Source organism: Brevibacillus sp. YAE8 (genome assembly GCF_057543335.1).
The window spans coordinates 1-56,815 of the sequence record NZ_BAAIYG010000027.1 but is presented as its reverse complement, the minus strand read 5'-3'; the positions used below and the strand labels follow the sequence as shown (position 1 = coordinate 56,815).

Sequence of the window (56,815 nt, the reverse complement as noted above, 5' to 3'; positions counted from 1 at the left end):
CTGGCCTCGGAAAGCAGCCGCTTGTCGCCCACCAGTCCCCCTGTGCGGAACAGCTCCGTATAGCGCAGCAAATCGCGTATCGTCGACTTCAAAAAGCCTGCCGAGCGCATCGCCGGAGCGTCCCACCACGAAGGCGAGCGATACACGTCTCCGCCGTCTTCCGGGCTTTTGCGGGTGAACAGCGTCGCGACCTGCGCATCGGCTGGCAGCTCCTCGATCAAAAAGGCGCTGTGCGTCATGCCAGCAGGCGCCAGGATGTTCTCGTGGACAAACTGCTCGTACGTGCTGCCGCTCACCCGCTCGATAATGACCCCGAGCAAGGCGTAGCTGTCGTTTGAGTAGCTGAACTGCTCGCCCGGCGCGCCGAGCAGTTCGTAGTCGAGCTTTGCCAAATAAGCGAGCATCTCTTCTTTTGTCTCGATAGCTTCGGCTTTTTCTACATCCCATTGCAAGCCGGAGCTGAAGCCGCGGTCGGCTGCTTCTTCCGCCATGCTGTTTTTCATCGCGCCGACGAGTGTATCCAACGGAGGGAAACCTGCGGTGTGGGTCATCAGATGATGGATGGTCATCTCGCGGGTAAAAGCTTCATTCGGCGTGCGCAACTCGGGAATATAGGTGCGCACCGGGTCGTGGACATTCAGCTTGCCTGCTTCCTGGAGCTGCATGATCGACACGCACGTAAACGATTTGGTCACCGAGCCAATGCCGAACACCGTATCTGCGGTCAGCTCCTGCGCGTCCGCCGTATCGTCGGCAAGCCCGAAGCCGTGGAAATATTCGAGCTGTCCCTGTTCCGCCAGTCCGACTGCCGCCCCTGTGATTTTCGCCTTGGAAAGCAGGTTTTGCGCATACTCTTCAAACGATTCAACCCACACCGCCATCGTTCTTCTCCCCTTTTTCCCTTTCTTTTAGAAAAATCGTGAAGCGCGGCTGTTACGGCCGGAAATTCGCCGAGCGGAGCACGTAGTTGCCAATCGCCCGCGCATTCAGCGCGTAGCCGATTCCCGGACCATCCGGCACGGCCAACTGCCCTGGAGCGATCAGCTCGACACCGCCCTCCACGATGTCTTCCTCCCAATAACGGCTGGAGGCCGCTGTATCGCCCGGAATCGTGAAGTTTGGCAGGCTGGTAATGGCGATATTGTGCGCGCGGCCGACCCCTGATTCGATCATGCCCCCGCACCAGACCGGAATGTCATGCGCCTGGCAAAAATCGTGAATCCGCTTGGACTCAGTCAAACCGCCGACGCGGCCGACTTTGATATTGATGATGCCGCAACTGCCCAGCTCGATCGCTTTTCTGGCCTCCTCCACGCTGTGAATGCTCTCGTCGAGGCAAATCGGCGTGGAAAGCTCGCGCTGCAGCTTCGCATGGTCGATGATGTCGTCATGGGCCAGCGGCTGCTCGATCATCATCAGCCCGTATTGATCCAGCTCCTTCATCACGTCGATATGCTCCATCGTGTAGGCGGAGTTCGCGTCGGCCATCAGCGGCACATCGTCGCCAAACTGCTTGCGGATTGCGCGAATCAGCTCCACGTCAAACCCCGGTTTGATCTTCACCTTGATTTTTTTGTAGCCTTCCGCGAGGTGACGCTCCACTTTTGCCAGCACCTGATCGACTGTCGGTTCAATCCCGATGCTGATGCCGACGTCGATTACCGATTTGTTTCCCCCAAGCGCCCTGGCAAGCGACACCCCTTTTTGCTTGCTGTACAAATCCCAAATGGCCCCTTCCAACGCCGCCTTCGCCATGTTGTTGCGGCGGACGGGAGCAAACAGCCGATCCACGTCCTCCGGCGTCTCGATTGGACTGGCAAACAGCTTCGGAATGAGAAAACGCTCCATCATGTGCCAAACAGTTTCGGTCGTTTCTTCATTATAATAAGGGTCCGGCATCGCCACGCTCTCGGCGTAGCCGACTTCCCCTTCTCCGTAGACGCTAACCAGAATCAGCTCCTTGACCACCGTGTAGCCAAAGCTTGTTTCAAAACGGAAGCGAAGTGGTATGTGCAGTTGCTGCAGCTCAATGCGCTCGATTTTCAATGATCTTCATCCCTTCTGTTTCATATAGATGGCATGCGACAAAATGGCGGGGCTGGATCTGGCTGGGAACGGGACGAACCGTGCGGCAAATCTCCGTGCTGTGCGGACAGCGCGTATGAAAGGAGCAGCCTGCTGGCACCCGCGAAGGACTGGGAACGTCGCCGCCAAGCACGATCCTTTCCTTTCGGCGAAAAGGATTGGCTTTTGGCACGGCAGACATCAGCGCCTGTGTATATGGATGCAGCGGCCCCGTAAACAAATCTTTTTTGTCCGCGATTTCCACGATGCGCCCGAGGTACATGACGGCGATTCTGTCGCTAATATGGCGAACGACGCCTAGATCGTGGGAAATAAACAGGTAGCTCAGTCCGAGTTGCTCCTGCAAATCTTGCAGCAGGTTGACAATCTGCGCCTGAATGGAGACATCCAGGGCAGAAACCGGCTCGTCTGCCACAACCAGCGCTGGCTGAACCGCCAAAGCGCGCGCAATCCCGATCCGCTGTCGCTGACCGCCGCTGAACTCGTGCGGATACCGGGCCGCGAACTGCGGATTCAGCCCGACCAGTTGCAACAGCTCCTGCACCTGCTCCCGCCGATTGGCGGACGACAGCTTCGGCTCTCTCACGCTCAGCGCTTCCTCCAAAGCTCCCTGCACCGTCATCCGCGGATTGAGCGAGGCGTACGGGTCCTGAAAGACAATTTGCATTTTTTTGCGAATAGAGCGAAAACGACGCTCCGGCATCGCCGTTATTTCTTGACCTTCAAAGTGAATCGTCCCGCCTGTCGGCTCGATCAGGCGCATGATGCTTCGCCCCGTGGTCGATTTGCCGCAGCCGCTTTCTCCGACAAGCCCCAGCGTCTCCCCTTTTTTAAGCTGAAAGGAAACTCCATCGACTGCCTTGATGACTTCGCCACTCTTGCCGAGCAGTCCTTTCTTCACGGGAAAATACGTCTTCAGATCGTTTACGGATAACAGAATCTCGCTCATACCGCCATCTCCTCTTTCGCGTACAGCCAGCAGCGTACGGCTTGTGTGCCTTGGCCGGAGAGCGGCGGCTTTTCCAGGTAGCAGCGTTCCATCGCCAGCGGACAGCGAAAGCGAAAGGCACAGCCCTCTGTCACTTCGCCGAGCAACGGGACGCTGCCTTCGATCGGGGCCAGTCGTTTTTTCTCTTCCTCATCCAGGTCGGGGATGCAGCGCAGCAGCCCGGCCGTGTATGGGTGCAACGGCTGCGTAAACAGGCTGGCGACATCTGCCTCCTCCACGATCTCCCCGTAGTACATGACCAGCACCCGATTCGCCATTTCCGCGACGACTCCAAGGTCGTGCGTAATCAGCAAGAGCGAGGTGTTGGCCTTTTCCTTCAAATCGTTCATCAGCTCCAGTATTTGCGCCTGAATCGTCACGTCCAGCGCCGTCGTCGGCTCGTCGGCGATCAGCAAATGCGGGTTGCAGGCCATCGCCATCGCGATCATGACCCGCTGCTTCATCCCTCCCGACAACTGGTGCGGATATTCGCGCATGATTTCCTCGGCGCGCGGAACCCCGACCTTTTTCAGCATGGCAATGGCCTGTTCCCGCCGTTCTTTTTTGGACAAATCGGTATGCAGGCGGTAAACCTCCTCTAGTTGCTTGCCGATGGTGTGCACCGGATTTAAGGAGGTCATCGGCTCCTGAAAAATCATCGCGATCTCTTTGCCGCGAATCTCGCGCATCTCCTTTGGCCCCAGCTTGCCAAGCTCCCTGCCTTGAAAGCGGATGCTGCCCTCCATCTGCGTGGAGGAACGGGACAACAACCCCATGATCGCAAGCGAGGTCACGCTTTTGCCGCAACCGGACTCTCCTACCAAGGCGACCGTCTCGCCTTTTTTGAGCTGAAAAGAAATGCCTTGCAACGCGGGCAGCACGCCATTTTCCGTCCTGAACTTCACCCGCAGGTCATTGACCGCAAGCAACGCGTCTTTCATTTTCCATCCTCCCTTACCTCGTTTTCGGGTCCAGGGCGTCACGCAAGCCATCGCCAAGCAAGTTGAAGCCAAGGACCACCAGCATGATCGCCATGCCAGGGAAAATGGACATCCACCAGGCCTGACTCAAAAACGACTTGCCGACAAAAACCATCGCCCCCCATTCCGGCATCGGCGGTTGGGCACCGAGCCCGAGAAAGCTCAGGGCGGCAGCGGCCAAAATGCTGACGCCAAACTGAATCGTCGACAGCACGATGATCGGCGACAGGATGTTCGGCAAAATGTGCTTCAAAAGAATTTGCCAGTCGCGAATCCCCAGGGCGCGGACGGCCTCGATGTACTCCTTTTCCCGGATGGACAGGACGGCAGAGCGCACGACCCGCACGTACGACGGAATGACCGCAATCACGACGGCAATCATCGCATTGGTTAACCCCGGCCCGAGCACGGCAATTACCGCGATCGCCAACAGCAGGGCGGGAAGCGACATGAGAATGTCCATCCCTTGCATGATGAACAGGTCGAGCTTGCGGTAGTAACCGGCGATAATGCCGAGCGTGACGCCAATTGCCGTAGAGAGCACGACCGTAATCAGCCCCATCAAAAGCGAGATCCGCCCGCCGTGCAAGAGCCGGGAAAAAATGTCGCGGCCAAAATCATCCGTCCCCAACAAATGCGTAAGGCTGGGCGCAGCCAGGCGTTGCTCAAAGTTCATCTGCTCGACGGAGTGCGGCGCAATGACCGGCGCAAACAAAGAGGCCAGCGTAAAAATGAGCAGGATGATCGCTCCGGCCATGGCGGTTTTGTTGCGCCGCAATCGTTTTCCGATCACCGACCAGTAAGAGGATGTGTGATGGCTGTTGTTCACGGTTATCCTGCTCCTTTCCTTAGTCGAAGTGGATGCGCGGATCAATCCGGCTGTAGATGAGGTCCACAATCAAGTTGGTCAGGGCAAAAATCAGCGCCATGAAAAACACCATCCCCTGCACCGTCGGCATGTCCCGCTTGCTGATCGCCTCGATGGCCAGACTGCCGATGCCTTGCAAAGAAAACACCGTTTCGACCACTACCGCTCCAGCCATGAGCGAGCCGAATTGCAGGCCGATCATCGTCACAACCGGGATGATCGCGTTGGGCAAGCCGTGGCTGAACACGAGAGAAACGAGAGACGCTCCTTTTGCCTCCGCCGTCCGCATGTAGTCTTGCTTGATGACTTCGAGCATGCTGGCGCGCGTCATCCGGGCGATCATGCCCGCTTCGGCCATCCCCAGCGTGATCGCGGGCAAGAGCAAGGAATGAATGCCCTCGTAGCCGGAGATCGGGAACAAGGCGAGCTTGTAAGCGAAAATCCAGATCAAAAACAGCGCGATCCAAAAGCCCGGCGCGGAAATGCCGACCAAGGAGGTCAGGACGACCAACCTGTCGACAAACGTGTTTTGTTTGACGGCGGCAATCGTCCCGAGCAAAATGCCGAAGATCGCGGCAATGACGACACTGAGCACAGCGAGCTGCATCGTGATCGGGAAGCGCGCGACAATTTGCTCCCACACGCTCTCCCCGGTAAAGAGCGAGGTTCCGAGATCGCCCGTCAACAGTCTCCCCAAAAAGCTCGCGTACTGCTGCCAAAGCGGCTGATCCAGCCCGAGCGAAGCGCGCATCTGGCTGATCGCTTCCGGCGTGGCAAACTGTCCCAATATTTGCGTTGCGGGGTCGCCGGGGATCAGATGGACCATGAGAAAAATCAGGACAGAGACGCCAAGCAGCGTGCCCAGCAGAGAAAGCAGCCTTTTTGCGACATAGCGGCGGCGCATGTCTTCACCCCTGCTTTTTGCCTATTTGTCGAGCGTGACATCATTCAAAATGAAATATTGCGTGTACGGATTAAGCGAAAAGCCTTTAATGCCCCGCGTCGCCGTCACCAGCTCGTTCACCCAGAGCGGCACCCATGGCGACTCGTTCAGCAAAATTTCCTGCGCTTGTTCGTAAATGCGGATTCGCTCCTCTTCGCTTGCCGCTTCCCGGCCTTTGTTGAGCAACTCGTCCAGCTCCGGCTTCGTGAAGTGCATGCGGCTTGTGGCATTGCTCTTTTCAAAGATGAGGTAGAGGATGTCGGCATCGAACCAGCCGTAGTACATCAAAGCCATGTCGTACGACTTTTTGCTGATGCGGTCTTTGATCGTCGTCATTTCCTGCACGGTAATTTTCAGGTCGATGCCCGCTTCCCGCAACTGGCTCTGGAGAATTTGCGCGGCGCGCGAAAACGCTGGCTCCTGCGACACGAGCAGCTCCACAGACAACGGCTTGCCATCCTTGTCGACGATGCCGTCGTTGTTGCTGTCCGTCCATCCGGCGTCGGCAAGCAGTTGCTTGGACTGTCCGAGATCGCGGGTGTACATTTGCTTGGCCTTGTTCTCAATCGCCTCGCTGTAGCCGAAAATCGTCGGTGCCAACGGGCCGTAAATCGGCTTGCCGAAGCCATTCAACGCCACGGCAACGAGCGGGTCGCGGTCGACGGAGAGCGCTACGGCTTTGCGCAGGCGCACGTCGCCAAACAGCGGATGCTGGTTGTTGAACGCGATGTACTTGATGCCGATGTCCATCATTTTCTGAATCTCGACGTCAGGCAGTGCTTGCAGCTCGGCGACAGCGTTTGCCGGAACGTCGTGCAGCACGTGGATCGTCCCTTTTTTAAATTCCATCAGGCGGGTATCGTCGTCTTTCAAAAAGCGGAACAACACGTTGTCTACGTGCAACGGCCCTTTGTTTGTCGCGTACTCCGGCCCCCAGTTGAAATCCGGATTTTTCTTGTACAAAAGCGAGGCGCCGCGTTCGCGCTTTTCGAACTGGATCGCTCCTGTGCCCGATGGTTTGTCGCCAAAGCCGTCGCCAAGCTCTTTTGCCGTCTTGGCGTCGATCGGAGACACCAGCCCGCTAATGACGACGTTGATAAACGGGGCGAACGGCTTGGAGAAATGAATTTTCAGCGTCTGCTCGTCCGCTGCCTCCACTTTTTCGATCGGTCCCGCAATTCCTTTGACCGGGGAGATTTCCAGCATCCGGTCGAACGATTCCTTCACAGCCGCCGCTGTCACAGGCTCGCCGGAGTGAAAGCGCGTATTTTTGCGCAAAGTAAACGTCCACGTCTTGCCGTCCTGCGAGATTTCGTACTTTTCCGCGAGGCGCGGGACGATTTTCCCTGTTGTATCGCGGGTCAGAAGCGGTTCGTACAAAAGGCCGTTCTCATTGCCCAACCAGCTTGTCTTGTGCAGATCGAGCGTATCCGGTTCAATCAGCGAGGAGATGACGAGCGTGTTATTGCTCTTGCTCGTCCCATCGCCATCTGGCTGAGTCGTCTGGGTTGCCGTCTGCGCGGAGCAGCCTGCGATCATTGCTGTTGCCAGCAAGACGCCAAGCGGCCCGTTTTTCCACCAGCTTTTTTTCATGCCTTCATCCCCTTTTTTCTCTCACCGTCACATATCGGTTTCTCCCACGAAGGGATAAATTTGGCGACTCGTGTTCTCGTAATGGCGCAGCCGCTCCTGCACCTGCTCGCCGTCGGCCTGGACCACGCCGCTGACGAGAATGTTCAGCATGGAAAAAATCGCGGTCATCCCTTTCAGGGCGGTTGGCGCAGGGGCGTACACCTTCAAGACTTGATCGGCAATCGGACCGACCGGGGACAGCTCGTCGTCGGTAATCCCGAGCACAACAGCGCCCCGCTCCTTCGCCGCCTTGGTGAACAAAATCGTTTCGTTGACGTAGCGGGGAAAAGAGAGCGCAATCACCAGCCAGTCCGCATTGATCTGGGTCAGCAAATAGTTCGCATCATCGACAGGGCCGTTGTACAGGTGCGCGTTTCCTTTTACGACATTGAGCGCAAAAGCGAGCCAGTGAGCCGGAGCGTAAGAGCTGCGGAAGCCGACGACGAGAATGTGCTTGGCGGACATAATGCGCGAGATCGCATGCCGAAGCTGCTCCTTTTGCAGCCCGCCCAGCGTTTGCCGGATGTAGGCGACATCTTGTTCCAGGTTGAAGGAGAGCAGATCGTCCTGTCCGCGCAAATTTTCCGCCGCCGCCCGCAGGCTGCTGATGGCGTCTTCTTTTTGCACTCGTTCGAGCAAGGAGCTGCGAATTTCATTTTGCAATTCGCTGTACCCGGAGTAACCGAGCGCGTAGGAGAGGCGAATGACTGTCGTTTCGCTCGTCCCACTCAGCGCTCCGACCACCTTGGCGGGCTTTTGGGCTACGATTTGTGGTTCGGCGAGAATGTATTTGGCGGCCAGCTTCTGCTGGTTGGTCAATTCCGGATAGTGCTTGCGAATGCGCTCCTGTACGTGTTCCATCGTTTTCTACTTCCTTGTCAGTTGTGGTAGGTTCGGATCGGTAATCGGATCGAGCGGGTAAAGCGGCCGGTTCGCCCGTTTGTACTCGAAAAAGCGGAAGTTCAATGTCGTCAGGCCAGGCGAATCGACCGTGATGACTTTGGCGCTGATCGGCTCGAAGGCGGCGCGGAAGTGCGTGCTCGATTTGAGCGCGACGATCTTGTAGCGCGTGACATCAATCCCGTGCAGTTGAAAAATTTGCTCATCGAGCACCTGCGACTTGACGGAGCAGACGATCACGTCCACGCCCCCGATTTGCAGGCGAACCGACTTGCCGTAGTCGGCCCGGGTGCCCCGCCCCATCGGCGTCGTCGCCACGAACTTGCCGTCGGTCAGCGCTTTGACATACGCCGTGACTTCAAGCGGCTCGCCGTGCAGGTCGTCTGTTTTCCCGCCCAGGCTCAGCTCGAGCGAGGCTCCGACTCCCGCCGCGAACGCTTGCTGCACCACCTCGGGATCGTACATGTAGCCGAAGCAGGCATCGGTCAACTGCGCTTCGAGCATGGCCCGCAGCAGATGAGTTCCGTCGCCGGGGGTTCCGCCGCCCGGGTTGTCCGATGTCTCGTTGATGACGATCGGCCTGCCTTCTGTCGCCAGCGCTTGCGCGATTCCCTCGGCAGGCGTCGGCATGATAAGCTCGAAGTCGTCCCGCCGTTCCCACACGAGCCGCGCCACATCCTCGCTCACTTTTCGCGCCAGCTCGCTGTCGTTGTTCGTGACCGCCAAAACCGCCACTCCCAGCTCGGGAATGTCCGTGTACGGAAAGCCGTGAAAAAACGCGCAGTCGATGACGTTTTCTTCCTTCTCCCAAGCCCAGCACGCTTCGTTGATTTCGCTTGCCGGAAAGTGGTGGGTAGCAGAGGTCGGGATCAACAAGGGCAATCTGGTCAAATGCATCGTCGGCTTCCACTCGCCGGCGACCATTTTGCGCGCGACATCAATCGCCTCCTGTCCACGCTCATAGCAGTCGACGTGCGGGTACAGATGGACGCCGAGCAGCGCGTCTGCTTCTTCCACCATCTGCGGCGTCATGTTCGCATGCAGGTCGAGCGTGACGACCAGCGGAATCTCGTAGCCGACTACGCCGCGCACGGCCGCAAGCAGGTCGCCTTCCATATCGTCAATTCCTTCGGCGACGCCAGCCCCGTGCAGGGCAAGACAGATGGCGTCGGCGCCCTGTGCCAGACGCAGCCCTTCCAGCAGTTCGGCCTTCATCCGCTCGTACGTGTCGCGCGTGATCGTGCCTGCCGGATAGGCAAACGTGGAAAAGGTCGGCAAAAGCTCAATGCCCAGTTCCTCCGCCCGGTCGATCATTCCCCCTAAAAAGTTTCTCACTTTGCGGTTGCGATCCAGGATGACTTGCTGATGATCCCACTCCCAGCTCTGGAACAGGTCTAACGTGGAAGGAACGTTGGAAAACGTGTTCGTTTCGTGCACGACGCCGCCGATTGCCACTTTCAATCCGATCTCCTCCTCAATCGCTTTGCATTTTGAAGTTTAGACTTTAAATTTTGAATTTTTTGAAGTTCTTCCTTTTGGCAAATTATATCGGCAAAAAAATCACGAATCAATGATTAATTCATGAACTTTTTTCCAGTTGGAATGTACTCGTTGAGCGGCAAAGGACTTGCCCCTTCCTTTTGGCAAAACGTGTTCCCGCCTGTTCGCGCCTCTGCCCGCGCACGCAAACAAAGGCCCTCCCGTTTTCCGGGAGAGCCTTCTGTCTAAGCGCTGCGAATTACGATGTTTTCCACTTCGCCAGTTCGGATGGGAACTTGTCGTTGAGCACTTTGATATATGTACCTTTCATGCCGAGCGAGCGGGACTCCAGCACGCCTGCGCTGGCCAGCTTGCGCAGCGCGTTGACGATGACGGAACGAGTCAGACCCGCCTGGTCTGCCAGTTGACTGGCGACGAGCAAGCCTTCGCGCGCGTCGAGCTGCTCCATAATTTTTTCAATGGCGATCTGTTCGCTGTAGGACAGCGAAGACAGGGCAATTTTGGCGAACGTTTTGTCGCGCACTTCATTTTCAATCTGCTCTGTGCGCTGGCGAACGATCTTCATCCCGATGACGGTCGCGCCGATTTCGCCCAAAATCAAATCCTCGGTTTCAAACTCGCCATACGCCCGCAGCAGCACGAGTGTACCCAGGCGGCTGCCGCCTGCATTGATCGGCACGATGGTCGTCATCATTTGCGGGAACAGCCCTGCCAGTTCTTTTGGCACGAAGCTGTACGGACTTTCGATCGACTCGTTTGCGAGCGTCTGTGTCACTTCCAGCAGTTTTTGATGTATGCCGCTTCGCAGTTGAGTGGAAGACTGGCCTTCTTCATTCAGCGAAATTTCCTGGTTCAAGCCGCTGCCGAGAATCGTGCCGTCCGCCGTAATGATGTACACATTTGCCGAGATGACCTCTGACAGCAACTTGGCGAGATCCTGGAAGCCTACGCCGCTGCCTCCCATTGTTTTTTGCAGCATCACATTAATTTTCCTGGTTTTTTCCAACAAATTCATAATAATATCCTCCTTGGATTTCTTCATGCTCACAGTATTGTCAGAAAAATCCAGCCCTATACATCCAAATCAAAAAATTAGAAAGACACCTCATGGAACCGGCTTTTGCCCCAAAAATAGGTGTATGCCTGCACACGTTTGCCCTGGCCTTCGACTATGTTATAGAGGGAACAAACATCACGTCACGAATTATGGGAGGATTTCAAATGGGGCTGTTTAACGGAGGCTTTAACGGATTTGCACTGATTCTCGTCTTGTTCGTCCTGTTGACCATCGTTGGCGTAGACGACTAATCGTCCGCCTTGTCAATCCACGAAAAAATGGCTGTCTGGTTCGCATCCCAGACAGCCTTCTTTTTTGCTTTCCCTTGTTTAACGCAGTTGTTGCTTGATCTTCTGCTCGATGGCATCGGCAATCACGCGAGTCGGCTTTTGCAGATCGGCCTCGTAAAGCCGGAAGCGGACATAGCGTTCGTCGAGGTTAAACGCTTCTTCCCAGGCGCCCAGGAAGCCACGCGCGCGCTTGTCGAGCTCCAGCAGCACTTCCAGCTCGCCTTCGCGCAAGTAAAAGACGACTTCCAGCTCCTCCAGACGGCTACGGTATGCCCCTGTCGGACGGAACTCAAATTCCTGCACAAACGGATACGTGCGGCCCAGGTGGCGGTTGTACTCGCAGTCGACCTTGTACAACTGGAAGCCAATCGACTGGACCGCCTCCAGTACTTTTGCCATCAAAGGATGCGGACGCACTTCGATAAAGTCGGAGTCGCCCGGATCAATCGCGTTTTTAATATCCAATCCCGTCCGCAAATAAACGGGTTGACGTCCCATAGTCAGCGGTGTCTCATAAGGAAGCTGGAACGCAAAAGGCAGTACCTTGTCCTCCTTAGGCTGCAAATAGACGCGCTCAGTCAGACGGTACTTGACCAGCGTGCACTCTTCCTTCACCTTGTTGTCATTCACTTCGCGTTCGTAGTGTGTGATAACGTACATGTAGATTTCGTCGATTTCCTGCGCTACGTCTCCACCGGAGATGTGCACTTCGCCTTTTACGAGGTCTCCAGGAACGAGGGACTCCTGCTCCAAACGGGCATCGACTTTGGCCGCTCCGATTCCGACACTGGCCAGCAACTTTTTGAACATGGACATGTACTCGCCTCTCCTTTGCGTTCACCCCAGATCTTGCGACAGATCTGCCTTCAGGTTTCTATGTAGAAATATACGGGGGAAGAAAAAGAAAGTTTCGCGCTATCTTTTGCCAGACATCGTCGGATATGACCTCTGCCGTCACAAACACTTGCAGCGTCCGCGCGATAAACACGGTCTTGATCCGCACCTCCACCATCGTCCGGTCGGACAAGACATACTCCCGGCGGCGCAGCATCTCGTGCAGCACCTGGTGAACCTCCGCGACCTGCTCTGCTTTTTTGCCTTTGAGCGAGGCGAAGTCTTTTTCGATCAAATCGACCACCTGCACGACGATCGTCCCGTGCAGCGGCTGCTTCTGGTCCGCCGTCAAGACAAAGGCGCGGACTTCCTCGATGACCTGATCCTGCTTTTTGCGATAGACCCGCTGGTTTTGCTTCAGCTCCTGATTTTCCTCGTACAGCTTTTTATTTTGCAGCTCCAGGCTTTTGCGGACAAGCATCATCTGCTCCATCTCGCGTCCGTACACAAACAAAACCGCCGTTCCGCCCAACAGGCAGCCGATGAGCAGGAGAGCGAGATAGCGTTTCCACAGGACGATCATCATGAGCGCACCTGCACGAGCCACTGCACGCAAATCGTCCCGATGTGCGCGCCCAAAAACGCGACGACGATCATGACGAGCTGTTTGAACACGGGCGAAAAGTTGCCCATCAATATTTTCTCAATCTGCAAAAACGAGTCAAAGGTGCCGCCCAGAGCACCGACCAAGCCCCAGATTTTCAACTGGTCCGCAAGCTGGACCATCGAAAAAAGCGGAGGCTTTTCCGTCAAAAAGGCGCCCAAGCCGCCGCACAAAGATCCGCCCACGACGATGCCATAGGCCACAAAAAAGGTCAAAATGACTTGTGCCATGCTGTTTTCCCACCCTCTCGACTGCGCTGCCTATGCTTATCCCTACGCAGCTTGTCTGGCTTTTATGATTGAAAAGCCGCTGCCAGGCCCGCGCGAAAGGATCGGCTGCTTGGACAGGAAAAAAAGATGGCATGCTTTTGTCGGCAGCATGCCACATGCGCTCACGGCTTGTTCTTGCCCCACCTGCGCAGACGCCTCTGAATGCGCGGCGAGTTCATCACCATGAGATCCATAAACAGGTTGACCATATTCGGGTTGCTCAGCACCTGTTTGAACACTTCCGGATTTTCCTTAAACCATTGCTCGTTGGCCTTGATCCAGGCTTTGAAGCCCTGATTCGAGCGATAGTGATTGTTCAAGCGGCGAACCGGCCGATATGCGCTCATCTCAATCTATCCCTTCGTCAAAGAATATGGAGAGGAGAAAGATGATAACGATAATCCAGATCACCGTTTCAAAGCCATCCTGGTTGAAAAAGCCGAAACCTTTCATGACAGATCCCCCCTTCACGCTGGCTCGAACCGTCGCACCTGGCATACCGCCCATGGTACCTTTCTCTATAGGTATATGTATCGGGGAAAAGTTTGGATTGGACATATGCCTGCCTGTCGCGCACATTTGTACGCTCGCCCAATTTTGTTGCATAGAGACAAACCTCTTTCACTCATACTAGAAGAGACGATACCAACAAAAGGAGGCGATTATGACAGCCTCGAGTGGAGCTCTCTGGCGTAACAAGCCTTATTTGATCCTGCTATTGCTCGTTTTTTTCATGCACCTGGCCTCGTATCTGGTCATTCCGGTCTTTCCGATCTTTTTGCAGAAGGTGCGGCAGTTGCATCTCGCCCAGGTCGGCTTCATTTTGGGCGCGGGCAGCATTGCGTACCAGATTGGCAGCCTGATCGGCGGGCCGATGTCGGATCGCTGGGGCCGCCGCGCGATCATCACGCTTGGCGCACTGCTTCAAGGAGGGGCCATGCTCGGCTATCACTACAGCGCGTCGTACGGGCTTTTTCTGCTGTTTTCCTCCGTGAACGGTCTGGGGCTTGGCCTGTTGGCCCCCACGATCAAGGCGATGATTGCCGATGAGGTGGCGGAAGCACAGCGTACAGCCGCTTTTTCGTGGCGGGGGATTCTTGCCCACAGCGGCATTATCGTAGCGGGTCTGGTCATTACCTGGATGACGTCCGTCGGCCAGCAGCCGTTTATGATCGCAGCCGCGGTATTTGGCCTGCTCGCCGTGCTGACGTTTTTTTCCTTGCCAGATGATCGCTGTGTCGGGCCTGCCTGCCGCCACACGCCGATCTCGGAATACCGGCATATTTTGAAGCACCGCAGCTTCCTGTTGTTTTCCGCGATTACTTTGCTGATTTGGGCGTTGTATGCGCAATTTACGATGATCTTGCCTCTGCGCGGCGAGCACGTCCTGCATTCCGCGACGCTCATCGGCCTCGTCTGGACGATCAACTCGCTCGCTGTCGTGCTGCTGCAAGGCTTCGTCTCGCGCTTTGTCCTTTCGCGAATCAACCCGTATGTGGCGCTTGCCGCCGGAACGACCTTGCTCGGCGCGGGCCTGACCTTGATGGGCTGGGCCAATCAATTCGTCACGCTCAGCGCCGCAGCCGTCGTATTTATTGTCGGCGAAATGCTGTTCATGCCTGTCCAGGATTCGCTCGTCACTCATTTTGCCAAGGAAGAATGGCTCGGAGCGTACTTCGGCTTCTCCAACTTCGTATCCGGCGTCGGCACGGCTCTCGGGACGAGCATCGGCGGCGCGATGGTGGAAAAGCTCGGGGGAGTCGGCAGCCGAAGCCCATGGATCGGCTACGGGATCATCACGCTTTTGCTCGCGGCGCTGCTCGGCTTGTTCGCGATTTATGCGATGCCGCGCCACAAAAACCCGGAGCAGGCTCCCGAACCGAAATCGGGAAGAAAGGAAGGTGCCACGTAAATGAGCAAGCAAAACAACCAGGATCAAGCGGGGAAAATGCGGGAGGCAGACCGCAGCCCCCAGCCGAAATCCGTGCAAAACGACGCCCCCGGCTACGGGGACAAAAAGCTGGAAGGGCCGGATCGCCCTGCTACTTGACGGATTGCCTGTGCTGCATCGCCGCAAGCCGATGCGCAGACGAAAAAGCCATTTCCCCTGGATCGGTGGAAATGGCTTTTTTTCTTGCTCGCCTGTTTTGGCCTGTTCAGTTGATCGACACGAGCCTGTACGGTAGCGAAAACTCGTCGAGCTTTTGCAAAAAGGCTTGGCTTGCGCTCTCGTCAGGAGCTATCAACTGCAAATAGCGCGTGAAGTAAAACACAATCCGGTCCTCGCTGCCCTCCTTCAAGCGGTAGTGCGAGAGCGTGGCAATGTCTGTGAGCCCGTAAAAAAACGCATAGCGCTCAGGGGTGAGCGGCGCCTGAAACGAGCGGCTGACGACGATGCCGTTGCTGCGGTTTTCCTTGCTGTTGTCTTTCGTCGCCCCGAGAAAACGCAGCGTCTCCGCAGCGCGTCTCGCCCCCAATTTTTCCGCCAGCATGCTGTCGTTGTACTCCACTTCCACATCGGTCAGCCGCTCGCGTACAGACTCCAGCATGGACATCAGCACTTTGCGGACAGCCAGATTTTCCGTGGCGAACTGGTTGTCGAAGACGTTAAATTCGTAAGACGTCGCCTGGCCCTGGCGCTTCGTGTACAAAACAATCGCGTTCAAAAGCGCCACCTCCCCTCATTATCTCGGCAAAATCGACGCAAAGGTCGCCCGATCCAGCTTGCGCACGATGGAGAACAACAGCCGCTTGGCCGCTTCGTAATCGTTGCGGTCAATGATGGACGCATGGCTGTGAATGTAGCGGGAAGGGATGCCGATGACAGCCGACGGCACGCCTTTTCCGTGGTTTTGCACGACATTGGCGTCCGTAGATCCTTTGGCCACGTAGTACTGGTACGGGATGTTCTCCTGCTCGCAGGTCGAAATAAGCAGTTCGCGCAGTCCCAGCGGCATCATGTACAGCGGATCGTATATGCGCATCAAAAGGCCGCCGCCCAGTTTGCCGCCTTCGTCTCTCACGCCGGGAATGTCCGTGGCCGGGCTGGCGTCCAAAGCGAGGAACAAATCAGGCTCGATCGCAGCCGCGGCTGTTTTCGCCCCGCGCATGCCAGACAGCTCTTCCTGAACCGTAGCCCCGACGTAGACGACGTTCGGATGGCCCGGACGCTCGTGCAGCTCTTTTGCCAGCTCGACTGCCAGGCTGCAGCCGTAGCGGTTGTCCCACGCTTTTGCCATGAGGCGGTTCGGATTGGCCATGACCTGCAGCGGGCATACCGGAACGATCTGCTGTCCCGGACGCACGCCTGCCTGCTCGGCTTCCGCGCGCGAGTCGACGCCGATGTCGATAAACATGTTGCGAATGTCCATCGGGCGATTCCGCTGGTCTTCACTCAGCACATGCGGCGGAATCGAGCTGATGACGCCCTCGATCGCGCCTTTTTCCGTGATGATCTGGACGCGCTGGGCAAGCAAAACTTGTCCCCACCAGCCTCCGAGCGTCTGAAACGAAATAAAGCCTTGGTCGGAAATGCGCGTCACCATGAAGCCGACTTCATCCATATGTCCGGCCACCATGATTTTCGGACCGTTTTCATCGCCGCGCATTACCCCGAGCATGCTGCCAAGGTTGTCGTAGACAAATTCGTTTGTATAGGCACCTATGTATTCCCGCATGATAGCGCGGACCGAACCTTCGAAGCCTGGCGCTCCCGGCGCTTGTGTCAGCCGATTCCACAGCTCCCATTGAAAGTCGTTTTCCATCGTGGTCAAGCCTCCTGTCATCCCTAGCAGATGTTTGTCTGTCTCTCCTATTATCCGCAAGGCTGCCGGGGGATGCAACCGTTCCCAAGCAGGAATGTGCCTCCCTTTGTTCGAATGAAGTAAAAACGAAAACCTGGATAGGAGGAAAAAGCAAATGGCAATCACCTTGCGAAAACTGACCGAGGCGAGCGAAATCGAGCAACTAGAAACGATGGAAGGAAAAATATGGGACCCTTCGTCGGCCATTCCGTACCACATGACGCTGACGATGCACAAATTTGGCGGACTGTTCCTCGGGGCGTTTGACGGGGACGAGATGATCGGCTTTTTGTACAGCTTTCCCGGCTATACCAACGGCGAGACGCATCTCTGTTCCCACATGCTCGGCTTTTTGCCCGCGTATCGCAAGCAAGGACTCGGAGTGAAGATGAAGTGGCTGCAAAAGGAAGAAGCCAAAGCGCTGGGCCATTCCAAAATCACCTGGACGTACGACCCCCTGGAAACGGTGAACGGCGTCCTGAATATCGTCAAGCTTGGCGGAATCGTCCGCACGTATTTGCCCAACTGCTACGGCGACCTCGACGACGACTTCAACCGCGGCCTGCCGACTGATCGTTTTCTCGTCGAGTGGTTCATCGACAGCGGACGCGTGGAAGCCCGCCAGGCAGAAGGCGCACCGCGCCGTGCCTACGACGCTGCCCCTGACATTTTGCGCTATGAAATAGTCGACGGCCTTCCGGCTCCAGTCGCTTTCGACACCGCGCATGAAGAGCCTGTCTTGCTGCTTCCAGTCCCGGCCTTTTTCCAGCAGGTGAAGCAGGCGGACATGAACATCGCCTCGGCCTGGCGCGAGCAAACCGGCGAGCTGTTCACCAGCTACTTCGCCAAAGGCTACATCGTCACAGACATCGTCCGCGATGAAGCGGTTGTCAGATACGTGCTGGAGAAAAAGCCGCTGTCTGCGATACTTGGGTGAGTTGGCGTTGGGGGTGGTTTTAAACAGTCCCGCCCTTTTTGGGTAAAAGCACCCTGTCTTTTTGGCGCGTGGCAGGCGCGGTGAAAAGCGCCCTGCCCTTTTTGGCGCGTGGCAGGCGCGGTGAAAAGCGCCCTGCCCTTTTTGGCGCGGTATGCTGGCTTGTGCTTCCAACGTTCCCACCTTTTTGGCGCAGCATTCGGGCTTGTGTTCCCCACCTGCCCCCTTTTTTAGCGCGACATACACGCTTGTGTTCCCACCCTCCCCCTCTATCTGAGCGCTAACATAGCCTCTTGTGGTAAAATGAAGGATGCCCTACCCTACAACATAAAAGGACGAGAATACATGAATCGATCACAGTACGACTATGACGTTATCATTATCGGCGGCGGGCCGTCCGGGCTGATGGCCGCTGTGGCGGCGTCGAGCCGGGGAGCGCGCGTCTGCTTGGTGGAAAAAGGCGGCAAGCTGGGACGCAAGCTCATCATTTCCGGCGGCGGCCGCTGCAACGTGACCAACGCCAAGGAGCAGGACGAGCTTATCAAGCAAATGCCCGGCAACGGCCGTTTTATGTATAGTGCGCTTGCGCAATTCGGCAACCGCGACATCATTCAGTTTTTTGAGGAACTGGGCGTCGCCCTGAAGGAAGAGGACCGCGGGCGGATGTTTCCCGTCACCGATAAAGCAGTGACGGTCGCCCAAGCGTTGATCGACCGGTTGAAGCAGCAGCATGTCGACATCCGGCTGAACGCTCCCGTGAAGGAAGTTGTCTACGAAAACGGCCGAGCCGCAGGCATTTTGCTGCAATCCGGCGAAAAGCTGACAGCCTGCTGCGTCATTATCGCCGTCGGCGGCTGCTCGGTGCCGCAGACAGGCTCGACGGGAGACGGCTACGCCTGGGCCAAGGCGGCAGGCCATACGATCACGGACCTGTATCCGACAGAAGTGCCGCTCACCGCAAACGACTCCTTCATCCGCGACAAAACGCTGCAAGGACTGTCCCTGCGCGACATTACAATGACCTTGTACGCGCCGAACGGGAAAAAGATCAACACCCAGGAAGGCGATATGATTTTCACCCATTTCGGTCTGTCCGGGCCAGCCTCGCTGCGAATGGGGCACTACGTCTCCATCAGCCAGCGCAAATACGGCGCCGTCCCGCTGGCGCTCACGCTTGATCTGATGCCTGCCAAAAGCAAGGAGGAAGTCAGTGCGGAAAGCTGGAAACTACTGGAGGAACAGCCGAAAAAAGCGGTCAAAAACGTGCTCAAAGGCTACTTGCCGGAGCGAATGATTCCGCTCATCCTGTCGCTCGCCCAGATTGCCGAGGACACGACGTTGAGCCATATGAAAAAGCAGGAGTGGGCAAGTCTTGCGGGCATCATCAAAGCATTTCCGCTGACGATCACGGGAACGCTGTCCCTGGAGGAAGCTTTTATTACAGGCGGCGGCGTCAGCGTCAAGGAAATCGACCCGCGCACGATGCGCTCGAAGCTGATGGACGGCCTGTATTTTGCCGGCGAAGTCATGGACGTGCACGCCCATACCGGAGGCTACAACATTACTATCGCCTTTTCCTCGGGACATGCGGCGGGCACGCACAGCGCCGAAGAAGCTTTGGAATTTTTTTGCGAGAATAACGTTTAGGAAAACACGAATCGGGGAAACTAGGAGGCAGGTACTCTTTTTTGCGAAAGAGTAATCAGCACCTTACTCCCCCCTAGTTGTAAGGTGCTGGTTATCAGACCTTTACTCCCTTTATCTTCCCTATATGGAGCATCGCCTCGTGAGCGGTGCTTCTTTTTTTGTTGCGCAAAAAAACACCTGCCGCCCGCGAGAATCGCGTCCTCGTTGCTCGTGCGACAGGTGTTTTTGCTTGTGCTCTTATCCCTATCCGGCCAACCGGAACAAATAAGCGAAGCCAGCCAGCATAAAGGCCAGGCCGAGCAAAAAAAACGTGTTGGCCCGCTGCTTGACCCGCTGTTCATTGCCCCGGAAATACGCGTTCATCCGCGCCTGCCATCTTTTGGTGCGCGGCTGGAGCATGACGAGAACGCCCGCCGCGATCAGAAAAACGGGAAGGAGTTGCATGGATGCTCACCCCTTTTTCTTTCTGCGCAAAAGCCAGCGGTTATCCGCCTCGGCTGGCGCACCTTCCACGACGAGACGCGCCTCCTCCGCCAACTGGTAAGCTTCCGTGAAGGCCAACTGCCTGAACGCCTGCTCCGCTTTGGTCAACAGCTCATTGACGTGCCGGTTTTGCCGGCGGTAGCGGTTGGTGTACTGGATGGCTCCCTCCGCCAACTGGCAGGAGGAAATCGTCTGCTCGGCCATCCGCTCGGTTTCTACGACCAGCTCGCGCGCATCCTGAATCAAAATCGCCACTTCCTCCAGATCGTAGCGGTATTGCTCCATCACCATCTTGATCCGCCCCAAAGTCTGGACGACTTCTTCAAACATATATTTGAGCTGATCCGGAATGCCCGGCAAATAGCTTCGCTTGATCTGCTGGCGCACGCGAACGAGCGTGCTGGAGATGCGCTCCAGCTCGTCGAGGGCATCGTCCTCGGTTTCGATCAGCAAATAATCCGGCTCTTCCTCCAGATGAGGCTCCTCCAACTCCGGCTCCGCCTGACTCTTCGGAATGACCAGCTCGTATTCGGTTTCCTCTTCGTGCTCACGGCTTGCCTGCTGGGCGGGCGCATGGGGCACCGAGGTTTTCTCCGGCTTCGCAGGCCGCTTGACTGCCTGCAACAGCACAGCCCGTTCTGCCTCGCTCAACTGGTCGCTCGTCCCTGCCTCAGCATCTGCTTGTGCGGACAGATCCACCGCTTCCTCCTGCTTGCGCGCGGACAATCCTTGCGCCTCGCGCCCGAACGCTTGCGGCTCTCTGTCGATGACAAGTGGCTGCGCTGTCTCCTTGCCAGCCAGGTTCCACGCCTCCGCAGCCTGCTCGATGATCGCTGCGACCTCCGCTTCGCTGACTTCCCGTTCTTTTTCTGCCAATGCACTGTTCGCTCTTTCCGGCTCTGCCTCATCTGCGAGCGGCTCCTCTGCAAGCACAGGCGGCTTTTCCAGGGCTGGCGCCGCAGCGGCTGCTGCCTCGTGCTGAGCGAGCACGCCTTCTTCAATGCTCTGGTACGTCGTGTCAAGCAGCACGTCAAACGCCTTGGAATGAGTCATGACCATCTCCAGATTGCCCTCTTCCAGCGCGGTTTTTGCGGAGGAAAGCAACTGTTTGGCCTGCAGCAGCGCCTTGTCCAGCGAATCCTGCTTCAAGTCGAAACCGTCGCGCGTCGCCTGGCTGATTCCGTCCTCCAGTTGCTTGAACTCTTCCGGCATTTCCTTTTTCACGCGCTGCACCAGCGCCGGAATCTGCTCCATCGCTTGGCCGACCCGCTCCAGAATCTGCTGGGCCTTGAGCGTCGTATCGTAGGCGCCAATATCGTCGCCCGCCGCCCGCGACGTTTTCACGAGGTTGCGCATCGTCTCTACTTCGTCCAGCGACGCTTTCAGTTCGTGAAAAGCCAGTCCGTATTCCAGCCGCAAATCGGACAGGCGGCGCTCCATCTGCTCCACCTGCTTGCCGATCTCCGGGATGACGACCTTGTTTTCCTGTTTGGCAATCGCTACCTTTGTCGTGTCTTCCTTCAGGTCGTTCAGCTCATCCTCGATCTGCGTCAGCGTCTGCCGCGCTTCATCGAGCATGCCCAAAGCCAGGGAAAACCGGAAACGGTCGCACGCTTCCTCCGCATCCAGAATCATCATCTCCACGTCTGGAATGCGGATGCGCAGCAAGTTTTCTTTTTTGTCAGCCAGGTGGTGGTAGCGCACCTCTGTCATTCCGCTGGAGCGGCGCAACGGCTTTTCCACCTCGATGACGTTGATTTTTTCGACCAGCTCGTCCTTCCAATCCTCTACATCATCGACTTGCTTGAAGATCCCGCGGCGGCGAATCATGGCGTAGATCAGCATGACGGACAGCACCGCGAACACAGCTCCGAGCGCGTATATCCACCACGGAATGCCGCCGAGCGCGTCTTTTTCTTCCGGCTGCTCCTGCGCTGCCGCATCAGCCGCGCCAGCAGTCGTTGCAGCCTGCTTGTCGGAAAGGCTGCTCAGCTCCCGGTTCACTTCCCCGATCACAGTCTGAATGCCGGTCAAATACTGCTTCTGGTTGCGAAAAGGATCGTAGTACGACGCGATTTTGTCGTGCAACAACTCCATCGTCACGCCTTTGTTCTGCAACGCAGGCCCTGCGTACATCCCGATCTGCTCCGTGTTGTAGTCGAGCACGACCATCATCGCGTCATCAGCCAAATTGTAATTGTCAAACAGCTTCTGCGCGTACATGTCAGGGGATTCTGCTTCCGGAGCCGTGCTTTCCACCACGACAACCTTGTAGCTGCCAGGCAAGTTTTGCATCGATTTTTCAAACTTCGCCTTTTCGTCTTTTTTCAAATAGTTGTCGGCGTCCTGCACGACCTCATCGGTTTTGTCCGGAAAAGGCGTAGCGTACGCCGGATTCGTGTATAGCAACATGCCTGCCAGACAGAGCAGGAATAGTCTTCGTTTCACTTGTCAAACATCCCCTTTAGAAAACTTGGCTGCGCCAAAGCCATTGGCGGAGCCTTCGCTGCACTTGTGCAAAATAAAGTCACAGGAGAGGGCACATCCTATCCGGGCAGCAAAATCCCGCGCAAAAAGCGCATGATGGAATCGTGCAGCCATCTGGCGAACTCCTCGGAAAACGGCTCCAGGTCGTAAACCTGGCGAACCATTTGCGGTTGTAAAAACGGATATATCATCTGGCTGCTTACGGCCAGCACTATACGATCGACAGAGACAGGCAAAAAATCACCCGATGCCACGCCGCCCTCCAATACGCGCGAAAGGCCGTGCTTCCATCGGCTCATGTACAGCGTCATCACTTCACGGGCAAGCATCGACTCGACGCTCAACTCCCGGTGAACCAGCCGGGTGATCGGCGCATGCTCCATCTGGAAGCGCAAATACAACTGGATCACCTGTTCAAGTCGGTGAATGGCAGAGACATGCTCCTGCTCGGCTTCCTGTTCTTCCAGCAGCCGAAACAGCGTCTCAAAATAAGAGGCGATCAAGGTCTCCAACACTCCCTGCTTGCCCTGGAAGTGATAAGAAATCAGCGCGGAGTTCACTTTTGCTTCAGCAGCGATTTGTCTAACGGAAGTCCCTTTGTAGCCGTACGTGTCAAACAGCTTCGCGGCTGCGGACAAAATGCGCATTTTCGTCTGATCCATCGCTGGTTCCCATCCCCTTTACGCTCCGGCTTCACCAAGACCGGGAGCGACGATTGCCCAAAAGAGAAGCGACCGCGAAAATCGCAGAAGTCTCGTCTGCAAAATGCCTGATGCGGTCGCCGCAGACGCTTGGTTTCATCAGGCATCTTTCCCATTGTACCGATTATTCGACGCAAAAAGATAGACCTGTTGTTAGTTCGACAAAGTTTTCCAGTATTCCTTCTAGGAATTAAGACTCCCTCGCAAAAAAGCGCAAAGGAAAGCGGCCCGTTGTGCACATCTTCACAATGAGTAAAGACGGACAAAGTCCGCAAAGCGTTACCTCATCCTGCCTGAAAATCTTACGAGCCAAAGCAGGCGGGCACGCACCTCCGGCCCATCCGTCACAGCAGCCGCCTTCCCGCCGCTTTTGCCATCGTCCGCGCCGCTTCGCAAACCGTCCGCCTCACGGAAAAAAGACGCTCCCTGTCCGCTGACATGGAAGGTAAGCGTCTTTTTCTTTGCTTGCTTATTTGCCGCCCTCTGCCGGGGCCGGAACCGGCTTTGCCCGCCCGTAGTTTTGCAGGTAGGTCTCCACCTGGGAATGCTCTTTTACCCGCTGGTCGTTCAAGTCGTATGCGGAGCGAATCGACATCGTCATGTTGGTCGGAAGCATCGTCGTTTTGTTGTAGTAAATCGTGTACTCCGCTTCGACGTCCATCTGATCGACCAACGCCTTCACGTCCTGGGACGGTTTCGCCTGAATCGAGGTGCCTCCCTGCCGCACGCTCGCACCTGCCCAGTCCCCATCAGAAAGCTGCATCGCCAGCTTCAGCTTCGGCTTGTGCCCGGGAAACGGCCCTGCGGCAGACTGAATCCGCGAGCCGGTGGCACTCTGCTCCTGCAGTTGCGCGGCCAGCCACGCCTTCAGCTTGGCTGAATCCAGCGTGACGCCGATCGCTTCCAGATCGTCCTCGGGGTTTTCGTCCGGCAGTTGACGGATGCCTTTTTTCATCTCATCCATTTGCTGGAAACAAAAACCAGGACTCCAGTTGTCCATCTCCTGCCGCAGCGCAACGCCTTCTCCCGGTACGGGCTTCCATTTTTCCCCCTGCCCTTGCTTGGCGTACAGCTCGCTGCCCTCGCGCAAAAGGGACAAAGTCTCCACCCGCTTTTCCTCCGGGACGGAAATTTTCACATTCATATACTCCGCTTCGCCGTCTTTTCGCCCGGAAAAGTTCACCATGTTGGCATTGGCGCTGTTTGCTGTCAACAGCTTGGTCCTGCCGTAAAACGCATACGAGCTTTGGGCCGCAAACTGGTCGCGCACCTGTTCAAAGGCGGAGCTGGGGTTTTGCTTGACGCCCATCTGATTGCAGCCGGCCAAAGCCGTGCAGGCTACAGACAAAAGGCATATCGTCCAATACTTGCGCATAGGCTTCCTCCCTCGGTTACCCTTTGGCCACTTCCAGGTGGTTCAGGGTAATTGTCCCTTTTATCGTTTCCGGGGAGGAATAGGCTTATTCTGCTTGGACAGCCAATGACAGGGATTCGTCTGGCTACAGGTGGTAGTACAAAACGCCGTCTTTCTCCTTGACTTCGACCTGGTGCAAAATCGTCAGCAGATCAATGTGCCCGATCGTCTCGGAAAGCGTCAACGGCAGCTCTTTTTCGTACAGCGTAGGGAACAGCAGCGTGGTCAGCTCGTAGGCGGTTTTTTCGCCGTCGGCAAGCAGGCTGCGCAGCGTGTCTGTGCGGCTCCAGTTTTTTTGCAGCCGGGCCAAAATCAGCTCCCGATGGTCGGTGACGATCTCGCCATGGCCGGCCAGCACCCGCTCCACCTCCATGTCTGCACACATCTGCAGCGCCGTCCGGTATTGGACGAGCGTGAGCGGCCGTGCGCCCGAACGATCCCGCGGTGGTTCGATAAAGGCATTGGACGAAATATGTCCGATGATGTGGTCGCCGCCGATCATCGTTCGATCCCGCTCCCGGTACAGGGACAAGTGGCTTTGGCTGTGCCCCGGCGTGTAGAGCACCTGCCATTCCTCCAAGTTCGGCACCCGCTGCTTGTGCTTGAGCAACACGTCAATGCGGCTTGGCTCGGAGAAGGTCTTCATCAGCTTGTGAAACTTGGCGATGATGACCAGCATGTCGCTCGGCACGCCGCTTTTTTGGTACAGCTCCAGAAAAAACTGGTCGTGAAAATGCATGAAGTCCTCATCCAGCTCCACGTACGGCGCTGCTTGCGGATGGGCCAGCGTCACGGCGCCGGAGAGCTGCCGCACCTTTTCCAGTTGACCACAATGGTCAACGTGGTGGTGCGTCAGCACGATCTGCTCGATCTCCTCCACGCGGACTCCGGCAGACTGCAATCCTTCCGTCAGCGCCTGCCAGGCCTCGTCTGTCTTCGGCCCCACATCCACCAGCGTCAGCTTGTCGCCTTTTACCAAATAGACGTTGACCGCTCCGACACTGAACGGGGTGGGGATTTCCAGACTGTATATATCCGGTGTGATTTGTGTCGCCTTGGTGCGCAGTTCGCGTGTGTCCATGGGTCAACTCCTCCATCTGCCTTCAAGTTTGTTCCCTCTTTTACCGATATATCTTATACAGAAACAAATCACGCTGCAAAAAGGCATACCGAAAAGAGAAAAGAGCCATTGGTTTGGCTCTAGGCGAGTACAACCTGGTTTCTGCCAGAATTTTTTGCTTCGTACAACGCGATGTCCGCCTGGTGGAACAAGGCTTCGACGCTCAGATTGACGTCCATCTCCCTGTTCCATTTCGCAAGACCGCACGAGATCGTCACCCGCGGGGACGTCTCCTGCTCCACGCACTCCCTGATTCGCTCGGCGACAGCGCGAGCCGTTGCCTTGTCTACGCTCGGCAGGTAGACGGCGAGCTCCTCCCCGCCCCAGCGCGCCGCAATATCGCTGTCTCTGATACTGCGGCGGATGAGGTTGGCCACCTGAATCAGCACTTCGTCTCCTACCTGGTGGCCGAATGTATCGTTTACCGTCTTGAAGAAGTCGATGTCGATCAAAATCAGCGAGCCGTAGCTGTCCTTGGCAAGCGAGGCCCTGACCTGTTCGTTCAAGTAGCGTCTCGTGAACAGTCCGGTCAAGTTGTCCGTAATGACCATTCGCTCCATTTCGTTGTGCAAAACGGCATTCGTCATGGCGAGGCTTGCGTGCTGGCCGAAAATTTCGAGCAGCTTGTAGTCGTCAAAACTAAAAAAATGATAGCGGGAATCTGCGACTAGAAGCACTCCGCTAATTTCGCCCTCGACAACAAGCGGTACCCCCATGAGCGAGCAGCAGGAATAGAGTGAAAACGGCAGCGGACCCGCGCCAGGCTGAGCCAGAAGCAGCGTCTGCTTGCTTTGCATGATCTGCTGGAACGGCTTTTCGAGCGCATTGACGACGGTGCCGTTAAAGTCGGAAAGCGACGACGAGAGTATATCGAACTTGTCTTCTCCCGGCTGCTTTCGCAAAATGGCGCAAAACTCCGCGTCGAATGTCGCCTGCATCATTTCCGTCACAAAATCGAGAATTTCCTTCAAATCAAGACTTTTGTTAAGCTGTCTAGCCATTTCGTTGATGAGGCGCAACTCGCGGATCAGATTGCGCGATTGCTGGTACAGTTGCGCATTTTCAAAAGCGGTGCCTGCTGTGTCGGCCAAGATGGAAATGTAGTCCTTCTCGTGTTGGCTCAACGAAATCGGCTGCTCCGAAGTCACCTGCAAAACGCCGTAGATGCCTTGCTTGCCCAACAGCGGCGCGGCAATCACGGTCGCCCGCTGCTCGCCTTCCCCTACTTCTTCCGCGATCAAGCGGCCTTCCAGGTACGCTTTCGTGCTGGTGGACGGCTCCACCTCCTGGAACGACAACTGCTTGACAGGCGTAGTAGCATTCGGCTCCACCGTCAGGAACAGCTCGACCGAGAAATACGGATACAGGCTCGGGATGCTGGTGACGATCTCGTGGAGAACGTCATTGACGTCAATCGATGCCTGAATCTTTGACATGAGCTGGTAGAGCAAATCTTTTTTGCTCGCTTCGCGGCGCAAATCGTCAGACATGATCGCGCGCCAGAGCGCACAGCTCGCCTTTTCCGCAATCTCCTGCAGGAAAGCGACGTCCCGGATATCGTAGAAGCAGTCCTGCTCCTCGGGCGGCAGGTGCAAAAACAGGGCGTACAGCGGAACCGCGTTCAGGCTTACCGGAACGACGATGACCCGGTGGTTGTCCAGCGCCATCGGCGTGACTGGCTTATTCCCCATGCGCATGACCAATTGGGCGATATGAGCCTGACCTTGCTCCGCTTCTTGCGTCGTGACGCAATCCTGGGGGATCAGCACTCCCTCCTCGGAGAGCTTCACCGCCGAGCAATAACCTTTTGAAATAATGCTGCTGATTTGTCTCGTCAGGCTGGTCAGCAAATCCCGCGCGGTGTCGTGCAAGGTCAAATCGGTGACGATCTGGCTGGTTGCGTGCTGGATGTACGCATCGTAGCCCATGCGGATGAGCGGCTCTAATCCCCGCATGTAGCCCCGCAAATCGAAATCAATCTCTTTTTGCGGGATGAGCATGCCAATGACGGCGCGGACACTGCCGTCATGCTCCTTCAGCGGAAACGCTCCGCAGACGAGCTCGCTTTCGTTTTTGGCCTTGACGACAATCTCCTTCGTGCCGAGCGCTTCCAAAACATAATCGCAGACTTCCCCGGTCTGGACATACTGGCGCGCCGCCATAGACAGAGAGTTTCCAGATTGACTATCATGCATGTCCATGAAGTTGATTACACGGCCCCCGGAATCTGTCAAGAAAAGGATGCCTGGGCGCTTTTCCGGCCAAGATTGTATGATAAAATGGGCCGTGTAGGAAAAGACCGTCTCTAACTTCCCCAACATTTTACTTGACACGAGAAACTCCCTCTCTCAGCATTTTCTCAAGCTTCCAAATGGTCAGTATCATTTACCTGGAGCACTTCCCACCTGCGATCGGCATAGCGGAAAACGGAAATTCCCGTGTTGTCGATGCGCGTAATGCCAGTTCCCTGCTCCCCTGCTGTTACGTAGTGCAAAAAGCTGTTGATGAGACCGCCGTGCGATACCACCACAATTGCCTCATTCTGATGCTTCGCTGCCAGTTCGGTCAGAGCGGCCACCGCACGCCGCTGCATGTCCTCGAATGTCTCGATGCCGCAGGAAGCCTCGTCCTGATTTTCAAAGCGCGCGCGAATCTCCTCGTAGGTAAGCCCCTCCCACTGCCCGTAGCAACGCTCGCGCAAGGTAGGATGCGTGCCTACGGAAATGGAGAAATTTTCCGCAATTTTCGCAGCGGTCTCACGCGCGCGACTTAAATCACTGGAATAAACAGCGTGAATCTTCTCGCGCCGGAAGCGTCCGGCTACCAGCTCTGCCTGTCGCATGCCGAGCTCGTTCAAAGCGATATCGCTGTGTCCCTGAATGCGCCGAATCTGATTCCACTGTGTCTCTCCGTGGCGAACGAGGTACATGATGGTTTCCAAAACGCAATAGCTCCTTTTCTGTGAAAACCGCCCTTCGCAGCCTGCAGGTCTGACGCCGAGCGGAGATTTATTCGAAAAATAGAGATGACCGCTTGCGGTCAATCAAACAGTCAAGGCTGTCTTTTTCAAGTTGAGATGGATAAGTACTACTTAATTATATAAGATGGTTGTTCACAATTCTAGTTTGATCCGTTAACATTTGGTACAAAATTCCTATCTTTCTTGCCTGTTCGCAAAATCGCTCTCTATTTTTTCTCAGGGTGAAATGAAACGATTTCGCTTTTCCCCTCGTCAGAGGTTGTAAGCAAATGCTACTACACCTCGGGGGGAATCTTTCATGAAGCCTTGGATGATCCGATCCAGCTCATTCGTATTGACAGCAAGCCTGCTGCTTCCGCTTGCACAAGCACACGCCCAGTCGCCGGAAGCTGCCACGAGCAAAATGGTCAACAGCACGCAAATGGACAAGGCGACCTTGGCTGCCACGAGCAAGGTGAAGCTGTCGAAAGAAGCGGCGCTGACCCTTGCAGCCAAGCTTGTACCCACCAGCGGGCTTACGCTGACAAACGTGTCGTTCCGTTCGGCTGACGGCTGGCGCTCGTTCCCGGAATGGTCGTTCGGCTGGAACAAAAAGGACCCGAACAACGAAAAAGTACTCCTGTCCTACAGCGTCAGCATCAACGCCAACACCGGGGAGCTGACCTCCTATTCCCACTACGACCAAAGCCGGAACAACCTGCCTTACGCCAAACGGGTGTCCTATGCCGACGCCCGCACAGCGGCAGAGCAGTTTTTGCAAAAGCACAACCCGGGCAAAGCCGCAGAAACCCGTCTCTACCTGCGCGAGCTGCCCGAGCCGAAAACGCCGCTTTCTGCCGACGTCTCCTACACGTTCCGCTTCGTCCGGGTCGTAGACGACGTGCTATTCCCGGACAACGGGGCGGACATCACCGTCAATGGCGCAGGCGTCGTCAGCGATTTTTCCTTGTCGTGGAACGACGTGAAGTTCGAGAAGCCAGACAAGCAAATTTCGTTGGAGGAAGCGGAGAAGCTGTTCCAGGAGCAGGCAGACCCGAAGCTTTCGTACCTGCTTCCGTGGAAGCGAACCGGCGCTGAGAAAAACACCGTCACGCTCGGCTATACCAATCCGTTTACGTTCTACCTCGACGCCCAGAGCGGAAAAGCGTTGAACCAATCGCTCTCGCCCCGCAGCGAAAGCAACGAGCCTGTCGCGGTCAGCAGCAAGCCGCTTTCCCCGCGCCGCTCGGGAGGAGCGCTCAGCCAGGAGGAAGCCATCGCCTGGGCGGCCAAGACGTTTGACCTTGGCAACTACGAGCTGCGCTCCGCCAACTACAGCGAGCGAGACTACCAGGGCAACCGTTCCGTCTGGAATCTCGAATACACGGAAAAAGGCAAGGAAAAGGATGGCTACGTCTTTGTCGCCTTTGACGCTGTCACCGGCGACGTTTACTCGTACAGCAAAGACCGGCCGCTGCGCAAAGAGGAAGAAAAGCCCGCCAAGACGGTCGACCCGAAAAAGCTGCAAGCAGCGGCAATGGAAACGATCCGCAAATGGACGCCGACCTCGGCCCACCAGTTGTACCTGGTCGAACGCGACGAGGAAGGCGTAGAACTGTTAAAATCCAGCCGTTACCGGATCACGCTGGAACGGTACATCGACGGAATCGCGGCTGCCAGCGGCTCGGCCTACCTCAATTACGACGCGCAGACAGGCGAACTTTTGTCCTACAGCGCTGACTTTGGCAGCGAAACGTACCCTGCCAAAGTACCTAAACATCTGTCTGGCGACGAAGCCGTCCAGGCGTGGTGGAAGGAGTCGGAGGCAGAAGCGGTGTACGCCCTGGAGCCGCTCAGCGAGGAAGACAACAAAAAGGTACAGGAGCAGCCATCCTACATTCCGAAAAGGACGGCGAAGCTCGTTTACCGCGTAACGTCCACGCCGTTTGAGCAGCCTTACTACCTCGATGCGGCTACAGGCGAGTGGCGCTCTACTGCATCCGGAAAAGTGCTCAACCTGCACCGCCAGGCACCGCTCGACCTCAAGGGCCATCCGGCCGAGAAGGAACTGCTTTTGATGTACGAATACGATGCGCTCTCGCTGGAGGATGGCAAAATCTTGCCGCAAAAGCCGATCACACGCGGCGAAATGATCGAAATGCTGATGATTAGTCTGAACCAGGGACGCCACTACCCGATGTACTCCCTGGAGCGCAAGGCGACCTACAGCGACGTGGCAAACGGCTCGCGCTTCTTCTCTGCCGTCGAAGGCGCCGTGGACCGCGGCCTTTTGGACAAAAACGCTTCCAAGCTGAACCCGGATGAGCCGATCACCCGCGAAGAACTGGCCGACATGATCGTGCGCGCGCTCGGCTACAACAAGCTGGCGGACTACCCTGGCATGTTCCAGTCGCCGCTCACCGACATCGGCAACGCCAAGCATCGCGCTTCGATTATTATCGCTACGACACTGGGCATCGTGCCGACCGACAAGACGAAGTTCCAGCCGCAGGGCGCGGTGTCGCGGGCGGATGCAGCCGTTACGTTTACCCGCTTCCTGGAAAAACGCGGCAACGCAGATACGGAGTCGGTCTTCATCCGGGATTAAACGGGAGCAACGAGGAACAGCGCCATTTCTTCCATGAATGGCGCGTTTCTTTTCTCTTGACTTATCCATACCTCGCCTAGTATGATTGATTGTATGTGTACAGGGTAGCATTGATTGTAGGTAAAAACGGAAGGATGTACCCTCTTAGTTCCCTCCCTTTACAGACTGCGGCTGAATATCTGTGAGGAGCACGATGCGGAAACGCTACCGTCCGAAGTTCGTGTAGATAAAGTAGGAACTAACCTGCCGGAAGTAAACACCTACGAATCCAATTTAAAGGAGACTGAATACATGTCACGTTACACAGGACCTCGCCACAAACTGGCTCGTCGTCTGGGCATCTCCCTCGACGGTACAGGAAAAGACATCAAGCGCAACTTCCCTCCGGGCCAACACGGTCACAACAACCGTCGTAAACTGTCCGAGTACGGAATCCAACTGCAAGAAAAGCAAAAACTGCGCCACATGTTCGGCCTTAACGAAAAACAATTCCGCCGCACTTTCGACCAAGCTAGCAAAATGGCTGGCGTAGTCGGTGAAAACTTCATGAAATTGCTGGAATCCCGCCTGGACAACCTGGTGTACCGCATGGGCTTTGCTCCAACTCGCCCTGCTGCTCGTCAGTTGGTAAACCATGGTCACTTCCTGGTAAACGGCAAAAAAGTGAACATCCCATCCTACCGCGTACAACCGGGCGATGTGATTTCCATCCGTGAAAAGTCCCGTGGTCTGCAACTGATTAAGGACTCTCTGGAAAGCCGTAACTTCCTGCCAAACTACATCTCTTTCAACGATGCTGCTGCTGAAGGTACTTACACTCGTCTGCCAGACCGTGAAGAAATGCCTTCCGAAATCAACGAAGTTCTGATCGTTGAGTTCTACAGCCGTTAATCGTCTGAAAACAAAAAGAGCAGTGCCGCCCGTCGGCCTGCTCTTTTTTATTTGTCCGGATTCCTTTGCCGCTGAAAGCGGGCAGCTTTTCCTTTTCGGACATTTTGCCTACTCTAGCTCCCCTCTCCCGGGTCGCCTCATGACACCGGGTAGTAAATCAGCATGCTGACCTGGGCCAGCCCCTTCCCCTGATTGCGATAGCTGTGCGGTCTGTCGGCCTTGAAGCGGATCGAATCGCCAGCGTGCAACGTATGTGTTTCTTCCTGGATCGCAACCGTCAACTCCCCGGAAAAAACAGTCAAAAATTCTTCCGTCCCCTCTCTGTGCGCCCCGGAGCTTAACAATCCACCCTCCTCGATCTCGACCGTGTACAGCTCAAAGCGCTTGTCCGCCTCAAAAGGAAAAGCGGGATAAATCCGGTATGCCCCGGCCTGCTCGTCCGTCAAAGCCTGCACCTCTGCCTTGCGCACTACCGTCGTGTCCGGCTGCGGCTTTTGGATGAGCGAGGTAAAGGAGATTTTCAAGCCGTTGGCAATTTTCCACAGCGTCGTGATCGTCGGACTCGATTCGCCCCTTTCGATCTGGCCGATCATCGTCTTGCTCACGCCGCTCAGCTCCGCCACCTTTTCCAGACTTAGCTTCTGCTTTTCCCGTATCTCTCTTACATTTTTGGCCAGCACTCGCTGAATGTCTTCCATGGCGCCAAAACCTCCCGTGTACAATATAACGACCGGATTGTAAAATAAAACGCATACAACATAACGACCTATACGGTCATTATAGCACACGATAGAGGAGGGAGATTCACGATGCCTGTCTTGTCCTTTTTGCTTTTTGTATTTGTGTCCCACTTCACGCCTGGTCCCAACAACATCATGGCAATGGTGTTCGCCAACAAGTACGGCCTGAAAAAGACTGTCCGCTTTTGCCTCGGCGTGAGCAGCGGATTTTTGGCCCTCATCTTGCTGTGCAGCTTTTTTCACCTGCTGCTCACGAGCTACATCCCTACGGTTACGCCTTATTTGACCTTTTTCGGCGTCTTGTACATGTGGTATTTGGCGTTCAAAATGCTCACCAGCATCCGCGGGGAGGAAAACAGCGAAGCGGACGCCAAAAACATGTTTGCGACAGGCGTCCTGCTACAGTTCGTCAATCCGAAAGGGGTGCTGTACGGGCTGAGCGTCGTCGGCACGTTCATCCTGCCCTACTTTTCCACGGCGACCAGCCTGCTCGGCGCCGCAGGCTTTGCCAGCTCGTTTTGCTGGAGCTTGTTTGGCTCCCTTTTTCAAAATGTTTTGTCCAGGCACAAGCGCGCCTTTCACGTCGCGATGGCCCTGCTGCTGGTGCTCAGCTCGGTTTTGCTGCTCGTGTAGCCCCCTACGCTTCAACAGTTTTTGACACATTGTGACGCGGCGCGGAACTTCTCGATTGTCCCTTTCATCGCTTCTACCCTCAAGGTTCCTCGTATGGTATAATCAGGAGGTATGCTAGGGGGTCGTAGACTATGTCGAATAACCACACATCTTCCTCTGAACCGTCGAAAAAAAAGCGACGCCGTAGCCGTGGCAGACTGATATGGGTCATCGTTCAGATGGTGTTTCTGCTTGGACTCATGGGAGCTGCTGTCGCCGGAGGAATCGTGACAGGTTATGTTGCCGCACTCGTGAAGGACGAGCCAGTGCGCAGCAAGGAGGAACTGGAGGACAAAATTTTCACCAATTATCTGACTGGATTCGCCTACTACAACGACGGCTCTCTCATCGGCCAACTGCGGGCTGAGGAAGGCGACCGGCGCTTGGTGAAAAAAGCAGACGTTTCTCCTTATTTAATTAACGCCATTATTGCAACAGAAGACAAAAACTACTACCACCATTCAGGCGTTTCCTTCCAGTCCACGCTACGCGGGGCGATTCAGGAATTTACCAACCAACCTGTCGTGACAGGCGGTAGTACGATTACGCAGCAGCTTGTAAAAAATACGATCCTCTCCGCTGAAGTGAGCCACACCCGCAAAGCGCGGGAAATTTTCAGCGCCATCCGGATCGAGCGCATGTTTTCCAAGGACCAGATTTTGGAAGCCTACATGAACGAAATCTACTTCGGAAAAAACGCCAACGGCTCGAACGTTTACGGCGTTCAGGCGGCCGCCAAAGGGATTTTTGGCAAGGATGTAAAGGAATTGAACCTGAGCGAAGGCTCTTATCTCGCGGGCATGATTCAAAACCCTGGCGCCTACTCGCCATTCCGCGCCGAGAGCTACCAGCGCGGCAAGGAACGCCAGAAAATGGTGCTCGACCGCATGCTGGAAAACGGCTACATCACGCAGGCGCAATACGACGACGCGCTCAAAGCCGATCTGAAGGCGCAGGTGGCCAAGCCTACCCAGCAGGCGTATCGCGAAGTTCCGTTTTTGATGATGGAGATCGAGGAGCGGGCCGCCCGTCAGCTCGTCGATGCCGATCTCGCGGAAAAAGGGCGCGACAAGTCGACTATCGGGCGCAACGAATACCGCCAACTGGTCGAGGACAAGCGCCGCGACATTTTGCGCAAAGGCTACAAAGTGCACACGACGATTGACAAAAACGTCTACAGCATCATGCAGGCCGTCGCGGCCGACCCGAAAAACTTCGGGAAAAACCGCACCTACACGATCCGCCGCTCGAACGGCAAGACGGAAAAAATCGAGAACGCGCTGGAAGAAGTCGGCGCCATGCTGATCCACAACAAAACGGGAGCGATCCTGGGGATGATTGGCGGACGCGACTTCTCGGTCGAGCAGACGAACCACGCAACGGTTCCTCGCCAGCCTGGTTCGGCCATGAAGCCGCTGGCGGCGTACGCTCCGGCCTTTGAGCTGGGACTTTTGCAGCCAGCCTCGCCAATCGACGACGCACCTGTGCTGCTCGCCGACGGCCAGAACGGCTCTCACCTGCCGAAAAACTGGAACAACAAATGGCAAGGGATCATGAGCGCGCGGGAAGCGCTGCGGATGTCCTGGAACATCCCGGCGATCAAGACGTATTTGAAGGTCGGAATCCCTACCGCGCTGGAGTACGTCAAGAAAATGGGCATCACCACGCTGGTCGACGCAGACAACTACGCTGCGACAGGCGTAATCGGCGGACTTACATACGGAACGACGGCAGAGGAAATGACCAATGCCTACGCCACGTTTGCCAACCACGGCTCGTTCGTGGACGCCTACCTCATCGACCGGATCGAGGACAGCCAGGGCAAAGTGATCTACCGTCACGAAGCCCAACCCGTGCAAGTGTACAGCGAACAAACCGCTTATTTGATTACGGACATGATGCGTTCCGTCGTCAATGCCGGAACAGGTACGCACATCCGCAAATTCGTTCCGCGCAAGGTCGACGTGGCAGGTAAAACCGGGACTACGAACAACAGCAACGATTTGTGGTTCGTCGGCTACACGCCGGAGCTGTCCATGGGTGTCTGGGTCGGCTTTGACGAACCGTACCCAATGCCGGACGCAGACAAATACGTGCCGATGGTCGTCTGGGGCAAGGTCATGAAGGAAATTATCGAAAAGCACCCACACCTGTCTCCTCCTGACGCTACGTTCCAGAAGCCGTCGGGGATCGTCACGGCGACAGTCGACTCCAAATCCGGGCTGCTGCCAAGCGAGCTGTCCAAGCAGGCGGGGCATTTGATTACCGATCTGTTCAACCGCCGCTTCGTTCCGACGAAGGTGGACGACTCGCACCAAAAAGCGCGCCTGATTACGTACAACGGCGAGCGCTATCTGGCGAAGGAAGGCACTCCGGACGATTTCGTAACCGAAGGCATCTTCTACCGCTCCCCTGATCCGCTCCCTTCCAAGGAGCAGATTCAGGCCAAAAACAAAAGCGTTGCCGTCCAGCCGCCAGATTGGGAACAACGTCTGCCGGACAAGGAAGACCCGCGCACAGAGGTCGGCGGAACGCCAGCCGCTCCAGGCGGCGTCGTCGCAAGCGGCTCCGGCAAGCAGATCGCGCTTTCCTGGCAGTCGGCAAAAGAGCCTGACCTGGTAGGATACCGCATCTACCGCGCCGATGCGCAAAACGGCTTCGTCAAAATCGCCACGGTCAAAGATCCGGCTGAGCTGACTTTCACCGATACGACCGCAAGCCAAAGCGACGTAGGCTACTATGTCACAGCGGTCGACATCGCCGGAAACGAATCTTCGCCGTCTGCCATCGCTTCTGTCGGCGCCCAGACGTGGGAGATTCCAGGCGCAAATCCGGGCACGACGCCGACTGACAACAGCGGAAACGGCCAAACCACTCCTGGCCCATCAGGGTCGGGAGACGGCGGAAACGGCAATTCGAACTCCAATGCGGGCTCGAATACGAACAGCCCGTCTGCCGCGCCGCCTTCCGCTCCGAAATCGCTGTCGATCAAAACGAGCGGAAACAGCGTGAAGCTGTCCTGGAAAGGCAACAGCCAAGCGGAGCAGGTCATCGCCTATAACGTGTATTTCAGCCCCGATGCGGCAAGCGGCTATTTGCTGCTCGACACGGTATCCGCCACGAGCTATACTCACACGGCATCTGTGCCGAACGGCAGCTACTACATCACCGCCGTCAACAGTTACGGAGAATCGCCACATTCGAACAACGTAACAGCAACCACCACAGAATAGACTAAGGTAAGGAAGAATCAGCAGAGATGGTTACAATCGCCATCTCTCTTTTTCTACAAGCATTAGGGGGGGAACCGATGGAACACGTCAAACGCTATCACTCTGCGAGCATGGTCGTGAACGGAAAAGAACTGCTTATCGAAGGACCGATTACAGGGAGATATTTGGCTGACTTGCGCTTCGATGAAGGACTCAAGGCATTTCGCATCCCCGAGCAACAGCATGAGGCCCTGATTGAAATAGCGGATCTCCCGGAAGGCCGCATCATCATCGCCCGGGAAGGGGACCTTGTGCTCGGCTACGTCACCTTCCTCCACCCCGATCCGCTGGAACGCTGGTCCATGGCCAAACTGCCCGATCTGCTGGAGCTTGGCGCCATCGAAATCAGCCACAAGGTACGGGCTGGCGGCGTAGCCAAGAAACTGCTTGAAGTCGCCTTTATGGATGACGCCATGGAAGACTACGTCATTATTACGACCGAGTATTACTGGCATTGGGATTTGAAAGGAACGGGACTCGATGTGTGGCAGTACAGAAAGGTCATGGAAAAAGTAATGGGCAGCGTCGGACTGACCTGGATGGCGACAGACGATCCGGAAATATGCTCGCACCCCGCCAACTGTCTGATGGCCAAAATCGGAAAACGAGTTCCTGCTGAAACAATCGTCGCTTTTGATGCCATGCGCTTTCAGAATCGCTTTCTTTATTAGTCTGGACATCTTTTCCATAGGATGCAAGGAGGCCCTCATTCATGCGCGTAGAAGATATCATGCGAAAAAACGTCGTTTCCATTCAGCCTGCGACTACCATCGGAGAATCCCTACTGCTGCTCAAAGCCAATCGCATCAGGCATTTGCCCGTCATTGAAAATGACATGCTGGTCGGCATCGTCTCAGACCGCGATCTGCGCGATGCCCTTCCCTCCCGCCTGCTTACCCATGATGACGACGACACCGTCCTGCACAAGCCTGTGGCTGACATCATGCAAAAACAGGTCATCACCGCCCACCCGCTTGACTTCATCGAAGACGCCGCCCTGCAAATTTACGAGCATAAAATCGGTTCGCTGCCGATCGTGGAAGGAAGCCGCCTGGTCGGGATTGTGACGGAATCCGACCTGTTTTCCAGCCTGATTGAGCTGTTCGGCGTCAACAAGCCCAGCTCCCATATCGAGGTAGAAGTAGAAGATCGCGTCGGCATGCTGGCAGAGGTCAGCCAGGTGTTTCGCGAAGCCCAGGTCAACGTCACCAGCGTCATTGTGTTTCCAGGCAAAAACCCCGGGAAAAAGAACCTGGTCTTCCGCGTCCAGACGATTGATCCGCGCGTCGTGACCCAATTGCTGCTGCAAAGAGGCTTTGACGTCATCGGACCGACAGACGGGGGGGTACTCCTGTGAGCCGGAACGCTCGTCTGATCTACTCCCCCGACTACACGAAGTATTACTTTCACGATGACCACCCGTTTAATCAGCGCCGTCTGCTGCTCATGCACGATCTGATGAGCAGCTACGGCCTGCTCACAGAGTCAGACTTGCTGGCGCCGCGCATGGCAACGGACGACGAGCTCGCCCTCGTCCACGACAGGCGCTACATCGAGTTCGTCCGCGAGCAGGGGCACAGCGAAGCAGAGCTGCCGCAGGCGATGAGCTACGGCCTTGGCACCGAGGACGTCCCCTGTTTTCGGAATATGCACGAATCGGCTGCCCTCATTGTCGGAGGGACGCTGAATGCCGTCGATGCTGTCATGCAAGGAGAGGCAGCGCACGCCTTCAATCCGGCGGGCGGGCTGCACCACGCTTTTCGCGGACGCGCTTCCGGCTTTTGCATCTACAACGACTGCTCCGTCGCCATCGCCTATTTGCGCAAGCATTGGAATGCCCGCGTCATGTACATCGACACGGATGCGCATCATGGCGACGGCGTCCAATGGGCGTTTTACGATGATCCTAATGTCCTGACCGTTTCCATCCATGAGACGGGAAAATACCTGTTTCCAGGAACGGGCAATCTGTCGGAACGCGGGGATGGAAGCGGTTACGGATTTTCCGTCAATGTCCCGCTCGACGCCTTCACGGAAGACGATTCGTTTTTGGAGGTATACGAGGAGCTGGTAGCCAAGCTGGCGCACGGCTTCAAGCCGGACGTGATCTTGACGCAAAACGGCTGCGATGCGCATACGTTTGATCCGCTGACGCACCTCTCCTGCTCGATGAAAATTTACCAGTCGATTCCCCGGCTTGCCCATCGGCTCGCCCATGAGTATTGCGACGGCCGCTGGATCGCGGTAGGCGGCGGGGGCTACGACATTTGGCGGGTCGTGCCGCGAGCGTGGACGCTGCTTTGGAGCGAAATGAGCGATCAGCCGCTGGAAGACGGCGACCTGCCGCCCGGCTGGCTTCAGCGCTGGCAGCCGCAGACTGATTTGCAGTTGCCGCTGCGCCTGTTTGACGAACCGTTTCCGGCGATTCCCCGCCGGGCGGAGATTACCGAAAAAAACCGGATTACTCTGGAGCGGGCAATTCTGTACGCGCCGACTGGAGCAGGCAAATGAGTTTGCTTGCTCTTTTTTTGCTCTCCTGTGCGTGGCAAGAGGCAAGAGGGAACAAAAAAAGCGGGCAGACCGCGCATCCCCTTGCGATGCCGTTCTTCCCGCTTCTTCGTTTTTCGCTATTTTTGCACAAGTGCTTCCAACTCAGCCGGTGCAAAGCCTTTGACCGCTTTGTCGCCGACGACTGTCACCGGAACGCCCATGAAGCCAAAGCGCTCGACTTCCTCCTGGTAAGCGCGGCTGGTCATGACGTCGCGCACTTCGAAGGAAATGCCTTTTGCCGTCAGCCATTGCTTGACCATGTCGCAATCGACGCAGTTTTTCGTCGAGTAGACGATCACTCCCGGTTGCGCCGCGCCTGTGGAGGCGGTCAGCATGTTGCGGACAATCGCGTACGAGCGCTGCGAGGCGAGCTTCGTAAACTCGACAAAATTGACGTGCGCAGAGCCGTCTGCCTTGTCGGACATGGAGCGCACCACGACAAACGGCACGCCGTTCATCGCACATACTTGTCCGACCGCGGCCCCTTCCATCTCTGTGCAGTGAGCGCCGAACTGCTCATACAGCCATTGCACTTTTTCCCGGCTCGCCACGAACTGGTCGCCGGACAAAATACGGCCGCTCACGACCTGGACGCCTGCTTCCAACTCCTTGCCCGCTTCGATCGCCTGCTGCATCAGCTCTTGGTCGGCTTGCCACGTCCACTGCTCGGTAAAAGGAATTTGCCCTGGGGCAAAGCCGAGCGGCGTCACGTCGATATCGTGCTGGAGGCAATCTGTCGAGACGACGATATCACCAATGTTCAATTCCGGGTGAACCGCTCCGGCCACCCCTGTAAAAATGACTCGTTCCACCTGGAACTGGTCGATCAAGATTTGCGTCGTGACCGCAGCGTTGACCTTGCCGACGCCCGATTTGCACAGCACGACTTCTTTTCCTTCCATCTTGCCCGTATAGTAGGTCACTCCGGCTTTGACGGTCGTAGCCGTCTGTTCCATCGCTTCCAGGTACAGCGCAATTTCTTCATCCATGGCGCCGATAATTCCGTACCGCATCATCCATCCTCCTATGCTGTCCATCCGCAGAACGATTACGCCTGCTGTGGTTTCGTGCTCTCCCGGTACTCGATCCGGTGCGGCAGCAGCACCACGTGCTCTTCCACGTTTTCGTTGTTCATGTACTTCGTCAACAGGCGCATCGCCACGGCCCCGATATCGTACATTGGCTGCACCACGGAAGTCAGGCGCGGACGCACCATTTCCACGAGGCGGATGTTGTCGTGGCCGATGACTTCAATATCGCCCGGCACGTTCAGGCCGGAGTCCTGGATGGCGTGGATTGCGCCAATCGCCATTTCGTCGTTGGCGGCGAAAATCGCCGTTGGCGGCTCGGACAGAGCAAGAAATGCCTTCGTCGTCGACAAGCCTGACTCGTAGAAGTAGTTGCCTGTCGCCACCAGTTCCTCGTCCAGCTTGATGCCGCCGTCCTTCAGCGCCTTTTTGTACCCTTCGTAGCGCATCAGGCCGCTGAGCGGGTCGTTAGGCGGACCCGCGATCATCGCGATCCGCTTGTGGCCGCGAGAAACAAGCGCTTCTGTCGCGTCGTAGGCAGCCTGGAAGTGGTCGATGCTCACCGACGGCAGCACGTTGTCCGCATCGCGGGTCGCAGCCAGAACCGTCGGCACCGACGTGCTGGTCAATGCCTGCAAATGGTCCTCCTTGATCTCCGCTCCCAGGAACAACAGCCCGTCCACCTGCTTTTCGAGCAGCGTATTGATGAGCTGCAGCTCCTTTTCCATCCGCTGGTCAGAGTTGCAGAGGATAATGTTGTACTTGTACATGGTAGCAATGTCTTCAATCCCACGCGCCAATTCGGAAAAAAACAAACTGGAGATATCCGGGATGATGACACCGACGGTTGTTGTTTTTTTGCTGGCGAGACCGCGGGCAACGGCATTGGGTCGATACCCCAGACGTTCAATTGCAGCCAGTACCTTTTTTCGGGTCAACGGCTTTACGTTCGGATTTCCGTTGACGACACGGGAGACGGTCGCCATCGAAACCCCCGCTTCTCTTGCCACGTCGTAGATTGTAACCGGCATCACACACCCTCACTTTCCCTATATATTGGTTTTCATAGTTATTTTCATAAATATATGCACCTATGATACGACAAGCCGTATATCGATGCAATCGTTTTTGCGGCCTTTTCCGCCGTTATTTCATTAGTTTGTTCATCGTTTTCAAAAGCTCGTCAATTACTTCGCTATCGCCTTGCTGGATGCGCTCGATGACACAGCTTTTCATGTGTCCTTCCAGCAGCATTTTGCCCACGGCATTCAAGGCGGACTGCACAGCCGCGATCTGGTTGAGAATGTCGTCGCAGTAGACGTCCTTTTCCACCATCCCGCGTATCCCGCGAATTTGCCCCTCGACCCGGTTGAGCCGGGAGACGAGATTCGATTTGATTTTATCAGGCCGCACGGTGGCGCGATCAGACGAGCAGCAGTGGTCACGATCATTCATCTGGCATTGCCTCCTTTGCCGATATCAGCACTTAAATCCTAGCTTACTTGGTCGGCCCAAGGTTCGTCAAATAAGAAAGGCCCTTCCCGCGCGCAGGAAGGGCCAGCAAACTCACTTCAAACTGTTTCGTTATCCTCTTGCAGCTACGACTTCGCCTTTGTACAGGCCGGAAGCGAGCAATTCGTCCACGAACTCGTTGAATTGAGGAATGTTGAGCTGTTGCTTCGCATCGGACAGCGCTACGTCCGGGTCCGGGTGAACCTCGACCATGACGCCGTCGGAGCCGATTGCAAATCCTGCTTTGGCGCAAGGCAGCAACAGGTCGCGGCGGCCAGTGGAGTGTGTCACATCGACGAATACTGGCAAGTGCGTTTCCTGCTTGAGCAGCGGCACAGCCGAGATGTCGAGCGTGTTGCGCGTCGCTTTTTCGTAAGTGCGGATACCGCGCTCACACAACATCACTTGCGCATTGCCTTCGGAGACGATGTACTCGGCTGCGTAGATGAATTCCTCGATCGTTGCCGCCAAGCCGCGCTTGAGCAGGATAGGTTTGTTCACGCGGCCCGCTGCTTTCAGCAATTCGAAGTTTTGCATGTTGCGCGCACCGATTTGGATGACGTCGATGTACTCGGCTGCCATTTCCAGATCGGCAGGCGTCACGATTTCGCTGATGGTTACGAGGTTGAACTCGTCCCCGATGCGCTTCAAGATTTTCAAACCTTCTACGCCAAGACCTTGGAAGTCGTATGGAGACGTACGAGGCTTGTATGCGCCGCCGCGCAATGTTCTCAGACCGCGCTTCGCGTGGTTCTCCGCGACAGCTCTCACTTGCTCGTAGCTTTCTACGGAGCAAGGGCCAGCGATCAGGATCGGACTCTTTCCGCCGAACTCGACGCCTTTTACCGTAATCACGGTGTCTTCCGCTTTTTTCTTGCGGCTGACCAGCAGTACTTTTTTCTTGTCTTCGTTTTGCAGTTCCAAAGATACTTGGAAAATTTGCTTGAACAGGTGGCGGACTGTGCTGTCGTTGAACGGACCTTTGTTGTTTTCCACGATCAGGTTGAGCATTTGGCGCTCGCGCTCAGGATCGAAGCGGCTGCTGCCCTGCTTTTCCTTTTCTTTGCCCAGCTCTTGCACCAATGTCGCCCGCTGGTTGATTAAATCCAAGATTTGCAGATTGATTTCGTCTATCTGCTTGCGCATGGTTTCAATTTGGTCGTGTGCCATGTGTCTCTCCACTCTCCTCTTTTTATATGGGTCAACTAGGTGGTTGGCGATAAATTAGGGTTATTATAATCGATTCATACTCCCTTGTCAGCAGTTTAGCGCCAAAAAGCGCGAAAGTAAATTATTTATGTTTTTTTACCTTTGCAAATTCTTCGCCAAAAACGGGAAGATTCCTTGTTTCGACAGGATTCTTTGTCGCTTGGGTCGAATCAAATGGATATATGTTCTAACTGCTTTCTTCATCTATTCCTGCAGATTTACACGAAAACGAGGGAGTGACTTGCCTTTGTCAGCCTATACAGAACCAGGCTCCCCTGAGCTGATTTTTTCCTTAGATATCGGAACGCGCAGCGTCGTCGGACTGATTGTGGAATCGACAAAAGACCAGTTTCGCGTGCTGGATTGCGCGATTCGCGAGCACGACGAGCGCTCCATGCTGGACGGTCAGATTCACGACGTCGTCGCTGTCGCGAAGGTCATCAAGCAAATAAAAGAAGAACTGGAAGAAAAACACGGCCCGCTGCACCAAGTAGCCGTGGCGGCAGCCGGCCGCTCGCTACGCACCCGGCGCGTGCGCGTGGACATGCCGTTGTCCAGACACGCGTTTATTACGCGCGAGGATGTCGTGGCGCTGGAGTTTGCCGCGGTGCAGGAAGCACAGGCTGATCTGGCGAAGGAGCTGCGCGAGCAAGATGTCACGCGTTATTACTGTGTCGGCTACAGCGTCGTCAACTACTATCTGGACGAAGAGCTGATCGGCAGCCTGATCGACCAGCGCGGCGATACGGCCAGCGCAGACGTGATCGCGACGTTCCTCCCGCGGGTCGTCGTCGACTCGCTGATCGCCGCCCTGAAGCGGTGCGATCTGGAGATGCAGGCGCTCACGCTGGAGCCGATTGCCGCCATCAACGTGCTCATCCCTGTGACCATGCGCAGGCTCAACATTGCCCTCGTCGACATCGGCGCGGGCACCTCTGACGTCGCCTTGACCGAGGAAGGCGCGATTACGGCTTACGGCATGGTCCCGGTAGCCGGAGACGAGATCACAGACGCGCTGATGAATGCCTTTTTGCTCGATTTTCCGATGGCAGAAGAGGTCAAGCGCCTGCTCTCCACCCGTGAGTCCGTCACCTTCACGGACATTCTCGGCATGGAGCATACGATGAGCGCAGCCGAAATAACCAGCGCGATTGAGGCTGACATCTCGCAGCTCGCAGAGAAGATCGCGACGAAAATCATCGAGCTGAACGGCAAAGCGCCGCAAGCTGTCATGCTGATCGGCGGCGGCAGCCTCACTCCTGGCTTGACGGGAAAAGTCGCCCAGTTTTTGAACATGCCTGCCGCGCGCGTCGCGGTCAGAGGCGGCGATGCCATCAAGCAGTTCGTGGGAGACAATCCGGCGCTCAGCGGCCCGGAGTTTGTGACGCCAGTCGGAATCGCGGTTGCCGCACGCCGCCATCCTCTGCGCTACGTCACCGTCACGGTCAACGACACGCCGCTGCGTATTTTCGACCTGCGGAAAATGTCCTTGGGCGATTCCTTGATTGCCGCCGGGCTGGACATTCGCCGTCTCTACGGCAGACCGGGCCTGGCGATGAGCGTCACCGTCAACGGGAGGATGAAAATGATTCCCGGCGGTCACGGCACGCCTCCGGTCATCTTGAAAAACGGCGAAGCGGCGAGTCTCGACTCGCCGATTGCCGACGGGGACAGCATTACAGTGGTCGCCGGAACTAACGGCGTGGACGCCAGCGTCATGGTGCGCGACCTGCTCGACCAGTTGGACACATTGGACATCCTCTGCAACGACCGTCCGCTCTCGCTCGGGCCAGTGATCCGGGTAAACGGCACCCCTGCCGAGCTTGACGACCAGTTGAGCGATCGCGCAGAAGTCGAGATTCGCCTCCCCCGCACCGTGTCCGAGGTGCTGGAGTCAGCCGGGCTGTTCCCGTCAGAAAAACAGCCTGCGCAAACCGGGCTGCATTTCAGCGTGAACGGCCAGTCTTATACGCTGCCTTCCCACAATCCGGTCCTCTTGTTAAACGGCAAGCCCGCCGCTTACAGCGATTCTGTGCGGCAAGGCGATGAGCTGCACTATCGCCTGGAGGAAGTTCCGCCGCCGGCCATTCGCGATGTGATTCCGCTGGAAGAGTGGGTCCAGGAGACGATGACTGTGTACTTTAACGGCGAACGCGTAGTGCTGCCAGTGGCGCAAGTGTCGATCACCGTGGACGGAAAAGCGGCCGCGGCAGACGAGCTGGTGCCGGACGGCGCGGTGATTACCGTAAAATCTACGCCAGCCGCTCCGCCTGTATTCAGCGACGTCTTCCGCTTTGTCAACTTCTCGCTGGAGAAGCCGGAAAGCGAAAGCATCTCCGGTTTTGTCATGCTGGTGAACGGCGAGCAAGCCAGCTTCCAGACCGAGCTGAAAAGCGGAGACAAGCTGGAGCTGTATTGGGAGTAGCCATCTGAAAAGCTTGACTCACCAAGCCGTGAGGAAGATTTATCTGCACAAAAAAAGAGCTGCGGAATTGAACCGACAGCTCTTTTTTGCGTGATGATGTCTTTTAAGCCCCTACCGCCTGGCTGATCGCATCCTTGGTAATTTTCCAGTGCGACGTGTGCCATTTCACTTCGCCGTCTTCCAGCAGGAAAATTTGCGGGGATTCGTGCTTGATCGCAAAACGCTCGGCGACCGCGTTGGACACCGGGCGATCTTCCCGCACCAGGATGACAGCCGCTTCCAGCGAATGCTCCAGCAAGTACGCCTGGAACTCCTCGTAAGCAGACGTGCTGATCGGGCAGATGGTGCTATGCTTGAACAAAAGCTTTTTGCCTTTTTGGGCCACGAACTGGTCCAGTTCCTCGAGCGAATGAAGCTGTTTTTGTGCCACCATGTATCTCTCCTTTTGAGTCGCTATTGGTTTTCAGTATAGCGAAATCTGGATAGCGAAGTCTACGTTTGCGGTGCAGGGAGCAAAAAGCGGCCGCGCGGACATACCAAAAAGGAGCCGCCTGCAACAGCGCCTCCTTTTTCTTATACCATGATTTTTGTCAATCGCTCACGCAATTCCAGCATCCATTTTTGATCGCCTAGGGACTGCGCCAACAAAAACAGATCCAGAAGCTCGTTGACCCTCTCGCCCAGCACTTCTCGCACCGAAGAGTCTGCCTTCTCATTAGCAATAAGTACCAATAAGTTGGATAACTCTGACAACTCTTCAAACTCGATCGCCTGGCGCTGCGGATGTTGGCCCAGTTCCTCCATGAGTGATTTCAAATCATCCTTAATCACATCTACCACCTGAGAATGAGCGCAGCAATCGTCAACGCAAACGTGTACGGGCACATTCATGATTTTCACCCGTTTTTTATACACGACATTGCGCAGGACGATCTCCATGTCATTCCCGCAGCGGCTGCATTTCTTTTGCACAAAGTTCACCCCTAACTATCTACATATGTATACCTCTCATACTATTCGTGACCGCCTTCTTCAATCCTGCTAAACGCCAGGTGGTACATGGTGGATACAGTGGCAGATATAGTACGGCACAGACTGGTCCTTTTGGCACTGGAACAAACGTTTTTCTCCGCATATAAGCCCAGCGCCCGCACGTGAAAAAACGAAAAAACGATGCCCTCCAGCTTGAGAGCATCGTTTTTGGCTGCCGGCTTTTGCCGTGCTTATGCGTAAATCGCGTTGACCTTTTCACAGTGCGGGCAGACAGCTACCTTGCCGGAATGCCCTGCCTCGTCTTCCACCCGGTATCCTGTAATGCGCTCTGAAAAGCAAAACAAGCATTCCGTATTGAAATCCATATCGTACTGGGCTTTCCACACAATGGATTTGAAATCCTCGCCTACATTGATGGTAATTGGGACAAGATCGTGCACAAGACTCGATGATGATCTTTGCATCGCCATAACATCCTTTCGTTTTTTGCAAAGTCTTTTCGTATCCTCTAGCTTTTCCTGCTTTTCAGAATAATAAACATGCAAAGTGATGTGGGCCAAACTGAAAGAATCTTCCCAAAAATGGGCGAATGCCCGTATCGGGACTGTGCAAAAACCCATATGTTATGGATGTAAGCACAAGAGGCTTAACACACAACAAGGAGGATGTTCATCCTATGAGCAGCATTTTCAATGGAGACCTCGATGATTTCACCTTAGTGTTGATTCTTTTTATCCTGCTGGTCATCATCGGCTGCGGCTGCGATTGACATAGCCATATTGGCGCAGGACGCTGCATATACATGAAGAACCGAATCCTGTAAACGCGTTTCCTCCGCACGCTACCCTTGCATGGGTAGCTTTTTTCTATGCGATTTGTGTACAATACATACTGATATGATATGGAAAGCGAGGGATCCCCTTCCTATGAAAGATCCGCGTATTGAAAAATTGGCAGACGTACTGGTCAACTACTCCACCCGCGTGCAAAAGGGTGAAAACGTTTTAATCTACGCCGTCGGCAATGTGACGGACTTGACGAAAGCAGTCATTGCCAAAGTGTACGAAGCTGGAGGCAATCCTTACGTTCAACTGATCGACCAGAGCATCCAGCGCGAGCTGCTGCTCGGCGTAAACGAAACCCAGCTTGGCGTCATGCGCGAGGCAGACGTCTCCTTCATGAAGCAGATGGATTGCTACATCGGCATTCGCGGCGGCGACAACATTAGCGAGCTGGCTGACGTGCCTGGCGACAAAATGCAACTGTACTCCAAGCTGCTGATGCGCCCTGTGCTCGACGTGCGCGTGCCGGAAACGAGATGGGTCGTGCTCCGCTACCCGAACGCTTCCATGGCCCAGCTTGCCAACATGAGCACTGCTGCCTTCGAAGATTTTTACTTCAAGGTGTGCACGCTCGACTACGGCAAAATGGACAAAGCGATGGACAACCTCGTCGAGCTGATGGAAAAAACCGACAAGGTGCGCATCGTAGGACCAGGCACAGACCTGACCTTCTCGATCAAAGGCATCCCTGCGATCAAATGCGCGGGCGAAGCCAACATTCCGGACGGGGAAGTCTTTACGGCACCTGTGCGCGACTCCGTCAACGGCACGATCGCCTACAACACGCCATCCCCGTACCAAGGCTTTACATACGACAACATCAAGCTGACGTTCAAGGACGGAAAAATCATTGAAGCGACCGCGAACGACACGAAAAAAATCAACGAAGTGTTCGACACCGATGAAGGCGCGCGCTACGTCGGCGAATTTGCGATCGGGGTCAACCCTTACATCCAAAACCCGATGAAAGACATCTTGTTCGATGAAAAAATCGACGGCAGCTTCCACTTTACACCAGGGCAAGCTTACGACGACGCTTTCAACGGCAACAAGTCCTCGATCCACTGGGATCTGGTGATGATCCAGCGCCCAGAGTGGGGCGGCGGCGAAATCTGGTTTGACGACCGCCTGATCCGCAAAGACGGCCGCTTCGTCGTGCCTGAGCTCGAATGCCTCAACCCGGAAAACTTGAAGTAAGCTGTCTGGACCTGGCTTCGCCATGCTTTTTTCGGCCGGCGAAGCCTTTTGCTTGCACAAAAGGCGAAGGACCAAGCGTGTCCAGCTTGCTGCAGCGCAAAAAACAAAGGCTTCGCCGACTGTTTCTGGCGAAGCCTCTTTTGCTTATGCGGTTATCGGTTGGAAAAGCTCATCTGCCGGCCTTATGCTTAGCCGGAGGCAGCGGACAAGGCTGGCTGCTTCACGAGAGTCGGCATCTTTTGCTCCAAAAAGGCAATCGTCGACTCCAGGTGGTGAATCGTGTATTCCCAGCAAAAGCGCTGATATTCGTCAAATTGCAGCTCCAGCTTTTTAAAAGACGCCCGGCTTTGCTGAAGCATTTGCCGTTGCAGATTCAGACAGCTTTCCAGCATGTCTCTTTGCTCCTCTGGCGTGCGGCTCTTGCCGAAGAAAATTTTCACCAGCATGTCGGAGCGTAGCACCGGAGGCAAAATCGGCGTCTGGATTTCCTGACGGAACACTTCTTTTCCTTGTGCCGTGATCTGGTACAAAATTTTATTGGGCTTTCCAGACTGGATCACTTCTTGCTTGGTGACCAGTCCTTCTTCCTCCAGCTTGCGCAGCGCAGGGTATATCGCTCCAAAGCTGGCGTCGTAGAAAAATCCAATGCTATTGGAAAACGCCTGCTTGATATCGTACCCACTCATCTCTCCGTAGCTCAAAAAGCCAAGTATGATCGTTTTTACATCCATCTCTTCGCATCCTCCATTATCTTTCTTTTTCTCTCTCTACAGACAAGGCAGATTATTCCCTCTTTTCAGACAAGTACAGGTATTCATCTGCTTAGCCTTTATGTTCAAAATATTCTCTAACTACATGTATTATAATTCGATTCTAATAATTATACCAATGCTATTTCTTTATTATATCAATCAAAAATAATGATATAACACACTGGCCGAACCAAATTGGGCGTCCCTTCCCTTTCGCCCCTCCATAAGATGATATATACCTAACTACTGCTGTAGGGGGAGAGATTTGTGAAAAGTAAAAGATGGTCCCAATATACGCGAGTAAAGTACCCTGTGAGCAGCAGCAGTCTGCACCCGTTCAATTTTTTTGTTCCGATTGTAGAGCGAGTTCAGGAGGGAGTCGTCTCCATCGTGACAGAAGACGCCCCCCTTGCTAAAGACGTCGATACCCTGATCCGCAGCCTCATCGATCACGAAGATAAATCGACAACGCCTACCGAGCGCAGCTTCGGCTCCGGATTTATCTTCCATCCTAGAGGTTATATCTTGACCAGCGAGCATGTCATCGGCAAATCGAAAAATATTTTTGTCAAGCTGTTCAACGGCAAGGTATTTGAAGCCAAGCGCATCATCGCTGATCGAGTCAGAGATTATGCTGTCATTAAAATTGACGCGGACTGCAAGCTTTACCCTTTGCCGCTCGGCAACTCTTCTCATACCAAGGTTGGTGAATGGGTCATCAGTGTCGGTTCCCCGCTTGCTGCCATAGCGACAAAAACCAGGCTATCGCTCAGACTCCGGCGCGGCGCACCTTCTCCGGAGCCATCCGGTTTTGCCTGCTGCGGGCAAGGTAGAGCGCGAACTGCACCGGACGCTCGATGGCTTTGGCATACGTGTCCAGCTCCCCGATCTGGCGAAAAACTTCGCGTCCCGGCTTCGGATTGACCTCGATCAGCCACACCTGCCCGTTCACATCCACTCCGATGTCCAGACCAAACTCCATCATCCGGCCGAAATAGTCCTCCAAGGTGCTCGCCACCTCATGGGCAAGCAAGTGGCATTCCCGGATGGTGTGCGGCGCCTGCCTTCTCCCGAAACAGCTTTCGATCAGCGGCACAAATGGAACTGCCCGTCCTCCGCCGTGCAGATTGGAAGTGGAGCTGCCTGGCTCCCCGATGCGAACCCCGCTGCCTGTCACACTCCATTCGCCTTCCGCGTCTTTTTGGATTAACACCCGCACATCCACCACATGATTGGGGATCAGCCCGAGATCAAGCCCTTGCTGCACCAAAAAGTTGCCATCGGCAATTCGCTGCTCCGCAACCCAGCGGCCGACCCAGTTCTCCACGGCCGCCTTGCTGTCCAGCCTGGCCGTATGCACCTGATACTGCTTGTCGCGCCCGGAAAGGGCATATTCCTTGCCGACAGCCGCTACCCGCAAAATGCTTTTGCCGCCGGAACCGTTCCCCGGCTTGACATACACCAGCGGGTAACGCGCCAGCATGCTTGTCATTTTCTTTTTTTCGTACAAATGCGTCTCGGGAATCCAGCGTTTGACCCGTTCGTCTTTGGCCAGCAGTTGCGTCACGCGCCACTTTTTGGAAAACGGGCTGTTCGCAAAGAAAAACAGGTCGCTGTTGCGCATGCGGATGTACTCTGGCACGCGCCGCCGATAACGGTCAATAACCACCTCCGGCCAGGGAAACCATCGGCTGGTCCAGCCGCCCCCTGCTTTCGGCACAAAGCCTCTGATCTTTTTTTCTTTTCCGTGTACGTCCTGATGCGAAAACAGGTAGATTTCTGCCCCCAGCTTCTGCCCGGCCAGCACGAGCTTGCGCAAATAGTCCGGCTCGCCAAAGCGCTGTCCCTGGCGCCAGGTCAAAATCCCGATCACCCGTTTGGGAAGCATCTTAACACCCTCTTCTTCTCGAATCGTTCGCCACAGTTTATGTGCGTTTGCCTGCATGCGAAACGCTTCGTTGGCGAATCGGGCTTGATCGCCTCCAGGCCCATCCGCAGGCGGTCGGCCAAATTCGTCCGCATACATACGGGCCCAATAGGCAACAACATAGAGGGGCGGTCCCCAAACACTTCGTTACTTACTTTTTTCAAGCTTATCTGGTACAATAAGCGATAACACAACCATGCAATATAGAGGTGACGCCGACATGAGTCAAGAGTTTGCTGGCGAACACATGTGTCCCAAGTACGAATGCGCCATTAATGTCCTGGGCAAACGCTGGACAGGTCTAATCATTCACGTGTTGCTGCGCGGCGCTGTTCGCTTCAAGGATATTCGCGAGATGGTTCCGCACATGAGCGACAAAATGCTCTCGGAACGGCTGAAAGAGCTGGAGGAGCTGGGAATTTTGGAGCGCAAGGTATATCCGGAAATCCCTGTTCGCATCGAGTATGAATTGACAGAAAAAGGAAGGGATCTGCGTCCGGTCATTGAATCCATTCACGAATGGGGACAAAAATGGATGTAGCGTCGCCCCACTTGTCCAAAAAAGGATGAGCGGGGTTTTTTTGTGCTTGGAAACGCCGAGTTTTCTTTTGCGGGCCAGGCATACAAACCGGCATTTTGCTGTAGACTCTAGCAACCTCAGTCGACGGGAGGGAATCCGATGCGAACGGCTGTCTACATGCGCGTCAGCACCGAAGACCAGGCGCGGGAAGGCTTTTCGATCCCGGCCCAGCGGGAAAAGCTGTTGGCTTACGTTCACTCTCAAGGGTGGGAGGTTGCGGCGATCTACGCCGACGAAGGGATCAGCGCCAAGGACACAAACCGCCCCGCGCTCAAGCGGCTCCTGCGCGATATCCGGGAAGGGAACATCGACGTCGTGCTCGTCTATCGGCTCGATCGCCTCACCCGCTCCGTGCTGGATTTGTATCGGCTGCTGCAGGAATTTGAAAAGTACGACGTGCGCTTCAAAAGCTGCACGGAGGTGTACGATACGACGACGGCGATCGGCCGGCTGTTTATTACGCTGGTGGCGGCGCTTGCGCAGTGGGAGCGGGAAAATTTGGCGGAGCGGGTCAAGCTCGGCATGGAGCAAATGGCGCGGGAACGCAAACGGCCAGGCGGCCCGCCGCCTTTTGGTTACGAGCTTCTGGCCGGGGAATTGACTGTCCAGCCCGCGGAGGCCGCTGGCGTGCGCGAGATGTTTGCCCGCTACGAAAAAGGCGAGTCTCCCCGCCAGATCGCCGAATGGGCGAACCGCGAAGGTCTGCGCGGAAAAAATGGCGCACGCTGGAGTGCAAGCGCCGTCCTGCGCCTGTTGAAAAACCCGGTGTACCACGGGGCTTTGCGCTGGAACTACACCGATTCGCTCCAGCGCCAAAACGCGCCCGAGGAGTGGATTATCGAGGAAGCGACGCATCCTGCGATCATCGACAAAGCGTGCTTTGCCCGCGTGCAAAAAAAAATGGCGGCACGCGGTTCGCTCCATCCGCGCGTCCTCGGCTCGTCGTTTTCTTTTTCCGGTCTGCTCTACTGCTCGCGCTGCAACGCGCCGATGCGCGGAAAAACGGCGAAGAGCAAAAGCGGCGGGAGGCTGTATGTGCATCGCTACTATTTATGTAAAAACAAGCAGGCTGGTCGCTGCGACGCCCCTGCCATCCGCGAAGATCGGCTGGAGCAGGCGATTCTCACCGAGCTGATGCGCTATGCAAAAGAAGCGCTCGCCGCTTATGCGGAAGCACGGGAATCGCTTCGCCCAGTCGCTGGCGCGAGCGCAGAGGAGCTGGAGCGGAAGCGGGAGCGCAAACGGCGGCGCTGGGAGGCAGCCTACGAGGAAGGGCTGCTCTCCCTCGAAGCGTTTCGCGAAAAAATGGCGGCATTGCAATCGGAAGCGGACGAATCGAATCCTCCGCGAGCTGCCTTCCTCCCTGCTGCTCCTCTCCCCGACCCCAGCCTGCTGACGGAGTGGCCCCTCATCTGGTCCCATGCCAGCGAGGAAGAACGCCGCCTGCTCGTCTCCATTCTCATCCGGCGCGTGGAGGCAACCGTATCTTCCACCGCGGCGGGGCAGCGCCAAGAGCGCGCCATCTGCCTTCAGCACCTTGTCTTTCATTAAATAGTCTGCCTCTTTGCACACAGGCGGTTCCCCGCTTGCTGCCATAGCGACAAAAACCAGGCTATCGCTCAGACTCCGGCGCGGCGCACCTTCTCCGGAGCCATCCGGTTTTGCCTGCTGCGGGCAAGGTAGAGCGCGAACTGCACCGGACGCTCGATGGCTTTGGCATACGTGTCCAGCTCCCCGATCTGGCGAAAAACTTCGCGTCCCGGCTTCGGATTGACCTCGATCAGCCACACCTGCCCGTTCACATCCACTCCGATGTCCAGACCAAACTCCATCATCCGGCCGAAATAGTCCTCCAAGGTGCTCGCCACCTCATGGGCAAGCAAGTGGCATTCCCGGATGGTGTGCGGCGCCTGCCTTCTCCCGAAACAGCTTTCGATCAGCGGCACAAATGGAACTGCCCGTCCTCCGCCGTGCAGATTGGAAGTGGAGCTGCCTGGCTCCCCGATGCGAACCCCGCTGCCTGTCACACTCCATTCGCCTTCCGCGTCTTTTTGGATTAACACCCGCACATCCACCACATGATTGGGGATCAGCCCGAGATCAAGCCCTTGCTGCACCAAAAAGTTGCCATCGGCAATTCGCTGCTCCGCAACCCAGCGGCCGACCCAGTTCTCCACGGCCGCCTTGCTGTCCAGCCTGGCCGTATGCACCTGATACTGCTTGTCGCGCCCGGAAAGGGCATATTCCTTGCCGACAGCCGCTACCCGCAAAATGCTTTTGCCGCCGGAACCGTTCCCCGGCTTGACATACACCAGCGGGTAACGCGCCAGCATGCTTGTCATTTTCTTTTTTTCGTACAAATGCGTCTCGGGAATCCAGCGTTTGACCCGTTCGTCTTTGGCCAGCAGTTGCGTCACGCGCCACTTTTTGGAAAACGGGCTGTTCGCAAAGAAAAACAGGTCGCTGTTGCGCATGCGGATGTACTCTGGCACGCGCCGCCGATAACGGTCAATAACCACCTCCGGCCAGGGAAACCATCGGCTGGTCCAGCCGCCCCCTGCTTTCGGCACAAAGCCTCTGATCTTTTTTTCTTTTCCGTGTACGTCCTGATGCGAAAACAGGTAGATTTCTGCCCCCAGCTTCTGCCCGGCCAGCACGAGCTTGCGCAAATAGTCCGGCTCGCCAAAGCGCTGTCCCTGGCGCCAGGTCAAAATCCCGATCACCCGTTTGGGAAGCATCTTAACACCCTCTTCTTCTCGAATCGTTCGCCACAGTTTATGTGCGTTTGCCTGCATGCGAAACGCTTCGTTGGCGAATCGGGCTTGATCGCCTCCAGGCCCATCCGCAGGCGGTCGGCCAAATTCGTCCGCATACATACGGGCCCAATAGGCAACAACATAGAGGGGCGGTCCCCAAACACTTCGTTACTTACTTTTTTCAAGCTTATCTGGTACAATAAGCGATAACACAACCATGCAATATAGAGGTGACGCCGACATGAGTCAAGAGTTTGCTGGCGAACACATGTGTCCCAAGTACGAATGCGCCATTAATGTCCTGGGCAAACGCTGGACAGGTCTAATCATTCACGTGTTGCTGCGCGGCGCTGTTCGCTTCAAGGATATTCGCGAGATGGTTCCGCACATGAGCGACAAAATGCTCTCGGAACGGCTGAAAGAGCTGGAGGAGCTGGGAATTTTGGAGCGCAAGGTATATCCGGAAATCCCTGTTCGCATCGAGTATGAATTGACAGAAAAAGGAAGGGATCTGCGTCCGGTCATTGAATCCATTCACGAATGGGGACAAAAATGGATGTAGCGTCGCCCCACTTGTCCAAAAAAGGATGAGCGGGGTTTTTTTGTGCTTGGAAACGCCGAGTTTTCTTTTGCGGGCCAGGCATACAAACCGGCATTTTGCTGTAGACTCTAGCAACCTCAGTCGACGGGAGGGAATCCGATGCGAACGGCTGTCTACATGCGCGTCAGCACCGAAGACCAGGCGCGGGAAGGCTTTTCGATCCCGGCCCAGCGGGAAAAGCTGTTGGCTTACGTTCACTCTCAAGGGTGGGAGGTTGCGGCGATCTACGCCGACGAAGGGATCAGCGCCAAGGACACAAACCGCCCCGCGCTCAAGCGGCTCCTGCGCGATATCCGGGAAGGGAACATCGACGTCGTGCTCGTCTATCGGCTCGATCGCCTCACCCGCTCCGTGCTGGATTTGTATCGGCTGCTGCAGGAATTTGAAAAGTACGACGTGCGCTTCAAAAGCTGCACGGAGGTGTACGATACGACGACGGCGATCGGCCGGCTGTTTATTACGCTGGTGGCGGCGCTTGCGCAGTGGGAGCGGGAAAATTTGGCGGAGCGGGTCAAGCTCGGCATGGAGCAAATGGCGCGGGAACGCAAACGGCCAGGCGGCCCGCCGCCTTTTGGTTACGAGCTTCTGGCCGGGGAATTGACTGTCCAGCCCGCGGAGGCCGCTGGCGTGCGCGAGATGTTTGCCCGCTACGAAAAAGGCGAGTCTCCCCGCCAGATCGCCGAATGGGCGAACCGCGAAGGTCTGCGCGGAAAAAATGGCGCACGCTGGAGTGCAAGCGCCGTCCTGCGCCTGTTGAAAAACCCGGTGTACCACGGGGCTTTGCGCTGGAACTACACCGATTCGCTCCAGCGCCAAAACGCGCCCGAGGAGTGGATTATCGAGGAAGCGACGCATCCTGCGATCATCGACAAAGCGTGCTTTGCCCGCGTGCAAAAAAAAATGGCGGCACGCGGTTCGCTCCATCCGCGCGTCCTCGGCTCGTCGTTTTCTTTTTCCGGTCTGCTCTACTGCTCGCGCTGCAACGCGCCGATGCGCGGAAAAACGGCGAAGAGCAAAAGCGGCGGGAGGCTGTATGTGCATCGCTACTATTTATGTAAAAACAAGCAGGCTGGTCGCTGCGACGCCCCTGCCATCCGCGAAGATCGGCTGGAGCAGGCGATTCTCACCGAGCTGATGCGCTATGCAAAAGAAGCGCTCGCCGCTTATGCGGAAGCACGGGAATCGCTTCGCCCAGTCGCTGGCGCGAGCGCAGAGGAGCTGGAGCGGAAGCGGGAGCGCAAACGGCGGCGCTGGGAGGCAGCCTACGAGGAAGGGCTGCTCTCCCTCGAAGCGTTTCGCGAAAAAATGGCGGCATTGCAATCGGAAGCGGACGAATCGAATCCTCCGCGAGCTGCCTTCCTCCCTGCTGCTCCTCTCCCCGACCCCAGCCTGCTGACGGAGTGGCCCCTCATCTGGTCCCATGCCAGCGAGGAAGAACGCCGCCTGCTCGTCTCCATTCTCATCCGGCGCGTGGAGGCAACCGTATCTTCCACCGCGGCGGGGCAGCGCCAAGAGCGCGCCATCTGCCTTCAGCACCTTGTCTTTCATTAAATAGTCTGCCTCTTTGCACACAGGCGGTTCTCCACTTGGATTGGAAAACTCTGTAACTGCCGGAATCATCAGCGCCAAAAACCGCCGCCTTCAGGTTGCCAAGCGAATGTACGAAGAAATTTTCCAGACCGATGCCGCCATCAACCCCGGC

54 protein-coding genes and 1 pseudogene (1 of these 55 cut by a window edge) are annotated in these 56,815 nt (G+C 55.9%); 20 read left to right on the top strand and 35 right to left on the bottom strand.

Annotation, left to right across the window (positions count from 1 at the left end):
• The 10 genes from AC27IT_RS22550 to codY form a co-directional block, all read right to left on the bottom strand.
• Positions 1–881, bottom strand: partial view of a serine hydrolase gene (locus AC27IT_RS22550; protein ID WP_487092109.1) — the 5' portion only. It extends 559 nt beyond the left edge of the window; only the first 881 of its 1,440 coding nucleotides appear in the window; it begins with the start codon at positions 879–881; the stop codon falls past the left edge of the window.
• A gap of 52 nt (positions 882–933) precedes the next feature.
• The gene (gene menC / locus AC27IT_RS22545; protein WP_327945048.1) at positions 934–2,046 is read right to left on the bottom strand and encodes an o-succinylbenzoate synthase; all 1,113 of its coding nucleotides are present in this window, start codon (positions 2,044–2,046) and stop codon (positions 934–936) included.
• On the bottom strand, positions 2,027–3,034 hold the full coding sequence (locus AC27IT_RS22540; protein WP_487092108.1) for an ABC transporter ATP-binding protein: 1,008 nt from the start codon (positions 3,032–3,034) through the stop codon (positions 2,027–2,029). Before AC27IT_RS22540 ends, menC begins: the two co-directional genes overlap by 20 nt.
• Positions 3,031–4,014 (bottom strand): ABC transporter ATP-binding protein, encoded by a 984-nt coding sequence (locus AC27IT_RS22535; protein WP_007783251.1) that lies wholly within the window; start codon positions 4,012–4,014, stop codon positions 3,031–3,033. The genes AC27IT_RS22540 and AC27IT_RS22535 overlap by 4 nt, the downstream gene beginning before the upstream one ends.
• Before the next feature lie 13 nt (positions 4,015–4,027).
• Positions 4,028–4,882, bottom strand: coding sequence for an ABC transporter permease (locus tag AC27IT_RS22530; protein ID WP_005833611.1), 855 nt, complete (start codon positions 4,880–4,882; stop codon positions 4,028–4,030).
• A gap of 19 nt (positions 4,883–4,901) precedes the next feature.
• Positions 4,902–5,825 carry an ABC transporter permease gene (locus AC27IT_RS22525; RefSeq protein WP_487092107.1) on the bottom strand — a complete coding sequence of 308 codons (924 nt, stop codon included), beginning with the start codon at positions 5,823–5,825 and terminating at the stop codon, positions 4,902–4,904.
• Positions 5,826–5,846: 21 nt separating this feature from the next.
• Positions 5,847–7,457, bottom strand: a complete 1,611-nt coding sequence (locus AC27IT_RS22520) for an ABC transporter substrate-binding protein (RefSeq protein WP_025843937.1) — start codon at positions 7,455–7,457, stop codon at positions 5,847–5,849.
• Positions 7,458–7,484: 27 nt separating this feature from the next.
• Entirely contained in the window at positions 7,485–8,357 is an 873-nt protein-coding gene (locus AC27IT_RS22515; protein WP_025843936.1) for a MurR/RpiR family transcriptional regulator, read from the bottom strand.
• A gap of 6 nt (positions 8,358–8,363) precedes the next feature.
• Positions 8,364–9,857 (bottom strand): M81 family metallopeptidase, encoded by a 1,494-nt coding sequence (locus AC27IT_RS22510; protein ID WP_025843935.1) that lies wholly within the window; start codon positions 9,855–9,857, stop codon positions 8,364–8,366.
• Between the two features lie 277 nt (positions 9,858–10,134).
• A complete protein-coding gene (gene codY, locus AC27IT_RS22505) occupies positions 10,135–10,911 on the bottom strand; it encodes a GTP-sensing pleiotropic transcriptional regulator CodY (protein WP_005828198.1) in 777 nt (258 codons plus the stop codon).
• A 191-nt stretch (positions 10,912–11,102) separates the two neighbouring features.
• Here codY and AC27IT_RS22500 point away from each other — a divergent pair, with 191 nt between their 5' ends.
• Positions 11,103–11,204 carry a YjcZ family sporulation protein gene (locus tag AC27IT_RS22500; protein ID WP_035317240.1) on the top strand — a complete coding sequence of 34 codons (102 nt, stop codon included), beginning with the start codon at positions 11,103–11,105 and terminating at the stop codon, positions 11,202–11,204.
• A gap of 78 nt (positions 11,205–11,282) precedes the next feature.
• Here AC27IT_RS22500 and AC27IT_RS22495 read toward each other — a convergent pair whose 3' ends face one another.
• The 5 genes from AC27IT_RS22495 to AC27IT_RS22475 all read right to left on the bottom strand — a co-directional run bounded on the left by AC27IT_RS22495 (position 11,283) and on the right by AC27IT_RS22475 (position 13,616).
• Positions 11,283–12,059 (bottom strand): sporulation protein, encoded by a 777-nt coding sequence (locus AC27IT_RS22495; protein WP_005828196.1) that lies wholly within the window; start codon positions 12,057–12,059, stop codon positions 11,283–11,285.
• Between the two features lie 58 nt (positions 12,060–12,117).
• The gene (locus tag AC27IT_RS22490) at positions 12,118–12,663 is read right to left on the bottom strand and encodes a sporulation membrane protein YtrI (RefSeq protein ID WP_025843933.1); all 546 of its coding nucleotides are present in this window, start codon (positions 12,661–12,663) and stop codon (positions 12,118–12,120) included.
• Positions 12,660–12,971: a YtrH family sporulation protein gene (locus tag AC27IT_RS22485; protein WP_007783237.1), complete on the bottom strand. Its 312-nt coding sequence runs from the start codon at positions 12,969–12,971 to the stop codon at positions 12,660–12,662. The genes AC27IT_RS22490 and AC27IT_RS22485 overlap by 4 nt, the downstream gene beginning before the upstream one ends.
• 161 nt (positions 12,972–13,132) lie before the next feature.
• Positions 13,133–13,357, bottom strand: a complete 225-nt coding sequence (locus AC27IT_RS22480; protein WP_005828188.1) for a hypothetical protein — start codon at positions 13,355–13,357, stop codon at positions 13,133–13,135.
• Position 13,358: 1 nt separating this feature from the next.
• The gene (locus tag AC27IT_RS22475; protein ID WP_005828186.1) at positions 13,359–13,616 is read right to left on the bottom strand and encodes a hypothetical protein; all 258 of its coding nucleotides are present in this window, start codon (positions 13,614–13,616) and stop codon (positions 13,359–13,361) included.
• A 58-nt stretch (positions 13,617–13,674) separates the two neighbouring features.
• Here AC27IT_RS22475 and AC27IT_RS22470 point away from each other — a divergent pair, with 58 nt between their 5' ends.
• Positions 13,675–14,922, top strand: coding sequence for an MFS transporter (locus AC27IT_RS22470; RefSeq protein WP_005828184.1), 1,248 nt, complete (start codon positions 13,675–13,677; stop codon positions 14,920–14,922).
• Positions 14,923–15,060 carry a hypothetical protein gene (locus AC27IT_RS22465; RefSeq protein ID WP_005828182.1) on the top strand — a complete coding sequence of 46 codons (138 nt, stop codon included), beginning with the start codon at positions 14,923–14,925 and terminating at the stop codon, positions 15,058–15,060.
• 106 nt (positions 15,061–15,166) lie between these two features.
• On the opposite strand, the gene AC27IT_RS22460 is transcribed toward AC27IT_RS22465, so the two are convergent.
• Positions 15,167–15,676 (bottom strand): hypothetical protein, encoded by a 510-nt coding sequence (locus AC27IT_RS22460; protein WP_005828179.1) that lies wholly within the window; start codon positions 15,674–15,676, stop codon positions 15,167–15,169.
• 18 nt (positions 15,677–15,694) lie between these two features.
• Positions 15,695–16,774, bottom strand: a complete 1,080-nt coding sequence (locus tag AC27IT_RS22455) for a M42 family metallopeptidase (RefSeq protein WP_005828177.1) — start codon at positions 16,772–16,774, stop codon at positions 15,695–15,697.
• A 154-nt stretch (positions 16,775–16,928) separates the two neighbouring features.
• Here AC27IT_RS22455 and AC27IT_RS22450 point away from each other — a divergent pair, with 154 nt between their 5' ends.
• Both AC27IT_RS22450 and AC27IT_RS22445 read left to right on the top strand, forming a co-directional pair.
• Positions 16,929–17,750, top strand: coding sequence for a GNAT family N-acetyltransferase (locus tag AC27IT_RS22450; protein ID WP_290426134.1), 822 nt, complete (start codon positions 16,929–16,931; stop codon positions 17,748–17,750).
• 342 nt (positions 17,751–18,092) lie between these two features.
• On the top strand, positions 18,093–19,394 hold the full coding sequence (locus tag AC27IT_RS22445; protein WP_005828173.1) for a BaiN/RdsA family NAD(P)/FAD-dependent oxidoreductase: 1,302 nt from the start codon (positions 18,093–18,095) through the stop codon (positions 19,392–19,394).
• A gap of 243 nt (positions 19,395–19,637) precedes the next feature.
• Here AC27IT_RS22445 and AC27IT_RS22440 read toward each other — a convergent pair whose 3' ends face one another.
• The 7 genes from AC27IT_RS22440 to AC27IT_RS22410 all read right to left on the bottom strand — a co-directional run bounded on the left by AC27IT_RS22440 (position 19,638) and on the right by AC27IT_RS22410 (position 28,540).
• On the bottom strand, positions 19,638–19,838 hold the full coding sequence (locus AC27IT_RS22440) for a hypothetical protein (protein WP_005828171.1): 201 nt from the start codon (positions 19,836–19,838) through the stop codon (positions 19,638–19,640).
• Between the two features lie 6 nt (positions 19,839–19,844).
• Positions 19,845–22,325, bottom strand: a complete 2,481-nt coding sequence (locus AC27IT_RS22435; RefSeq protein WP_283858022.1) for a septation ring formation regulator EzrA — start codon at positions 22,323–22,325, stop codon at positions 19,845–19,847.
• 98 nt (positions 22,326–22,423) lie between these two features.
• On the bottom strand, positions 22,424–23,026 hold the full coding sequence (gene refZ, locus AC27IT_RS22430) for a forespore capture DNA-binding protein RefZ (RefSeq protein ID WP_007783223.1): 603 nt from the start codon (positions 23,024–23,026) through the stop codon (positions 22,424–22,426).
• A 508-nt stretch (positions 23,027–23,534) separates the two neighbouring features.
• Complete coding sequence (locus AC27IT_RS22425; RefSeq protein ID WP_005828164.1) at positions 23,535–24,440, bottom strand: hypothetical protein; 906 nt, start codon at positions 24,438–24,440, stop codon at positions 23,535–23,537.
• Positions 24,441–24,564: 124 nt separating this feature from the next.
• Positions 24,565–25,560, bottom strand: coding sequence for an MBL fold metallo-hydrolase (locus AC27IT_RS22420; RefSeq protein ID WP_007783218.1), 996 nt, complete (start codon positions 25,558–25,560; stop codon positions 24,565–24,567).
• A 119-nt stretch (positions 25,561–25,679) separates the two neighbouring features.
• A complete protein-coding gene (locus tag AC27IT_RS22415; protein ID WP_025843927.1) occupies positions 25,680–27,920 on the bottom strand; it encodes a sensor domain-containing diguanylate cyclase in 2,241 nt (746 codons plus the stop codon).
• A gap of 38 nt (positions 27,921–27,958) precedes the next feature.
• Positions 27,959–28,540: a histidine phosphatase family protein gene (locus AC27IT_RS22410; RefSeq protein ID WP_005828158.1), complete on the bottom strand. Its 582-nt coding sequence runs from the start codon at positions 28,538–28,540 to the stop codon at positions 27,959–27,961.
• A 337-nt stretch (positions 28,541–28,877) separates the two neighbouring features.
• Between AC27IT_RS22410 and AC27IT_RS22405 the strand changes: the two genes are divergently transcribed.
• Together AC27IT_RS22405 and rpsD are read left to right on the top strand one after the other, a co-directional pair.
• Positions 28,878–31,166, top strand: a complete 2,289-nt coding sequence (locus AC27IT_RS22405) for an S-layer homology domain-containing protein (RefSeq protein WP_122952677.1) — start codon at positions 28,878–28,880, stop codon at positions 31,164–31,166.
• Between the two features lie 291 nt (positions 31,167–31,457).
• Positions 31,458–32,057 carry a 30S ribosomal protein S4 gene (gene rpsD, locus AC27IT_RS22400; RefSeq protein ID WP_005828154.1) on the top strand — a complete coding sequence of 200 codons (600 nt, stop codon included), beginning with the start codon at positions 31,458–31,460 and terminating at the stop codon, positions 32,055–32,057.
• 137 nt (positions 32,058–32,194) lie between these two features.
• Here the strand turns inward: rpsD and AC27IT_RS22395 are convergent, their stop codons facing one another.
• Positions 32,195–32,755: a helix-turn-helix domain-containing protein gene (locus AC27IT_RS22395; RefSeq protein ID WP_005828152.1), complete on the bottom strand. Its 561-nt coding sequence runs from the start codon at positions 32,753–32,755 to the stop codon at positions 32,195–32,197.
• Positions 32,756–32,866: 111 nt separating this feature from the next.
• Here AC27IT_RS22395 and AC27IT_RS22390 point away from each other — a divergent pair, with 111 nt between their 5' ends.
• From AC27IT_RS22390 to AC27IT_RS22370, 5 genes are all read left to right on the top strand, one after another.
• Complete coding sequence (locus AC27IT_RS22390; RefSeq protein ID WP_025843925.1) at positions 32,867–33,430, top strand: LysE family transporter; 564 nt, start codon at positions 32,867–32,869, stop codon at positions 33,428–33,430.
• 131 nt (positions 33,431–33,561) lie between these two features.
• Entirely contained in the window at positions 33,562–36,702 is a 3,141-nt protein-coding gene (locus tag AC27IT_RS22385; protein ID WP_025843924.1) for a penicillin-binding protein 1A, read from the top strand.
• A gap of 77 nt (positions 36,703–36,779) precedes the next feature.
• Complete coding sequence (locus AC27IT_RS22380) at positions 36,780–37,412, top strand: hypothetical protein (protein WP_005828146.1); 633 nt, start codon at positions 36,780–36,782, stop codon at positions 37,410–37,412.
• A 41-nt stretch (positions 37,413–37,453) separates the two neighbouring features.
• Positions 37,454–38,098: a CBS and ACT domain-containing protein gene (locus AC27IT_RS22375; protein WP_025843923.1), complete on the top strand. Its 645-nt coding sequence runs from the start codon at positions 37,454–37,456 to the stop codon at positions 38,096–38,098.
• On the top strand, positions 38,095–39,252 hold the full coding sequence (locus AC27IT_RS22370; protein WP_005828143.1) for an acetoin utilization protein AcuC: 1,158 nt from the start codon (positions 38,095–38,097) through the stop codon (positions 39,250–39,252). Before AC27IT_RS22375 ends, AC27IT_RS22370 begins: the two co-directional genes overlap by 4 nt.
• A gap of 116 nt (positions 39,253–39,368) precedes the next feature.
• Here the strand turns inward: AC27IT_RS22370 and AC27IT_RS22365 are convergent, their stop codons facing one another.
• From AC27IT_RS22365 to AC27IT_RS22350, 4 genes are all read right to left on the bottom strand, one after another.
• A complete protein-coding gene (locus AC27IT_RS22365) occupies positions 39,369–40,304 on the bottom strand; it encodes a 5'-methylthioadenosine/adenosylhomocysteine nucleosidase (protein WP_005828140.1) in 936 nt (311 codons plus the stop codon).
• Between the two features lie 35 nt (positions 40,305–40,339).
• Entirely contained in the window at positions 40,340–41,350 is a 1,011-nt protein-coding gene (ccpA, locus tag AC27IT_RS22360) for a catabolite control protein A (RefSeq protein ID WP_025843922.1), read from the bottom strand.
• A 115-nt stretch (positions 41,351–41,465) separates the two neighbouring features.
• The gene (locus AC27IT_RS22355) at positions 41,466–41,774 is read right to left on the bottom strand and encodes a metal-sensitive transcriptional regulator (protein ID WP_005828137.1); all 309 of its coding nucleotides are present in this window, start codon (positions 41,772–41,774) and stop codon (positions 41,466–41,468) included.
• A 129-nt stretch (positions 41,775–41,903) separates the two neighbouring features.
• Positions 41,904–43,001 (bottom strand): bifunctional 3-deoxy-7-phosphoheptulonate synthase/chorismate mutase, encoded by a 1,098-nt coding sequence (locus AC27IT_RS22350; protein ID WP_005828135.1) that lies wholly within the window; start codon positions 42,999–43,001, stop codon positions 41,904–41,906.
• A 286-nt stretch (positions 43,002–43,287) separates the two neighbouring features.
• Here AC27IT_RS22350 and AC27IT_RS22345 point away from each other — a divergent pair, with 286 nt between their 5' ends.
• The gene (locus tag AC27IT_RS22345; RefSeq protein WP_051353942.1) at positions 43,288–45,465 is read left to right on the top strand and encodes a cell division protein FtsA; all 2,178 of its coding nucleotides are present in this window, start codon (positions 43,288–43,290) and stop codon (positions 45,463–45,465) included.
• A gap of 103 nt (positions 45,466–45,568) precedes the next feature.
• On the opposite strand, the gene ytxJ is transcribed toward AC27IT_RS22345, so the two are convergent.
• From ytxJ to AC27IT_RS22330, 3 genes are all read right to left on the bottom strand, one after another.
• Complete coding sequence (gene ytxJ, locus AC27IT_RS22340) at positions 45,569–45,895, bottom strand: bacillithiol system redox-active protein YtxJ (RefSeq protein WP_025843920.1); 327 nt, start codon at positions 45,893–45,895, stop codon at positions 45,569–45,571.
• Positions 45,896–46,038: 143 nt separating this feature from the next.
• Entirely contained in the window at positions 46,039–46,437 is a 399-nt protein-coding gene (locus tag AC27IT_RS22335) for a hypothetical protein (protein ID WP_005828130.1), read from the bottom strand.
• A 251-nt stretch (positions 46,438–46,688) separates the two neighbouring features.
• The gene (locus tag AC27IT_RS22330) at positions 46,689–46,922 is read right to left on the bottom strand and encodes a hypothetical protein (protein WP_238501066.1); all 234 of its coding nucleotides are present in this window, start codon (positions 46,920–46,922) and stop codon (positions 46,689–46,691) included.
• Positions 46,923–47,134: 212 nt separating this feature from the next.
• On the opposite strand from AC27IT_RS22330, the gene AC27IT_RS22325 reads away from it, so the two are divergent.
• Together AC27IT_RS22325 and AC27IT_RS22320 are read left to right on the top strand one after the other, a co-directional pair.
• The gene (locus AC27IT_RS22325; RefSeq protein ID WP_007783189.1) at positions 47,135–47,227 is read left to right on the top strand and encodes a YjcZ family sporulation protein; all 93 of its coding nucleotides are present in this window, start codon (positions 47,135–47,137) and stop codon (positions 47,225–47,227) included.
• Between the two features lie 157 nt (positions 47,228–47,384).
• Positions 47,385–48,497: an aminopeptidase gene (locus AC27IT_RS22320; protein WP_007783187.1), complete on the top strand. Its 1,113-nt coding sequence runs from the start codon at positions 47,385–47,387 to the stop codon at positions 48,495–48,497.
• A 188-nt stretch (positions 48,498–48,685) separates the two neighbouring features.
• On the opposite strand, the gene AC27IT_RS22315 is transcribed toward AC27IT_RS22320, so the two are convergent.
• On the bottom strand, positions 48,686–49,228 hold the full coding sequence (locus AC27IT_RS22315; RefSeq protein ID WP_005828125.1) for a PadR family transcriptional regulator: 543 nt from the start codon (positions 49,226–49,228) through the stop codon (positions 48,686–48,688).
• A gap of 288 nt (positions 49,229–49,516) precedes the next feature.
• Between AC27IT_RS22315 and AC27IT_RS22310 the strand changes: the two are divergent.
• A pseudogene (locus AC27IT_RS22310) lies at positions 49,517–49,930 on the top strand (trypsin-like peptidase domain-containing protein); the annotation flags it as partial.
• An 88-nt stretch (positions 49,931–50,018) separates the two neighbouring features.
• Here AC27IT_RS22310 and AC27IT_RS22305 read toward each other — a convergent pair.
• On the bottom strand, positions 50,019–51,137 hold the full coding sequence (locus AC27IT_RS22305) for a YheC/YheD family endospore coat-associated protein (protein WP_026557880.1): 1,119 nt from the start codon (positions 51,135–51,137) through the stop codon (positions 50,019–50,021).
• A 259-nt stretch (positions 51,138–51,396) separates the two neighbouring features.
• On the opposite strand from AC27IT_RS22305, the gene AC27IT_RS22300 reads away from it, so the two are divergent.
• Both AC27IT_RS22300 and AC27IT_RS22295 read left to right on the top strand, forming a co-directional pair.
• Positions 51,397–51,717: a winged helix-turn-helix transcriptional regulator gene (locus AC27IT_RS22300; protein WP_005828119.1), complete on the top strand. Its 321-nt coding sequence runs from the start codon at positions 51,397–51,399 to the stop codon at positions 51,715–51,717.
• Positions 51,718–51,855: 138 nt separating this feature from the next.
• On the top strand, positions 51,856–53,307 hold the full coding sequence (locus AC27IT_RS22295; protein WP_005828118.1) for a recombinase family protein: 1,452 nt from the start codon (positions 51,856–51,858) through the stop codon (positions 53,305–53,307).
• Between the two features lie 68 nt (positions 53,308–53,375).
• On the opposite strand, the gene AC27IT_RS22290 is transcribed toward AC27IT_RS22295, so the two are convergent.
• The gene (locus AC27IT_RS22290) at positions 53,376–54,494 is read right to left on the bottom strand and encodes a YheC/YheD family endospore coat-associated protein (protein WP_026557880.1); all 1,119 of its coding nucleotides are present in this window, start codon (positions 54,492–54,494) and stop codon (positions 53,376–53,378) included.
• 259 nt (positions 54,495–54,753) lie between these two features.
• On the opposite strand from AC27IT_RS22290, the gene AC27IT_RS22285 reads away from it, so the two are divergent.
• Positions 54,754–55,074 (top strand): winged helix-turn-helix transcriptional regulator, encoded by a 321-nt coding sequence (locus AC27IT_RS22285; RefSeq protein WP_005828119.1) that lies wholly within the window; start codon positions 54,754–54,756, stop codon positions 55,072–55,074.
• A 138-nt stretch (positions 55,075–55,212) separates the two neighbouring features.
• The gene (locus AC27IT_RS22280; RefSeq protein WP_005828118.1) at positions 55,213–56,664 is read left to right on the top strand and encodes a recombinase family protein; all 1,452 of its coding nucleotides are present in this window, start codon (positions 55,213–55,215) and stop codon (positions 56,662–56,664) included.
• Positions 56,665–56,815 lie beyond the last annotated feature (151 nt).

Excerpts from the sequence above, each read along its gene's own strand:
- AC27IT_RS22390 (WP_025843925.1), top strand. The coding sequence starts at position 32,867 with ATGCCTGTCTTGTCCTTTTTGCTTTTTGTATTTGTGTCCCACTTCACG.
- AC27IT_RS22350 (WP_005828135.1), bottom strand. The coding sequence starts at position 43,001 with ATGGCACACGACCAAATTGAAACCATGCGCAAGCAGATAGACGAAATC.
- AC27IT_RS22485 (WP_007783237.1), bottom strand. The coding sequence starts at position 12,971 with ATGGCACAAGTCATTTTGACCTTTTTTGTGGCCTATGGCATCGTCGTG.
- AC27IT_RS22425 (WP_005828164.1), bottom strand. The coding sequence starts at position 24,440 with ATGCGCAAGTATTGGACGATATGCCTTTTGTCTGTAGCCTGCACGGCT.
- AC27IT_RS22280 (WP_005828118.1), top strand. The coding sequence starts at position 55,213 with ATGCGAACGGCTGTCTACATGCGCGTCAGCACCGAAGACCAGGCGCGG.
- AC27IT_RS22365 (WP_005828140.1), bottom strand. The coding sequence starts at position 40,304 with ATGCGGTACGGAATTATCGGCGCCATGGATGAAGAAATTGCGCTGTAC.
- AC27IT_RS22385 (WP_025843924.1), top strand. The coding sequence starts at position 33,562 with ATGTCGAATAACCACACATCTTCCTCTGAACCGTCGAAAAAAAAGCGA.
- AC27IT_RS22290 (WP_026557880.1), bottom strand. The coding sequence starts at position 54,494 with ATGCTTCCCAAACGGGTGATCGGGATTTTGACCTGGCGCCAGGGACAG.
- AC27IT_RS22295 (WP_005828118.1), top strand. The coding sequence starts at position 51,856 with ATGCGAACGGCTGTCTACATGCGCGTCAGCACCGAAGACCAGGCGCGG.
- AC27IT_RS22300 (WP_005828119.1), top strand. The coding sequence starts at position 51,397 with ATGAGTCAAGAGTTTGCTGGCGAACACATGTGTCCCAAGTACGAATGC.
- AC27IT_RS22490 (WP_025843933.1), bottom strand. The coding sequence starts at position 12,663 with ATGATGATCGTCCTGTGGAAACGCTATCTCGCTCTCCTGCTCATCGGC.
- AC27IT_RS22445 (WP_005828173.1), top strand. The coding sequence starts at position 18,093 with ATGAATCGATCACAGTACGACTATGACGTTATCATTATCGGCGGCGGG.
- AC27IT_RS22470 (WP_005828184.1), top strand. The coding sequence starts at position 13,675 with ATGACAGCCTCGAGTGGAGCTCTCTGGCGTAACAAGCCTTATTTGATC.
- AC27IT_RS22455 (WP_005828177.1), bottom strand. The coding sequence starts at position 16,774 with ATGGAAAACGACTTTCAATGGGAGCTGTGGAATCGGCTGACACAAGCG.
- AC27IT_RS22320 (WP_007783187.1), top strand. The coding sequence starts at position 47,385 with ATGAAAGATCCGCGTATTGAAAAATTGGCAGACGTACTGGTCAACTAC.
- AC27IT_RS22465 (WP_005828182.1), top strand. The coding sequence starts at position 14,923 with ATGAGCAAGCAAAACAACCAGGATCAAGCGGGGAAAATGCGGGAGGCA.
- AC27IT_RS22395 (WP_005828152.1), bottom strand. The coding sequence starts at position 32,755 with ATGGAAGACATTCAGCGAGTGCTGGCCAAAAATGTAAGAGAGATACGG.
- codY (WP_005828198.1), bottom strand. The coding sequence starts at position 10,911 with ATGAATTTGTTGGAAAAAACCAGGAAAATTAATGTGATGCTGCAAAAA.
- AC27IT_RS22375 (WP_025843923.1), top strand. The coding sequence starts at position 37,454 with ATGCGCGTAGAAGATATCATGCGAAAAAACGTCGTTTCCATTCAGCCT.
- AC27IT_RS22285 (WP_005828119.1), top strand. The coding sequence starts at position 54,754 with ATGAGTCAAGAGTTTGCTGGCGAACACATGTGTCCCAAGTACGAATGC.
- AC27IT_RS22440 (WP_005828171.1), bottom strand. The coding sequence starts at position 19,838 with ATGCAACTCCTTCCCGTTTTTCTGATCGCGGCGGGCGTTCTCGTCATG.
- AC27IT_RS22450 (WP_290426134.1), top strand. The coding sequence starts at position 16,929 with ATGGCAATCACCTTGCGAAAACTGACCGAGGCGAGCGAAATCGAGCAA.
- AC27IT_RS22495 (WP_005828196.1), bottom strand. The coding sequence starts at position 12,059 with ATGTCCATGTTCAAAAAGTTGCTGGCCAGTGTCGGAATCGGAGCGGCC.
- AC27IT_RS22405 (WP_122952677.1), top strand. The coding sequence starts at position 28,878 with ATGAAGCCTTGGATGATCCGATCCAGCTCATTCGTATTGACAGCAAGC.
- AC27IT_RS22420 (WP_007783218.1), bottom strand. The coding sequence starts at position 25,560 with ATGGACACACGCGAACTGCGCACCAAGGCGACACAAATCACACCGGAT.
- refZ (WP_007783223.1), bottom strand. The coding sequence starts at position 23,026 with ATGGATCAGACGAAAATGCGCATTTTGTCCGCAGCCGCGAAGCTGTTT.
- AC27IT_RS22355 (WP_005828137.1), bottom strand. The coding sequence starts at position 41,774 with ATGAATGATCGTGACCACTGCTGCTCGTCTGATCGCGCCACCGTGCGG.
- AC27IT_RS22325 (WP_007783189.1), top strand. The coding sequence starts at position 47,135 with ATGAGCAGCATTTTCAATGGAGACCTCGATGATTTCACCTTAGTGTTG.
- rpsD (WP_005828154.1), top strand. The coding sequence starts at position 31,458 with ATGTCACGTTACACAGGACCTCGCCACAAACTGGCTCGTCGTCTGGGC.
- AC27IT_RS22540 (WP_487092108.1), bottom strand. The coding sequence starts at position 3,034 with ATGAGCGAGATTCTGTTATCCGTAAACGATCTGAAGACGTATTTTCCC.
- AC27IT_RS22500 (WP_035317240.1), top strand. The coding sequence starts at position 11,103 with ATGGGAGGATTTCAAATGGGGCTGTTTAACGGAGGCTTTAACGGATTT.
- ccpA (WP_025843922.1), bottom strand. The coding sequence starts at position 41,350 with ATGCCGGTTACAATCTACGACGTGGCAAGAGAAGCGGGGGTTTCGATG.
- AC27IT_RS22515 (WP_025843936.1), bottom strand. The coding sequence starts at position 8,357 with ATGGAACACGTACAGGAGCGCATTCGCAAGCACTATCCGGAATTGACC.
- AC27IT_RS22330 (WP_238501066.1), bottom strand. The coding sequence starts at position 46,922 with ATGCAAAGATCATCATCGAGTCTTGTGCACGATCTTGTCCCAATTACC.
- AC27IT_RS22520 (WP_025843937.1), bottom strand. The coding sequence starts at position 7,457 with ATGAAAAAAAGCTGGTGGAAAAACGGGCCGCTTGGCGTCTTGCTGGCA.
- AC27IT_RS22525 (WP_487092107.1), bottom strand. The coding sequence starts at position 5,825 with ATGCGCCGCCGCTATGTCGCAAAAAGGCTGCTTTCTCTGCTGGGCACG.
- AC27IT_RS22380 (WP_005828146.1), top strand. The coding sequence starts at position 36,780 with ATGGAACACGTCAAACGCTATCACTCTGCGAGCATGGTCGTGAACGGA.
- AC27IT_RS22415 (WP_025843927.1), bottom strand. The coding sequence starts at position 27,920 with ATGTTGGGGAAGTTAGAGACGGTCTTTTCCTACACGGCCCATTTTATC.
- AC27IT_RS22305 (WP_026557880.1), bottom strand. The coding sequence starts at position 51,137 with ATGCTTCCCAAACGGGTGATCGGGATTTTGACCTGGCGCCAGGGACAG.
- AC27IT_RS22480 (WP_005828188.1), bottom strand. The coding sequence starts at position 13,357 with ATGAGCGCATATCGGCCGGTTCGCCGCTTGAACAATCACTATCGCTCG.
- AC27IT_RS22535 (WP_007783251.1), bottom strand. The coding sequence starts at position 4,014 with ATGAAAGACGCGTTGCTTGCGGTCAATGACCTGCGGGTGAAGTTCAGG.
- AC27IT_RS22315 (WP_005828125.1), bottom strand. The coding sequence starts at position 49,228 with ATGGATGTAAAAACGATCATACTTGGCTTTTTGAGCTACGGAGAGATG.
- AC27IT_RS22475 (WP_005828186.1), bottom strand. The coding sequence starts at position 13,616 with ATGCAACAAAATTGGGCGAGCGTACAAATGTGCGCGACAGGCAGGCAT.